The following is a 56461-nucleotide window of genomic DNA, read 5'->3' as shown; positions in this document are numbered from 1 at the left end:
CGGCGGTGGCCGAAGGCCTGGTCGAAATCGACGAAGTTGACGAAGGTGAGCGCGCCGTCGCCGGCCTCGTCGGCCACCTTGAGCAGCGCGTCGAACAGGGCCATGTTGTCGGCGCCCTTGACCACGCGCGACACGCCTTGCGCGGCGAAGATGTCGCTGATCTTGCCCAGCGCGATCACCTCGCCGCCGCCATCCTTCACGTGGTCCAGCAGCGTGGGCGCGGGCGGCGCCACGGCGTAGTCATGGCGGTTGGTGGTGCGGGTGTACTTGCCGTTGGCGCCCACGAACGGCCGGGCGATCACGCGGCCGATGTTGTACGGCTCGACCAGCTTGAAGGCCAGTTCGCACAGTTCGTACAGGCGCTCCAGGCCGAACGACTCCTCGTGCGCGGCGATCTGCAGCACGGAATCGGCCGAAGTGTAGATGATCGGTTTGCCGGTGGCCACGTGCTCGTCGCCGTGCTTGTTGATGATCTCCGTGCCGGAGGCGTGGCAGTCGCCCAGGAAGCCGGGCACCTTGCCCAGCTCGCGCAGGCGCGCCGTCAATTCGGCCGGGAACGAAGGCACGGTGCGGGGGAAGTAGCCCCAGTCGAATTCCACCGGCACGCCGGCGATTTCCCAGTGGCCGCTCTGGGTATCCTTGCCCGTCGAGCGCTCACGGGCGGCGCCGTAGGCGGCCGTGAAGCCGTCGCGCCGGGCGAAGCCGTCGGCCCACTGCCCGCAGGCCGCGTGGGCGGCGGCCGCCAGGCCCAGTTTTTCCAGCGTCGGCAGGTTCATCGGCGCGCCGGCCCTGGCGGCCCAGGCGGCGATGTGGCCAAAGGTGTTGGCGCCCGAATCGTTGTACTTGGCGGCGTCCGGCGTGGCGCCGAGGCCGAAGGAATCCAGCAGGAGGATAAATGCGCGTTTCATGATGTGCTCCGGTGCGGCTAGGTATGCATTCAGTGTAAGCAGTGTAGGCCGATGGCCCAAAAAGCAAAGGGGCGGACCATGCCGCCCCGCAGAGGGATTACGCTTGCGGCGTTTTCGCCACGTTGGCCAGGAAGCCCAGTATCAGTTCGATCAGCGACTTGGCGCCCACGGCCGCGTACTTGAGCGTTTGCTCGTGCGACAGCGGGAACGGCGACAGGCCCTCGGCCAGGTTGGTGATGACGGATACGCCCACCACCTTCAGGCCGCAATGGCGGGCCGACACCACTTCCGGCACCACGGACATGCCCACCACGTCGGCGCCCAGCGTCTTGAAGGCGCGGATTTCAGCGGGGGTCTCGAAGTTCGGGCCGGCGTAGGCGATGTACACGCCTTCGTGCATGGTGATGCTCTTTTCGGCGGCCGTGGCCTGCAGCAGCTTGCGCAGGTCGGCGTCGTAGGCGTTGGCCATGCTGAAGAAGCGGGGGCCGAAACGTTCGTCGTTGGGGCCCATCATCGGCGTGCCGGGCAGGAAGTTGATATGGTCGGTCAGCGCCACCAGCGAGCCGGCGTCCACTTCGGTGCGCAGCGAACCGGCCGCGTTGGTCACGAACAGCATTTCGCAGCCGAGCAGCTTCATGGTGCGCACGGCCGACGTCATCACGCCCAGGCCATAACCTTCGTACACGTGGCCGCGGCCCTTCATGCACACGACGGACACGCCAGCCAGGTTGCCGATCACCAGTTCGCCGGCGTGGCCATGCACGGTGCTGATGGGGAAGCCGGGCAGCTCATCGTAGCTGATGGTCACCGCGTCCGTCATCTGTTCGGCCAGCACGCCGAGGCCGGAACCGAGGATCATCGCGATGCGCGGCTTGAAGTCGGCCGGAATACGGGCGCGGACAATGGCGGCGGCCTGGAATGGGGAATTGTTAGACATGGATATCCTCGTTGTTATCGGTATGGTTCGGAATGGCGATGCTGTGTTGCCCTGCGCGCGCAGCGCAGTCTGGCCGGGCGCCTGGCGCCGCTACAACAACTGCTGGCGATGCGGGTATGCTGTGGATCAAAACTGGTTGAACGACACTATGCCTGATCGTTATATGTATGGCAAATACCATTTTTCTTTACCATTTATACGAACAATGAATAAATAAGCGGGATTAAATGCCTGCTGATTTGACAGGCAATAAACATTTGTTTAGCATTGAAAACAAATGTTTATTGGAGTGGCCGTGACGGAACTGTCGAAAAAGGAACAGCTATACCAGCTGATCCGCGCCAACCCCTTCATTTCCCAGCAAGACCTGGCCATCGAATTGCGCCTGTCGCGTTCGGCCGTGGCCGGCCACATCGCCGGCCTGATCCGCGAACGCCGGCTGCTGGGCCGGGCCTATGTGCTGCCCGACCAACGCCCCATCGTGTGCATCGGCGCGGCCAACCTGGACCGCAAGCTGCGCACGCTGGCGCCGCTGCAACTGGGCACGTCCAATCCGGCCAGCGCCGAAGAAGTATTCGGCGGCGTGGCCCGCAACATCGCGGAAAACCTGACCCGGCTCGCCATCCCGGCCGCCCTGCTGACGGCGCTGGGCACGGACGCAGCCGGCCGCGCGCTGGCCGACCACGCGCAAGCGGCCGGCATCGACATGCGCGCCAGCCTGCACGTGGCCGATTGCGCCACCGGCACCTACACGGCCGTGCTGGACGCGGGCGGCGAAATGACGGTGGCGCTGGCCGACATGGCCCTCTACGACCGCCTCACGCCATCGTTCCTGGCCAGCCGCCAGCCGCAACGCGCGGCCGCCGCCATGACGGTGGCCGACCTGAACCTGCCGCGCGACAGCGTCGCCCTGCTGCTGGCCGACGCCCGCCACGACGCCGTCCCGCTGATCATCGTGGCGGTGTCGCAGCCCAAGATGGCGCGCTTGCCGGCCGACCTGCACGGCCTGCGGCTGCTGATCCTCAACCGCGGCGAACTGGAAACCCGGGTCGGGCGCGCCCTGCCCACCGAGGACGACGTGGCCGCCGCCTGCCGCCAAGTGCAGGCCCAGGGCGCGCGCGACGTGATCGTCACCTGCGGCGGCCAGGGCGTGTTCCACACCACGGCGGGACCAGGCCAGCTGGCCTGGCTGCCGGCCCACCAGGTCGAGGTGGTGGACGTGACGGGCGCCGGCGACGCGTTCGCGGCCGCCGTCTGCTGGTCGCTGTACCAGGGCAGCGACGACCTGGGGCTGGCCTGCCGGCGCGGCCTGAAGGTGGCCGCCATGACGCTGGAAAGCCCGGACACCGTCTCGCCCGTGCTGGCGGCCGACGTGCTCGACGAGATCAACGACTTCGACCTGGACGCGCCGCCCTTGCCCGCATCGGCCGCGCCGGCCATCCGCTAACGCCACCAACACGCCAACGACAGGAGCTCCAACATGCACCCCTTCCTCTCCTTTTCGCCTGAAGTAGCAGCCGCCCGCGCCGCCGGCAAAGCCATCGTGGCGCTGGAATCGACCATCATCTCGCACGGCATGCCGTATCCGCAGAACGTGCAGATGGCGCGCGAAGTGGAACAGATCATCCGCGACGGCGGCGCCGTGCCGGCCACCATCGCCATCATCGAAGGCAAGATCTGCATCGGCCTGTCGCCCGAACAGCTGGAACAGCTGGCCACGGCGCCCGACGCCATGAAGGTGAGCCGGCGCGACCTGCCCTACGTGCTGTCGCAGGCCAGGCTGGGCGCCACCACGGTGGCCGCCACCATGATCTGCGCACAACTGGCCGGGATCGAGGTGTTCGTCACGGGCGGCATCGGCGGCGTGCACCGCGGCGCCGAGACCAGCTTCGACATCTCGGCCGACCTGCAGGAACTGGCCCACACCTCGGTGGCCGTGGTATGCGCGGGCGTCAAGTCCATCCTCGACATCGGCCTCACGCTGGAATACCTGGAGACGCACGGCGTACCCGTGGTCAGCGTGGGCCAGCCCGGCTTCCCCGCCTTCTTCACGCGCGAGAGCGGCTACCACGCCGACTTCCAGCTCGACACGGCGGCCGAACAGGCGGCCTTCATCCGCACCAAGTGGGAGCTGGGTTTGAAAGGCGGGGTGGTGGTCAGCAACCCGGTGCCGGCGGTGGACGCCATGCCCAAGGCGGAAATCGACGCCATCACGGAGCAGGCCTTGAACGAGGCGGCCCAGCGCGGCATCACGGGCAAGCAGGTCACGCCCTTTCTGCTCAGCCGCATCAAGGACTTGACGGCCGGGCGCAGCCTGGCCACCAACATCGCGCTGGTGAAGCACAACGCGCGCGTGGGCACGGCGCTGGCCCGCGCGCTGCACGCCCACCCGGCGACCCGCTGAACCACGCGAGCATCACGCCATGTCCATCGACCTGAAACAGTTACGCTACTTCCTGGCCGTGGCCGAGGAGAAAAGCTTCAGCCGGGCGGCCGAGAAGCTGCACATCTCGCAGCCGCCGCTGAGCCAGCAGATCATGAAACTGGAGGCGGAACTGGGCGTGCGCCTGTTCGCCCGCACCACCCGCACCTTCGAGCTGACGGTGGCGGGCAAGGCGTTGATGCAGGAAGCGACCGAACTGCTGGCGCGCATGCGCATGACCATCGACACCATCCGCCAGATCGACCGCGGCGAAGTGGGACGGCTGCGGGTGGGCATCGTCGGTTCGGCCATGTGGGGCCCCATCCCCAGCCTGCTGGAGGAATTCCAGACCAAGTACCCGCGCGTGACGTGGACCCTGCACGAACTGGGCCCCACGGTGCAGTACGACGCGCTGCGCGCCAAGCAGGTGGACGTGGGCTTCTGGCGCGAACCGAGGCTGGACGAGGATGAACTCAAGCGCGACAACCTGCGCCAGGAACTGTGCTACCGCGAGAACGTGTGCGTGGCCATCAACGACCACCACCCGCTGGCCGCGCGCGCCGAGATCGACCTGATGGACATCGCCAAGGAACCGATGCTGACGCTGGCGCTCGACAAGTCCTCCTTCCCCCGCTACCTGATCGAATGCTGCGTCAAGGCCGGCTTCCAGCCGACGATCTTCCAGGAAGCGAACGAGCCGCAGACGCTGCTGGCCATGGTGGGCGCGGGCCTGGGGGTGACGCTGCTGCCGGAGACGACCAGCCGCATCGGCTGGCCCGGCGTGGTGTTCGTGCCGCTGCGCGATCCGCCGTCGGCCAACCTGTACATCACCTACCCGGCGCTGGACGACGCGCCCGTGGTGCGCGCCTTCCTCAACATCATCAATCCGCCGGCGCGGGGCGAGGGCTGAGGCCTGGCGGCCGCGCCCCTGCCGCGCCCGTCCCGCGCGCCACGATCACGCCACGATCACGCCACCATCACGCCACCATCACGCCACCATCACGCAATTGCGCCCGCCGTTCTTGGCCCGGTACAGGGCCTGGTCGGCCCGCAGCAGCAGGCGCGCAATGCTGTCGCCGCCGTCCGCTTCCAGCGCCGCCACGCCCACGCTGACGGTCATGCTGTAGTGCCGGCCATCGTCGGCCCGCAGCGGCAGCGCCGCCACCGAGGCGCGCAGGCGCTCGACCAGCTCGACGGCCACCTGCGGCCCCGTATCGGTCAGCAGCAGCACGAATTCCTCGCCGCCGAAACGGGCGATCAGGTCGGCGCCGCGCATGGTCTCGCCCAGCACGTCGGCGATGGCCACCAGCGCGCGGTCGCCCGCCAGGTGGCCATGCTCGTCGTTGATGCGCTTGAAGTGGTCGATGTCGAGCATGCACAGGGTCAGCGCGTGGCCGTAGCGGCGCGCGCGTGCGATCTCGTGCTCGATCCATTCCATCATGCGGCGCCGGTTCGGCAAGCCGGTCAGCTCGTCCGTGCTGGCCCGCAGCTCCAGTTCCGCGTTGGCGCTGCGCAGCTCGCGCGTGCGGTGCTCGACGCGCGCCTCCAGCTGCAGCCGTTCCTCGTTCAACGCCCGGTGCAGGCGCAGCGCGCGGCGCGCCAGCGCGAAGCAGAACATGGCCGGCAGCGGCAACCAGGTGAGCGCGCCGTTGAAGTGGACGATGTCGTCGACGCCAGCCGGCAGCGTGTAGCCCCAGCCGGCCCGCAGCCAGGGCGCCAGCCAGGGGTCCCACAACTGGTGCACCAGGTCGATGTACAGCGACGGGGCCAGGCCCAGCATGAGCAGCAAGCCATCCTGGCTGTCATGCTCGCCGCGCCGCCAGCTCAGCCAGCCGCCCAGCATGATCAGCGATTCGACCACCATGTCCTGCATGTTCTCGTAGGTGAAACGATCCATGTCCGGTATGGGCAACGGTACGCCGGCCAGCGCCAGCAGCGACCAGCCCAGCAGGGCTGCGTCGACGACGATCACGGCGCGCAAGGCGCGCGCCAGCCACACGCTGCTGCGCTCGAAGCGCCCAAAGTGCATGGCCAGCCAGCACAGCACGCAGGTCGACAGCGGCGTGGCCAGCTGCCACAGCCAGCCGCAATCGACGCCCAGCAGCAGCACGTCCAGCCGCGCGTAGGTCAGCAGCGACAAACCCAGGGCCACCGAATAGCCCGCATATTCGCCAAATTCGCGCTCGCGCAGGGCCAGGCCGAAGGCGGCCGTGAACATGGCCGACGTCAGCAGCAGGATGGACGCCAGCAGCGTCGTCATCAGGGTGCGCTGCTGGGCCGGCAACACGTCGGCCAACGGGCCCTGGCCGCGCGCGATCACGCGCTCGGGGTAGGCGGGATTGTAGGCATCCAGTTTGAGGTACAAGGGGCTGGCCTGCAGGCCGGCGAGCGGCAACAGCAAGCGCCAGCCCTGCTCCAGCGGGCCGCCGGCGGCGCCGGGGCGCAACTGGCGGCCGGCGCTATCGAACAAGGTCATGCGCAACATGGGCGAATGCTGCAGCACCACGTAATCGGTGCCGGCGCCGGCCGCCGCCACCCGCAGCCAGCAAGCGTCGCCACGGGCGACCAGGGCGCCGTCCGCGGGCAAGGGCAGCCAGCCCGCCGCCATGCTGGCCGGCCACACCGGCGCTGGCGGACCGCAGCGGTAATCAAGCAGGGCCAACGCCTGCCGCGCCTGGCACGTCATGGGCAGCAATGCGGCCCACGAGCACAGGAAAGCGGCGATGACGCGGCGTAGTCTGCTATGCATGGATGAAGTGGGGAATGGCGCGGCCGTACAGGATGCGCGGCAACTAATATTTACAGTCAGAACGATTATAGCCTGCTGTCAATATTGACAACACCATCCGGGCGAAAGAAACCGTCAATGTGTCACGCCGCCGGCCTCGCGCAGGTCGACGTCGTAGGCCAGCGCCGTGCGCACGGCGATGCGCAAGCCTTCGATCATGTCGGCAAGCCGCATGCTGGGCGTGCCCGGATGGCGCGCCGCCTGCTGTGGCAAATAGGGCACGTGGATCAGGCCGGCGCGCATGGTGGTGCCCCAGTCGGCCGCCTGGTGCATCAGGCTGTAGAACACGTGGTTGCACACGAAGGTGCCGGCCGACTGCGACACGGACGCCGGCAGCCCGGCCGCGCGCAACTGGTGCACGATGGCCTTGATGGGCAGCGTGGAGAAATAGGCGGCTGGGCCACCCGCCACCACCGGCACGTCGACCAGCTGGCGCTTGCGGTTGTCCTGGATGGGCGCGTCGTCGACGTTGATGGCGATGCGCTCGACCGTCATGTCGACCCGGCCGCCGGCCTGGCCCACCATGATCACGAGGCTGGGCTGGAGCTCCTCCACGATCTGGTGCAGCAGGCGGCTGGCCACCCCGAACGCACACGGCAGCTGGCGCGCCACCACCACGAAATCGCCCTCCTGCCAGTCGCCCAGCACGCGCACGGCTTCCCATGATGGGTTGATGTCGTCCTTGTTGAACGGCTCAAAGCCCGTCAACAATATGATTTTGTTCATGCATTTCGCTCCAGTTACCAGTACATCAGAACATACAACAGGGCCACGTTGATGGCCAGCAGCGGCAAGGCGGTGGGCAGCTGCGCCTTGATCACGCCATGCTTGTCATCCAGCTCCAGCAAGGCCGCCGGCACGATGTTGAAGTTGGCCGCCATCGGCGTCATCAGGGTGCCGCAGTAGGCGCTGAACATGCCGATGGCCGCCATCACGGCCGGATCGGCATGGTACACCCCCACCAGCACGGGGATGCCGACCCCGCCCGTCATCACGGGAAACGCGGCGAAGCCATTGCCCATCACGATGGTAAACAGCGCCATGCCCAGGCAATACACGAGCACCGCCGCCAGCCGCGTGTCCAGCGCGATCCACTGCGTGACGACGTGGGCCACGGCCTTGCCCACGCCGGCCTGCACGAACAGCAGGCCCAGCACGGCCAGCATGTGCGGCAGCACGACGGCCCAGCCCATGCTGTCGACCAGCCGGCGCGCCTCGCGCAGCGCCTGCAGCGGGGTGGCGCGGGTCAGCCAGCAGGCCGCCGCCACGGCCAGCAGCGCGCCGCAGCCCAGGCACACCAGCGTCAGGTTCTTCACCTCCAGCAGCGGCGCGCCAGCCAGCCGGACATCCTTGAGCAGCGTGGCGCCGGCGATGGTGACGGCCGGGATCAGCAGCGCCGGCAGCAGCAGCCGGTGTCCCAGGCGCCGGGCGCTGGCGGCCCGTTCGGCCGCTGTCCGTTCCCCGTGGCGGCCCGGCAGCACGCCGCCCAGGCCGGCCAGCAGCGCCATCACCACCATGGCCAGCCCCACCGCTTGCGGCGGCAGCCGCTCGCCCGCCAGGTAGACCAGCGCGTACAGGCCCCAGAACAGGGCGGCCGTGTGGCGCCGCGGATGGTGGCGGTCGCGCAGCGTCATGAGGGCGATCAGCAGCAGCATGGCGCCCACCACCGGGTAGAAGAAATCGAGCGTGAGGGTCATGCGCCATCTCCGGCCGGGCGTTCGTCCGGCGCGTCGCCGTGGCGCGCCGGCTGCGCCGTGCCGGCCGCGCGCGCCAGCGCCTGCGCACCGGCGCGCGCGATGCGCGCGTCAAGCCGGCGCAGGCGCCAGGCGTGGATCACGAACGCGCTGACGGCCGTCGGTATGCCCCACAGCGCCATGCGCAGCGGATCGACTTCCAGCCCTTCGCCGTGCAAGATGGTCTGCATCAGCACGATGGCGCCGAAGGCGACGAAGATATCCTCGCCGAAGAACAGGCCGACGTTGTCGGTGGCCGCGGCCATGGCGCGGATGCGCTGGCGCAGCGCCCGGTCCAGGCCCGGATGGCGGGCCGCGGCCACCCCTTCGGCCATGGGCGCCACCAGCGGGCGCACCATGGTGGGATGGCCGCCCAGGCTGGTCAGGCCGAAGGCGGCGCTCAGTTCGCGCGCCAGCAGGTAGGCGATCAGCAGGCGGCCCGTGGTGGCCGAGCGGATGCGGGTCACCACGGCCTGGGCGTACTCGCGCAGGCCGTAGCGTTCCAGCAGGCCGATGGCGGCCAGCGGCAGCAGCAGGATCAAGGGCAGGTTGCGGGTCCGGACGAAGGCCAGTCCCAGCGCGGCCAGCCAGTCGCCGGGCGGCATGGCGATGGCCGCGCCGGTGGCGGCGCAGGCGGCCACCACCACCAGCACGGGATGGAGCCGCAGCGCGAAGCCGGCCACGATCACGGCCACCCCGATCAAGGGCCACAGATTGACGGCTGCCTGCATGGGCGTTCCTTTCCGCGGAAAAATGCTGGCATGATCTTACCCCAGCCAGCCCCTGCCGCGTGGCCCAAACGCGCCGGACGGCCCCCGCGCGCGCCCGGCGCGACGCGCCTTGATATAAAAAGCAAAATTTTCTTTGACAGCCACAATTTAGCACGCTAATATTTATCCAACTACTAATCAAACGAGACACCACCATGTTGGAACTCAAGGATTTACCCAGCTTCGATACCTTGTCGCAATTTGCCAAGCTGTATCCCAACCCCGATGTCGAGGGCTTGCAAACGTGGCTGCTGCTGTCGCGCAGCTGCAGCGACATGATGGCCGAGTTCGAAGTGAACCTGGCCCGCCATGGCCTGTCGCAGACCAAGTTCTTCGTGCTGCTGCTGCTCAAGCGCAGCCCCGGCGGCCTGGGCGTGGGCCGGCTGGCCGAGGGCGTGAGCGTGTCTTCGCCCACCATGACGGGCATCGTCGACCGCCTCGAGCAGGCCAAGCTGTGCCGGCGCGAGCAGGACGTGGGCGACCGCCGCGCCTGGGTGGTGCGGCTGCTGCCGGCCGGCGAGGCGCTGTTGGCCGAAGCCCTGCCCGAGCACTACAGCTGGGTGGCGCAGCTGATGAGCGTGTTCAGCCCCCAGGAACGCGAGCAATTGCGTAGCCTGATGCGCAAGCTCAACGCCAGCATGGCCGACATCAAGGCGGTGGCGGCCTGAGTGACGCCATGGCCGGGGCCGGGCGGCCTGCCCCGCCCGGCCAACGCAAGGTGGATTTTTTTTGCATAAAATATGTAGCCGGCTATATAGTTAAAGGCTATTTTTATGCTAATATTGAAAACGTGACTTAATTACAATTAATTCGGACTGCTGGCGATGCCAGTTTTTTTTGAACTAATTATTTAGCCTACTACATAGTGCCTAGCTAAATAAAAGCCGTCGTATTAATAGCCAACGAAAGGATAGACCATGAAGCATCCGGTTGCCGTCTTGACCCTGCTGGCCCTGTGCGGCCTGGCCGCCGTGTCCCAGCTCTACCTGCCGCTACCGCTGCTGGGCCAGATCGGCCGTCAGTTCGGTCTGGACGCGGCCGGCGCCGGCGCCGCGCTGGGCGCGTTCAGCTTCGCCTACGCCAGCGGCTTCTTGCTGTTCGGTCCGCTGTCGGACCGCATCGGCCGCAAGCCCGTCATGGTGGGCGGCCTGCTGGCGCTGACGGCGACCACGCTGCTGCTGAGCCAGGCCAGCACGCCGGCCGAACTGTATGCGGGCCGCGCCCTGCAAGGGTTGGCCACGGCCGCCTTCCCGCCGGCCGCGCTGGCCTTCCTGGCCGAAGCGCTGCCGGGCCGGCTGCGCCTGTGGGGTTTGGCATGGCTGAGCACGGCCTTCCTGCTGGCCGGCCTGGTGGGCCAGATCTACGGCGGCCTGGCCGGCGCGGCCTACGGTTTCGGCTGGGCCGTGGCCCTGCCCTGCCCGATCTACCTGGCCACGGCCTGGATGCTGGCCAGCCTGCCGCAGGAATTACGGACACCCGTCACCACCCCGCTGCTGGCCAGCTACAGCGGCCTGCTGCGTGTGCTGCGCCAGCCCGCCCTGCGCACCGTGTACGGCGCCGCGCTGCCCCTGATGATGAGCTTCGTGGCCTTTTACCTGGGGCTGGACCATCACCTGGGCGCCGCGCTGCGGGCAGCCAACCTGAGCCCGCTGGCCGTGCGTGCCATCGCCTTGCCTGGCTTCCTGATGCCGCTGGCCGTGGCCGTGCTGCTGCCCCGCTTCGGCGCCCAGCGCATGGTCAGCGTGGGCCTGGCCACGGCCGCCACCGGGCTGGCTGCCGCCGCCCTGGCCGGTGGCGTGAGCGGCAACCTGGCCGCCACGCTGGCCGCCAGCGTGCTGTTCGTGGCCGGCGTGGGCATCAGTGTGCCGAGCCTGATCGCCCGTACCAGTGCCCTGGCCGAGGCCAGCTGGCGTGGCCAGGCCGTGTCGCTGTACACCTTCGTGCTGTTCAGCGGCGCCAGCCTCGGTCCCTGGCTGGCCAGCACGGCCACCCCGCTGCCGGCCGCCCGCTACTTCGGCTGCCTGGCCCTGCTGGTGGCCGGCGCCCTGATCGTCAGTTTGCCCACTGGCCGGCTGGCCGCCGGCGCCGCCGTGGCGCCCCGCTAACCGACCCCTACCAGAAGGAGAACCAACATGAAACCGAACACCAGCACCGCCAACGCCGGCCACCTGGCCGACCACCACCAGCCGCTGCCCGTGCGCCTCGATGCGCGCCTGCGCCCGCCGGCCGGCTTCGAGACCCTGGCCAGCGTCAACCCCGTCACGCTGGACGGCGCCCCGGCCTGGCACTTGCGCTACGAGCGCAGCGATGGCCAGAACGGCGGCCTGGGCGGCGAACACTACAGCATGGTGCTGTCGCCCTCGGGCCAGTTGCTGGGCAAGACGTGGTTCAGCGCGGCCCAATGCCACGGCGCGCTGCCCTCCGTGGCCCAGGCCCAGCGCATCGCCCATGCCTACCTGGAGCAACAGGCGCCGGACCTGCTGCCGGGCATGGCGCTGCAATGGGTGCAGCCGCACGACGAAACACTGCGCACCACGACGGCCGACGGCCAGCTGCGCACGCACACGCTGACGGGCATGAAGGTCAAGTGCCGCAACGAGCGCGATGGCCGCTACTTCTGGGTCATCGTCGGCGCCCACGGCGTGGTGCTGACCTTTGAACGCGACATCGTATGGGGTTTCACACGCAGCCTGCGCCAGACGGAGAAATGGCTGCATGACAGTTGGTTGATGGGGCACGCCGCCCTGGCTTGAGCTTGGCGCTTCGGACCGAAGGCACTTCACTTTTCCATTCACTTTTTATAGGAGGATTTTATGAACCTGCAACTCGTTATCGCTGAAGAATTCAACAAATTCGTACAAAAACCTGGCGTGCTGGCTTACCACACCCTGCTCGATCAACTGCGCCACAACCGCATCGAGTCCCTGCGCGGCAAGACCCTGGTGGCCGGCCAGGGCTTGAGCGGCATGCAGATCGACCATGCCTACTGCCTGGCCATCAGCCTGGGCCTGGGCCAGGAATTCGCCTGCTGGAACGAGTTGAACCGCCACAGCCGCGCCGGCCATGCGCTGTCGCACAAGCACCAGGACCAGAACGTGCTGATCTCCGTGCCGCGCAAGATCGACGAGACCCACTTCGAGGCCGACGTGCTGATCGACGCACGCAGCGAATTGATGCTGGACCACCTGACCGGCCTGCACGTGCAAGGCATGGTGCTGACGGAGGCGTGCCGCCAGATGTTCATCGCCACCACGGAAGCGCACTGCATGGGCCCCGACGCGCCGGCCAAGCGCTACTTCGTGATCAACGAAATGAACATGCGCTTCCTGCAGTTCGCGTTTCCGCTGCCGGCCACCATCCGCTACACGCTGCTGGACTTGCAGCGCCCCCGTCCGGACCGCGTCACCGTCGCGGCCGACATGGAAGTGTGGCAGAACGGGCGCGCCGTGGCCGGCATGGCCGTCAAGTTCGGCGTGTTCGACGACGCCTACCTGGGCCCGCGCGAAAACCAGCTGGCCGACCAGGCCCTGTCGCACAGCATGGACTGGCTGATGGCGGACCTGATCTCGCGTGGCCTGGGCCAGCCCGCCGCCACCCCAGCCCACGCCGTGGCCCTGCCGGCCTGACCGTCCACCGCAACCGGCCGGCGCGCGTGACAACGCGCCGGCCCACAGGAGAACCGCATGTCCCGCAACCGCTACGCTTTCTTCGACGTCGATGAAACCCTGATCGACCAGAAGAGCATGTTCACCTTCCGCGCCTTCTACCTGCGCGAACGGCTGGGCCCCGTGCGCGGCGCGCTGGCCGACTGGCTGGCCCAGCGCCACCTGCGCGCGCTGCTGCGCCAGGGCCGCGAACGCAACGAAGTGAACCGCGCCTACTACCGCGCGTTCCGCGGCCACGACCGCAACGCGCTGGCGGCCAGCGCCCGGCGCTGGTTCGCGCAAGCGTCGACCCAGCCCGGCTTCTACATCGCGCCCGTGCTGCGCGCGCTGCGCCGGCACCAGGCCGACGGCGTGCAGCCCGTGTTCGTGTCCGGCTCGGCGCTGGAAATCATCCAGCCGCTGGCCGACGCGCTGGGCGTGCACTACCTGCTGGTCAACCGCATGGCCGTCGAGCAGGGCCGCTACACGGGCGAGCTGCTGGCGCCGCAAACCATCGGCGCGGGCAAGCGCGAAGCGGTGGACGCCTTCCTGGCCGCCCACGGCGCCAGCGGCGCCCAGTGCTACGGCTACGGCGACCACCAGTCCGACCTGCCGCTGCTGGAAGCGGTGGGCCACCCCACCGTCGTGGCGCACGAGCTGTCGATGCTGACGCTGGCCAATGAACGCGGCTGGCCGGTGCTGATCCCCCACCCCACCATGTAAGGAGAGCTTCATGTCTACCCGCATTTCCGCCCTGAGCCGCCTGGTGCTGCTGACCGGCCTGGCCCTGTGGCTCAGTATCGCCGTGTTCAACAACCTGACCGATCCGGGCACCAACCGCCAGCTGCTGGGCCACATGCTGTCGATGGACTTGCTGCGCGCCGAGCCGGTGCTGGGCAATGGCCTGGCGTGGCACGCCTGGCCCGTGGAGCACGTGCCCACGCTGCTGTACGCAGTGGCGGCCGTGCAGGTCACGGTGGCGTCGGCCCTGTGGCTGGCGGCCCTGCTGTTCGCCCGCGCCGGCTGGAGCGGCAAGCAGCGCCAGTTGCGCCAGGCCCGCAGCGCCGGCGTGCTGGCCCTGTCCGGCTTCCTGCTGCTGTGGCTGTGGTTCGCCTGCGGCGGCCTGTGGTTCGGCTACTGGATCAAGCAAGGGGCCGTGCAATCGGTGCACCTGACCATGATCCTGATCGCGCTGGGCGCCCTGCTGTACGTGCAAAGCGCGCCGGTGGCCGAAGCCCCGCTGCACAGCGCCTGAACCTGAAACACGCAACACGGAAACTGAAGGAGAACCGAAATGAAAGCGTCCCTTTCCAAGCCTGGGCTGCCCGCCCCCTTGCTGACCACCGTGCTGGCGGCCCTGCTGCTGGCCGGCTGCGCCAGCCCCGGACCGCAACGGCCGCTGGCCACGCCGCTGGCGGCCGATGCGCTCGCCACGGGCGCCAGCGCCGCGCTGGGCGACTGGCCCGCCGCCGACTGGTGGCACGGGTTCCACGACGCCCAGCTGGACCGCCTGATCGCGCAAGCCATCGCCGGCGCCCCCGGCCTGGCCGAGGCGCGCGCCCGGCTGGAACGGGCCGACGCCCTGCTGCAGGCGCGCCGCGCCGACGGTGGCCCGGAACTGAGCGCCGACGCGGCCGCTGCCCGCCTGCGCTACAGCGGCAACGGCGCCGTGCCGCCCGCGCTGGCCGGCACCAGCCACACCTCGGCCGCGCTGACCCTGGGCTTGCGCTACGAATTCGACTTCTGGGGCCAGAACGGCGAACGGGTGGCGGCCGACCTGTCGCGGGCCGACGCGGCCCGCATCGAGGCGCGCGCCGCCGAAGCGACGCTGGCCGGCGCCATCGCCCACGACTACGTGGAACTGGCGCGCACGGAACAACAACTGGAACTGGCCCGGCGCCAGGTGGCATTGCGCCAGCGCGAAGTGACGCTGCGCCAGGCCCGCATGAAAACGGGGCTGGACACGGAAGTGGAATGGCGCCAGGCGCTGGCCGAGGTGCCGATGGCGCAGGCGGCCGTGGCCCAGCTGGCCAACCAGGCCACGCTGCTGCGCCACCAGCTGGCCGCGCTGGCCGGTGCCGGCCCCGCATTCGGCGAAGCGCTGGCCGTGCCCGCGCTGAAACTGGACCAGCCACTGACCTTGCCGGCCCGGCTGGACGCGGACCTGGTGGGCCGCCGGCCCGAGATCGTGGCCCAGCGCCTGCGGCTGGACGCGGCCGGCCATGACGTGGCCGCCGCCCGTGCCGACTTCTACCCCAACATCGACCTGACGGCCAGCGCCGGCGTGGCCGCGCTGGACGCGGGCAATCTGTTGCAAGGCAACAGCCGCCTGTTCGGCTTCGGCCCGGCCCTGCACCTGCCCCTGTTCGACGCGGGCCGCCTGCGCACCGGGCTGGCCATGCGCCACGCCGACTACGCCGTCGAAGTGGCGCGCTACAACCAGCTGGTGATCGGCGCCATGCGCGACGTGGCCGACCAGGTGGCCACCTGGCGCGCGCTCGACAGCCGCTTGGCCGCGCATGGCAGCGCCGTGCGCGAGCTGGACGCGGCCGAAAAGGCGGCCAGCCAGCGCTACCAGCAAGGCCTGTCGAGCTACCTGGTGGTGCTCGGTGTGCAGCAGCGCCAGCTGATCCAGGCCCAGGCCGACGCCGACCTGCGCGCGCGCCGCCTGCAAACGGCGATCCGCCTCAATCACGCACTGGGCGACGGTGTGGCGCTGGGCGCCGCGCCGGCCCAATCCTGACCCTCTTTTTGATCGGAGACCAACATGACTACCCAAGCCCCCGCCGTTCCCAACCAGGCCGTTGGCGCCCAACCGGCCGCCCAAGCTGCCAGCGCGGCGCCGGCCGCGCGCCGCAAGACCATGCTGGTGGCGCTGGCCGCCGCGCTGGGCGTGGCCGCCGTCGGCTACGGCGCTTACTGGTACACGAGCGCCCGCTTCCAGGTCTCGACCGACGACGCCTACGTGGCCGGCAACGTGATCCAGCTCACGCCCCAGGTGGCCGGCACCGTGGTGGCGATCCACGCGGACGACACCAACTTCGTGCAGGCCGGCACCGTGCTGGCCCAGCTCGACCCGACGGACGCCAAGCTGGCGCTGGAAAAGGCCAAGACCCAGTTGGCCCAGACCGTGCGCCAGACGGAGGCCCTGTTCCTGAACCAGTCGGCCCAGTCGGCCGCCGTGGCGCTGCGCGAAGCGGAGCTGCGCCGCGCCCGGGCCGACCTGGCCCAGCGCAGCGTGCTCAAAGGCAGCGGCGCCGTGTCCGAGGAGGAGATCCGCCACGCCGAGGATACGGCCCGCACGGCCGCCGCCGCGCTCGAGGCGAGCCGCCAGCAATACGCGGCCAGCCGCGCGCTGGCCGGCGCCGGCGCCGTGCGCGAGCACCCGGCCGTGGCGCAAGCCGTGGCCGCCCTGCAGGAAGCCCAGCTGACGCTGGACCGCACGGCCATCATCGCGCCCCAAAGCGGCTACGTGGCACGGCGCAGCGTGCAGATCGGCCAGCGCGTGGCCGTGGGCGCGCCGCTGCTGGCCGTGGTGCCGCTGGACCAGCTGTGGGTGGACGCCAACTTCAAGGAAAGCCAGCTGCGCCACATGCGCATCGGCCAGCCCGTCACGCTGACGGCCGACCTGTTCGGCCACAACGTGGTGTACCACGGCCGCGTGGCCGGGCTGGGCGCGGGCACCGGCAGCGCGTTCTCGCTGCTGCCGGCCCAGAACGCGACGGGTAACTGGATCAAGGTGGTGCAGCGCCTGCCGGTGCGGGTGGCGCTGGAGCCGTCCGAAGTGGCGGCCCATCCGCTGCGGGTGGGGCTGTCGATGGTGGCCGAGGTGGACGTGTCGCAGCAAAGCGGCGCGCAACTGGCCGGCGCCGTCAGCGGCGCGCCCGTGGCCCAGACCAGGGTGTACCAGGCCCAGGCCGAAGCCCGCGCCGGCGTGGCCGACATCGCCAACCAGATCGTGCGCGCCAACCTGCTGCGCTGAACGGAGCATCACCATGACCACCGCTAAAGCCACAGGCGCCACCACCGCCGCCACCGCGCCGGCCGTGCCGCCGCCGCTGACGGGCATGCGCCTGGTGTTCGCCTCCATCGCGCTGGCGCTCGCCACGTTCATGAACGTGCTCGATATCACCATCGCCAACGTGTCGATTCCGTCCATCGCGGGCGACATCGGCGTGTCGGCCAGCCAGGGTACGTGGATCATCACCTCGTTCGCCGTGGCCAACGCCATCGCCGTGCCACTGACGGGCTGGCTCACCCAGCGCTATGGACAGGTGCGCCTGTTCGTGGCGGCTGTGCTGCTGTTCGTATTGGCCTCGCTGCTGTGCGGGCTGGCCACCAATCTGGAAAGCATGATCGTGTTCCGCATCATGCAAGGCGCCGTGGCCGGTCCCATGATCCCGCTGTCGCAGGCGCTGCTGCTGCAAAGCTATCCGAAGGAGAAGTCCGGCATGGCGCTGGCCATGTGGGCCATGACCACCATGATCGCGCCCGTGATGGGGCCTATCCTCGGTGGCTGGATCTCGGACAATATCTCGTGGCCGTGGATCTTCTACATCAACATCCCCACCGGCCTGTTCGCCGCCTGGCTCACCTGGGTGCTGCTGCGCGACCGCGAGTCCGTGCGCGTGAAAAAGCCGATCGACGGCGTGGGCCTGGGCCTGCTGGTGGTGTGGGTGGGCTGCCTGCAGGTGATGCTCGACAAGGGCAAGGAGCTGGACTGGTTCAGTTCCGCGGAGACGGTGGTGCTGGGCCTGACGGCGGCCATCGCCTTCGCCGTGTTCGTGATCTGGGAGACCACGCACGAACATCCCATCGTGGACCTGAGCCTGTTCAAGGGCCGCAATTTCTCGATCGGCACGCTGGCGCTGTCGCTGGGCTACGGCGTGTTCTTCGCCAACCTGGTGCTGCTGCCCCTGTGGCTGCAGCAGTTCGCCGGCTACACGGCCACCTGGGCCGGCATTGTCAGCGCGCCGGTGGGCATATTGGCCCTGCTGCTGTCGCCGCTGGTGGGCAAGCATATCGGCCGCTTCGACGTGCGCTGGCTGGCCAGCTTCGCCTTCCTCGTGTTCGCAGTCGTGTGCTGGCTGCGTTCGCAGTTCAACATGCAGGCCGACGTGAGCACCATCATGCTGCCGCAACTGATCCAGGGCGCGGCCATGGCCACCTTCTTCGTGCCGCTGACGGCGCTGGCCCTGTCCGGCCTGCCCCCGCTGCGGCTGGCGGCCGCCTCCGGCCTGTGCAACTTCGCCCGCATCACGGCCGGCGCTTTCGGCGCCTCGGCCGCCGGCACCCTGTGGGACGACCGCGCCAGCCTGCACCACGTGCGCCTGGCCGAAGCCGTTTCGCCATATGCGCAGGCCACCCAGGACACGCTGGAGCGGCTGTCGCAGCTCGGCTATTCAGCCGCCCAGTCGTGGCAGCTGCTGGAACGCCAGGTCAACACGCAGGCCTACATGCTGGCCGCCAATGACCTGTTCTGGGGTTCGGCCCTGCTGTTCGTGTGCCTGATCGGCGTCGTCTGGCTGGCGCGGCCCGTGGCCAGCGCCGGCAAGGTCGATGCCGGGGGGGCCCACTAAGCGCCCACTAAGCGCCCACTCGATGCGCACCAAACGATTTATACCGTTTTCGCTTCACCGCAGTTGTTTGTTCTTTTAACCGCAGTACTCACTCACGACAGGAGCAATATCATGAAAACCACCGCTTTGATCGCCACCCTGATCATCACCGCCGCCAGCGCCACCGCCTTCGCCGCCGACGCTCCCGACACGACGCGCGGCGAAGCCGCCGACTCGGCATCGACCACCGCCCAGTCCCAGCCGGCAGCCGGCCTGACCCGCGAGCAGGTGCGCGCCGCCCTGTTCGAAGCCCGTAGCAAGGGCGAGGTGCCGGAAACGGAAGCGGACATGGACGTGGCGCAAACGCGCAAGCATCAGGCGCAGAACCGCTAAGCCGCCGTGTATCGGCAACTGGGGGCGTAACGCCATGAACAGGAAAGGAAAACGTTACGTCCCCATGTCACGCGCCGCATCGCGGCAATCGGCGGCCAGCCGCCAGCGCGCCTCGCCTGGAAACCGCAGCCAGAGCGCGTGCCATGCGTTGCGGTTTCCGCAACCATGAGCATTGACGAACTGCGATGGCGAGACACGCTTGCCCTCCGCAACCATGGCATCGCCTTCCACCGTGGCATAAGCGACCTGGCCTTGAAACGTGACGCGCAAATTGGTTCCCTCCGGCAGAAATAGCTGCTTCCATTGGTAGCCGTGGAGGGAAGCGGGCACCGCGTCGGCGCCGGCGTCGCCTCGGGCAATCCAGCTGCGCACGGCATCGCAGAGGGCGGCGCTGCTCATGTCGCCAAACCAGAGCTCGCCGGTGAAGGCAGTCAGCGCATGAAACACATCGTTCGGCAGGTGCACAGGGATGGGGTAGCTCATTTTGATCTCCAGGCTAAAACGTCTAATTCGATCCAGAACACTCTAGATCGCTCTATATCGCTCTGGAACAGCTCTAGAACACTCTAAAAATGACAGCGGGAAACCGCATAATTTTCTAAAACACTCTAGCTTCTATTGCCTGCTCCTGAAAATTAGACAACCATAGAGTGGAGTAGTTCAAATTCCATGGGAGTAGAGCGAACTAGAACGCTTTAGACGTTCTAGAACAGCTCCAGAAAAAAGTGCGGCAAGGTCGGTGTAGGCCACCACGCCACGCCCTGGGCAGTTGGTATCGGCCAATAGCAAAACACGGCAGCCGGGCGAGCATCCGCGCGTGACGGTGGCGCGTGAGCTGGAGGAGGAACTGGGCTTCGCAACGCCGCATCCGGTGGACGCGCCGCTGTTCGTGACGGTGACGCAAACGGTCGGACTGACGGCCGGCCACACGGACGTGTCGCTCTGGTACGTGGTCCACGCGCGCAGGGATCAAGCGATCCGCTACGATGAAGGGGAATTCGAACAGGTGCGCTGGTTCGCGCTCGACGAGGTGCCGCTCGAACGCGCGGACCCGCATATGGGCCGCTTCCTGGCCAAACTGACCACCGCCAGCCACCCAAATCACACGAACGCGTGATCGAAAAACAGCCCGCGCACCTTGCGGCACGCGGGCTGTGAAGGGAACGGCTAAACGGCGACGGCTTAGAAATTGACCTTGAACGTGGCGCCCCAGGTGCGCGGTTCGTTCAGCATGCCGGTCAGGTTGTCGAAGTCGATGGCGCCGATCAGCACCTGCTTGTTGGTGATGTTGCGGCCAAACGCGGCCACTTCATACTTGCCGCCATTCCAGCGGTAACCGGCGCGCAGGCCGCCTTCCGTCAACGGCTTGGCCTTGTACTCGGGCGCTTCGTACAGGAAGAAGTTATAGCTGCTGCGGTAGGTCCAGTCGGTGTAGGCATAGAACTCGCCGTCGCCCATCTCCTTGCTGTACTTCAGGGTGAAGTTCAGCTGGGTCTTGGGTGCGCGTGGCAGCGGGTTGCCGTCGATCCTGGAGGTGCCGGGAACCAGGGGATTCATATTGGTCGGCGTGCAGCCCGACGCCGCATTGTTCGTGTAATTGCCGCAGTACTGCACGAACAGGTTCTTGTCCTTGATCTCCGTGTCGTTGTAGCTGCCGCCCAGTGTCATGCTGAACGCATCGCTCAGGTTGGCCTGGAAGTCCACTTCCATGCCCTGGCCCGTCACCTTGTCGGCGTTGACCAGCTGGTTCATGTTGACGGCACCGCTGCCGGCCGTCAGCTGCTTGTCCTTGACACGGTACTGGAACAGGCTGGCCGACAAGCGGGCCCGCTTGTTGAACAAGTCCTGCTTGATCCCGGCTTCATACGACAGCGCCTTTTCCGCGCCGGCGAACGATGGCTTGTCGGTCAGGCCGAACAGGCGGCCCTGCATGCTGGGCGCGCGGTAGCCGGTGGCCACGCGGCCGAACAGGTTGGTGGTCTTGTCGAGCTCATAGGTGCCGCTCACGTCCCAGCTCACGTTATGCGACGTGTTGTCGATCTCGTGGAACGAGGACTGGGGCGGTTCCACCCGGCTGGCCGTGAAGTTCTTCTTGTCGCTGGTGTAGCGCAGGCCGCCGCGCAGTTTCAGCTTGTCGGTGACGGTGTAGTTGAGCGAGCCGAAAGCGGCCCATGACTTGGCGTCCTGGGTCTGGGTGGCATAGTTGGGCGACTGCGGATTGCCCGGCGTGAGCGAATCGAAGGCGATACTGTCGATGCGGATGTGTTCATCGAAGTAGAACAGGCCGGCGATCCACTGCAGCGGGCCCTGGTAGTTCGATTCGGCCCGCAGCTCCTGCGAGAACTGGCGGTGGCTGGGCAGCAGGTCGGCCGTCTCGACCGGGAACGGGATCACGCCGGGGCCGCTCGGCTGGGCGCCGATCACGGGGCCGCAGAACAGCGTGCAGCCGTAGCCGCCATCGACGTCGCCGCGGCTGTAGAAGTCCAGCGTCTCGTAGCCCGTGATCGAGTGCAGCGTGATGTCGCCCGCGTCGTACTTCAGGCGGATGTTGCCGCCCTTGGTCTGCAGGTGCTGGTAGTTCTGGCCGTCGGTCGGGTAGGCACCGTAGTCGAAGCCGTCCACCAGATCATTGGTGCCCTTCTTGATGATGTTGGCGCGGAACAGGGTGGCGCTGCCGTGGTAGTCGCGCTCATGGTAGTTGAACAGCGCACTGAAGTCCTTGTTCGGCTGCACCAGCGCCTGCAGGCGGAACGCCTGGTCGCCATAGCCCTCGAAGTCCTGGGTGCCCGTGTTGGGATGGGGATTGGTGTTGTGCACGCGGTTGCCGCGGTGCTGGCTGGTGCCCGAGAAGCGCAGCGCCACCGTGTCGCTGACGGGGATGTTGAACATGCCTTCGGCCGTCTTGGCCGAGTAATTGCCGATGCCCAGCGTGACATAGCCTTCCTGGCGGAACACGGGCCTGGCCGAATCGAACTTGATCACGCCGGCCGGCGAGTTGCGGCCGAACAGGGTGCCCTGCGGGCCGCGCAGCACTTCCACCTGGTCCACGTCGAACACGGGGAAGCCCTTGAGCATGGGGTTTTCCTGCACGATGTCGTCCATCACCAGGCCCACGGGCTGGGAGGCGTTCAAGTCAAAGTCGGTATTACCCAGGCCACGGATGTAGAAACGGGGGAAGGTGCGGCCATAGTCCGATTCCACGTTCACGCTGGGCGAGCGGCCGGCCAGGAAGCGGATATCGGCCGCGCCGGAGGTCAGCACGTCGAGCTTGTCGCCCTTCAAGGTGGCGATCGACATGGGCACGTCCTTGATGTTCTCGGCGCGGCGCTGGGCCGTCACGATCACCGTTTCCAGCTGGCCCGTCGCGGCCTGCTCGGTGGCCGGCGCATCCTGCGCGGGCGCTTCGGCGGCCATGGCCGCGTGCAGCGGGAAGGCGCCGGCCACGGCCAGCGCGATCAGCGTGCGGGTGGCAATACCATTACTTTTTCTTATCATGAGTACAACTCCCATTGGTCAAACACCAGTTGAAAATTCCGTGCCGCCGCCACCGTGGGCCGGGCCGGAGATCCGTCTTCGCGCCCGCTGCGTGCGCGGACGCTGGAAACATGTGAAATCCCCCACATTTGCCTTTGCATTCTGCAAAGTAATGGCCATGCTAGCACGTCAATTGCCCGCCAAAATTCATATCAATTTCATATAAATAGCGAAATAAAATCGTATTTGTCGAACATATCGGGGCTGTAGCATAGTAGGGGACGGCCCCGGCACGGGCATGGCCGCCGCCATCCCGGCGCCGCCCCCTGAAACGGAGCCTGTCGTGATCTTTCCTGCAGGCCTAAATTTTTTCCGAACGGACAAAAAAGCAACAGCAATTAAAAATCTTGACAGCAATCCACTGTTGCCGCTCCGCGACAACGGCCCGGCAAGCTTAATCAAAAACTAAGCAAAAAAGGATTGCTGCATCGCAGCATCGGGCCATCGCCATTCCGAGGACAGCCTCTAAATCCGCGCCGCACGGGGCGTCCGAGGCCAGATTAAATGTTGCTAAATTAGATGTTTCGACCAATAAAAATATACAATATCGATCTTCCAGGAGCCTATTCATGAAACTTTTACAATTCAGTTTGACGATCGCGGCGTTTGCCGCGGCTGGCGCATGCGCCAGCGCGTCCGCGGCTGACCCTAAGCTGGGCATCGTGTATGACGCAGGCGGCAAGTTCGACAAATCGTTCAACCAGTCCGCCTTTGAAGGCGCTTCGCGCTTCAAGAAGGAAACCAACATCAATTTCATCGAAGTACAGGCGTCCAGCGACACCCAGGCCGAGCAGATGCTGCGCGGTCTGGCCCGCAAGAACCTGGACCTGATCGCCTCGATCGGCTTCGCCCAGACCCAGGCCGTGCAAAAGGTGGCCAAGGAATTCCCGAAAGTACACTTCGTGCTGATCGACGGCGTGGCGCAAGGGGCCAACGTCAATTCCGTCACCTTCAAGGAGGAGGAAGGTTCCTACCTGGTGGGCGTGGCCGCCGCCATGGCCTCCAAGTCCAAGAAGCTGGGCTTCGTGGGCGGCATCGACATTCCCCTGATCCGCGCCTTCGCCTGCGGCTATGAGCAGGGCGCCAAGGCCACCTATCCGAAAGTGGAAGTGATCCAGAACATGGTGGGCACCACGGCCGCGGCCTGGAACGACCCGGCCAAGGGCGGCGAGCTGGCCCGCTCCCAGTTCGAGCGCGGCGTGGACGTGGTGTTCGCCGTGGCCGGCGGCAGCGGCCTGGGCACGCTGCAAACGGCCAAGGAAAAAGGCAAGCTCGGTATCGGCGTGGATTCGAACCAGAACCACCTGTACCCCGGTTCCATCCTGACCTCCATGGTCAAGCGCGTGGACAACGCCATCTACGACTCGTTCATGCAGATGAAGAACGGCACCTGGAAGGCCGGCGTGACGGCCAAGGGCCTGAAGGAAGGCGGCGTGGACTGGGCGCTCGACGAGAACAACCGCAAGCTGATCACGCCCGAGATCGAAAAGCGCGTGCTGGGCGCGCGCAAGGACATCATCGACGGCAAGGTCAAGGTGATCGACTACCGCGCCGGCAACCACTGCCCCGTTTAATCTCCCGCTTCATGACATGACGCGCCGCCGGGGTGATCCCCCGCGCGGCGCGTTTTAACTACATACTCCTATGCAGCCAGCAGTTGAATTTCGCGCCATCTCCAAGCAGTTTGGCGCAGTGCAGGCGAACGCGGACGTTTCGTTCTCCATCGCCAAAGGGTCCATCCACGGCCTGGTGGGGGAGAACGGCGCCGGCAAGTCGACCCTGATGAGCATCCTGTACGGCTACTACCGCGCCGACAGCGGCCAGATCCTGCTCGACGGCCAGGCCCAGTCCATCCGCACCAGCCAGGAAGCGATCCGGCTCGGCATCGGCATGGTGCACCAGCACTTCATGCTGGTCGAGAACATGACCGTGCTCGATAACGTGATGCTGGGCGCCGAAGGCGGCTTCAAGCTGGCCGCCCAGCGCGCCACGGTGGAAGCGCAGCTGCGCGCGATCTGCACCCGCTACCGGCTCGACGTCGATCCGCTGGCCACCATCGCCGAGCTGTCCGTGGGCGCCCAGCAGCGCGTGGAGATCCTCAAGCAGATCTACCGCAGCGCCAACATCCTGATCCTGGACGAACCGACGGCCGTGCTCACGGCCCAGGAGACGGCGTCCCTGTTCGACATCCTGCGCCTGTTCAAGGAACAGGGCAAGACCATCATCCTGATCACCCACAAGCTGCAGGAAATCCTCGACATCACCGACACCGTCACCGTGATGCGCGGCGGGCGCGTGATCGGCGCCGTGCCCACGGCCGGCACCACCAAGGAGGAACTGGCCAACATGATGGTGGGCCGCCCGATCGAAAACAACCTGCCGCGCGCGCCCTACCATCCCGGCGCGCCCGTGCTGACGGTGGAAAACCTGCAGCTGCAGGACGCCCAGCACGTCCAGCTGCTGGCCGACATCGGCTTCACGCTGCGGGCCGGCGAAATCGTCGCCATCGCCGGCGTGTCCGGCAATGGCCAGAGCGAACTGATGGAAATTTTGGCCGGCATGCGCCTGCCCACCACCGGCAAGCTCACTTACCTGGGCCAGGAACTGCCCTACGGCAGGCGCCACGACGCCGACGGCCTGCCGCTGGCGTTCCGCGAACTGGGCATCGCCCACGTGCCGGAAGACCGGCTGCGCGACGGCGTCGTGAAAAGCTTCTCCGTGATGCACAACACCATCCTCGGCTACCAGGACAAGTTGAAAAACCGCTGGGGCCTGTTCGACTTCAAGGCCATCGCGGCCCGCTGCGCCGGCCTGATGAAAAAGTTCGACGTGCGCCCGGCCAACGGCGACCTGCGTATCGGCCTGCTCTCGGGCGGCAACCAGCAAAAGGTGGTGATCGCGCGCGAAGTGCTGGCGCAACCGAAGCTGATGCTGGTGGGCCAGCCCACGCGCGGCGTCGACATCGGCACCATCGAGTCCATCCACACGCAACTGCTGGCGCTGCGCGACGCCGGCGTGGCCATCCTGCTGGTGTCGGTCGAACTGGAGGAGGTGCGGGCGCTGGCCGACCGCATCCTCGTCATGTGCGGCGGCCGCATCACGGGCGAACTGAAGATAGAGGAATTCGACACCACCCGCATCGGCCTGCTGATGGGGGGCATGCATAAATCATGAACAATCACGACCTGCCACGCTGGGCCACGGCCTTCGTCCTGCCCATTTTGAACCTGCTGTCGGCCATGCTGGTCGCGGCCGGCGTCATCTACCTGCTCGGCGAGAGCCCCACGGAATCGCTGGGCATCCTGCTCCACAGCGCCATCCTCAATCCGGAAGGCCTGGGCTACACGCTGTTTTACGCCTCCAGCTTCGTCTTCACGGGCCTGTCCGTGTCGATCGCCATGCAGGCCGGCCTGTTCAACATCGGCTCGGAAGGGCAAATGTATTTCGGCGGCCTGGGCCTGACCCTGGCCATGCTGGCCTTCGACAGCACGCTGCCCACCTGGGCCCTGATCCCGGCCGCCATCGCCGGCGCCGCCCTGTTCGGCGCGCTGTGGGCCTGCGTGCCCGGCTACCTGCAAGCGAAACGGGGCAGCCACATCGTCGTCACCACCATCATGTTCAACTTCATCTGCGCCTCGCTGATGAACTTCATCATCGTCAAGTACCTGATCCCGGCCGGCGAGCAGAACACGGCCAGCCGGGCGTTTTCCGACGCGGCCGCCATGCCGCTGCTGAACCAGTGGTTCCCCGTGCTGGGCGAGACGCCGCTTAACATCAGCTTCCTGATCGCCCTGGTGGCGCTGGTGATCTATGGCGTCGTCGTCAGCCGTTCGGCCTGGGGATTCAAGCTGCGCACCGTGGGCCAGAACCCGCACGCGGCCCATTACGCCGGCATCCGGCTGTCCAAGATGATCATCACCGTGATGCTGATCTCGGGCGCGCTGGCCGGCCTCGGTTCCGTCAACTCCATCCTCGGCTCGACCCACTACCTGAGCCTGAACTTCGTCGGTGGCGCCGGCTTCATCGGCATCGCCATTGCGCTGATGGGGCGCCAGCACCCGCTCGGCATCCTGCTGTCGGCCGTGCTGTTCGGCGCCCTGATCCAGGGCGGCTTCGACCTGTCGCTGGAAAAACCGAACATCCCGACCGAGACCTTCATCTTCATCCAGGGCTTGATCATCCTGTTCTGCGGTGCGATGGAATACTTCTACGCGCCGGCCATCATCGCCGTCCTCAAGCGCAAGAAAGGCTGACCATGACGTTTGCAGACCTCCACTTAGACAGCGTGCTCGTCTCCACCGTGCGCAACGCGCCCGTGCTCATCTTCGCCGCCATGGCCGGCCTGTTCGCGGAGCGCTCGGGCGTGATCGACATCGGCCTGGAAGGCAAGATCCTGGCCTCGGCCTTCGTCTCGGCCGCCGTCGCCTTCGCCACCCAGAACCCGTGGTATGGCGTGGCGGCCGGCATGGCCGTCTCGGCCGCGCTGGCCATGCTGCAAGCGTACGTGGCCATCACCCAGAAGGGCAACCAGCTGGTGGGCGGCATCGCCATCAATATCGCCATGAGCGGCCTGACCTTCGTGCTGGCCCAGTTCTTCTTCCAGCAAGGCGGCCGCACGCCGGACCTGGGCCAGGCCCGCCTGTTCGACGTGGTGCTGCCCGGTTCGGCCGCCGTCGAGCACATCCCCTTCCTCGGCTGGCTGTACGCGCACCTGATCGGCGGCCACTCGGTGCTGGTGTACCTGGCGTTCGCGCTGGTGCCGCTGGTGCACTGGGTGATCTACCACAGCCGCTTCGGCCTGCGCCTGCGCGCCTGCGGCGAGAACCCGCACGCGGCCGACGCGGCCGGCGTGAACGTGGAGCGCCAGCGCTACCTGGCCATGCTGGTGGCCGGCGTGCTGTGCTCGTTCTCGGGCGCCTACCTGGCCATCGTGCAAAGCGGCTTCTTCCTGCGCGACATGTCGGCCGGCGCCGGCTACCTGGCCCTGACGGCCATGGTGTTCGGCAACTGGCGGCCCGTCTACACCTTCCTTGGCTGCCTGATGTTCGGCTTCTTCGGCGCCGTGCAGATCCAGATCGAAGGCGTGGAACTGCCCGTGGTGGGCCGCATCCCCGGCTCGCTGATCCAGATGGTGCCCTACGTCGTCACCGTGATCGTGCTGGCCGGTTTGATGGCCAAGTCGGTGGCGCCCAAGGCGCTGGGCACGCCGTTCGTCAAATCGCGCTGAGCCGCCGGCCCGGCCAACGCTCGGCGGCGCGCCTGGCGCGCCGCCCTCCCCTGCCGCTGCGACCACTCCCACGCGGCATTTCCCTACGGCACACTACTCGCGGTTCCGCTTGATTTGGCGCGCGCTACGGCGCGCCGCAGCGGGCGTATGATGGTCTTTCGCGATGCCCGTCCCGGCCGTCGCGTCACCACCGCACAGGAGGAAATCATGCCCAAGTCCAGCCAAGGCCACCCGCCCAAGCCCATGCACGCGCCGCCGTCGAAAGTCGATACCGTCACCCAGCAGAAACAGCGGGCCGAACAGTCCGAAGTGGCGGGCCGCCACAAGAACGCTGGCCGCAACGACAACATCGGCCACAAGACCTCGCGCTGACGGCGCCGCGCCGCGACACGGCGGCGCTTCCCCCCGGCGCGCCAGACCGCAGCGCTTCGGCGCTTCAGCGTTTAGACTTTCCGGCGCTCTAGCGCTGCGTGCGCAAATAGGCCAGCAGATCGGCGATCTGCTGCGCATCGCTGATGCCCCAGAAGCGCATGCGCGTGCCCGGCACCACGTCGCTGGGACCGCGCAGGAAGGCGGCCAGGGTCTGCTCGTTCCACACGATGCCGGAGCGGCGCATCGCGTCCGAATATTGGTAATCCGTGGTCGAGGCGGCGCGCCGGCCGATCACACCATTCAGTTGCGGGCCGAAGCCGCCGCGCGCCGACGGCCCGAGCTGGTGGCAGGACGCGCACTTGCGGAACGCGGCCTTGCCCGCCGCCGCATCGCCGGCCGCGTGGGCGGGCGCCAGCACGCCTAACGCCAAGGCGGCCAGCGCGCCGCGCGCGCAAAGAGTTGCTGATCTCGACATGCATGCTCCAAATTCGCGCAGTCTACCACTAACGGGGTGCCGCTTTGACGGAGATCGCTTGCACGACAATAGGGCGGCATGCCACACTGTTGCCGAAGATCACCGCACCCACGACGCAGTTCAATGAGACAAGACGACAATTGGCGCATCCACGCCCGCCGGCTGGCCATGCTGACGATGCTGTGCCTGTACGGCGCCTGGGCCCAGGCCTACGACCGCCTGGTCTACCCCTTGTCGGTGGGCGTGGACAGCCGCTACGAGTACGACTGGGCCGTGCTGCGCATGGCGCTCGACAAGAGCCGCGCCCAGTTTGGCGCCTACTCGCTGCACCAGGCCAGCGCCTCCATGTCGCCGGCCCGCATCACGCAGGAATTGCTGATGCCCACCGGCCATATCAACATCCTCGTGCGGGCCACGGCGCCCGAACTGGAACGGCAATTCCAGCCGGTGCGCATCCCCGTCGACCGTGGGCTGCTGGGCTACCGCGTGTTCCTCGTACGCCGCGACGACCTGGCCCGCTTCGCGGCCGTGCGTACGCTGAACGACTTGCGCCAGCTGCGCGCCGGCCTGGGCAAGGACTGGGTCGACGTGCCCGTGCTGCGCGCGGCCGGCCTGCCAACCGAGGAAGGCTCGGCCTACGAAGGCTTGTTCTCCATGCTCGAAGCGGGCCGCTTCGACTATTTCTCGCGCGGGGCCGACGAGGCCCTGCGTGAATACGACGAGCGCCGTGCCGCCCACCCCAGGCTGGCCATCGAACCGACCCTGCTGCTGCACTATCCGCTGCCACGCTACTTCTTCCTGCGCCGCGACGCGGAAGGCAAGCGACTGGCCGCCCGCATCGAGGCGGGGCTGGAAACCATGGTGCGCGACGGCTCGCTCAACACCCTGTTCCAGCACTACAAGGGCGCCACCATCGCCGCCGCCAACCTCAAACAGCGGCGCGTGCTGACCATCCCCAACCCCACCCTGTCGCCCCACACCCCGCTGTCGCGCAGCGAACTGTGGTTCGACCCGCTCAGCGGCAAGTGACGGCGGCGCGCGCCGCTTGCGTGGACTCACCCCAGGCATGGAACAAATGTTGCAATTTATATATAATTGCGCATTTCGCACGCGCGTGCGCCGTCACGTCCCCCCACACCAACGAGGATTATCGCCATGACTACCACCCACACCTTCATCGGGCGCGCCGCCGCCATGCTGCTGGCCAGCGCGCTGGGCGCGCCCCTGAGCGGCTGCGGCGGTGGCGGCGGTTCGGCGCCCGCCGCCCCCGTCGTCACGCCCACCACGCCCGCCTACCAGCTGGCCGCCAACACCACAGTGCTGACGCCTGGCGTGACCGTTGGCGCGGCCACCTGGCCGGAAGGTTCCACGGCCAGCGGCGGCAACGGCGCGCCGGTGGCCGGCGTCAACTGCCTGGTCACGGAGGACTACCACATCCACGCCCACCTGACGATCCTGCGCGACGGTAACGCGCTGGCCATACCGGCCCACATCGGCCTGCAAGGTTGCGCCTACGAGCTGCACACCCACGACCAGTCGGGCGTGATCCACGTCGAAACGTCCGCCGCCCGCAAGTTCACGCTGGGCCAGTTGTTCGCCGTGTGGGGCCAGCCACTGAGCCGCAGCAACGTGGCCGGCATCAGCGGCCTGCCCGTCACCGTGCTGTTCAACGACAACGATACGGTGCTGGAATGGACTGGCGACATCGGCGCGCTCGAACTGACCAGCCACCGTTCCATCACCATCGAGCTGGGCACGGTCCAGCACACGGTGCCCGCCTACCGCTGGGATAGCAGCCTGTAACGCCTCCTGCAAGCGGCCCGCCAGCGGCCGCCTGCATCGCTCCCTCAGGGCCAGATCGCCCGCAGCAGCGCGGCCAGGTGATAGCCCGCCTTGGTCAGCTGGCTGCGGGCGATGGCTGAACTGGGCAGCGGATAATCGTCCGGCACCGTCAAGCCCCACACGTCATAGACTTCGCCATTGCGGCCCGTCTGGTGGGCGATGGCGCCCGGCGTCGCCTCGCCATAGGCCAGCTTGGCCACGGCCAGTCCATCGTCAGCCCACTGGTAAGGCCAGCTCACGGGCGCGCCCGTGTTGGCGGCGACGGCCGGCTGCGCCGCGATCATCGCTTGCGCGAACTGCCTGGGCGTGCGCGTGCCGCTGCGGCGGAACGCGTAATCGACCACCGTCGTGTCCCAGTAAGTGTGGAAAGGCTGGGTGGGCGACTTGGGCGGCGTCCACGCCGGCGGCTCGTCGGCCGGACGCGGCAGCGGCGGCGGGATCAGGCGCGCGCTGGCGGCGCCCATGCGCGCATCGTCGAGCAGCAGGCTGTTGCCGCCGCGCGCGTCGAACATGTTGACCGCGTCAACCTGCCCATGATGCTGCGGCACCACGAAGCCCCCGTCCCGGCCCACGTAGGCCGCGCCCACGTGCAGCGGCTGGTGGATGTCGCCCACCAGGTGCACCACCAGCAGCAGCGCCTGGCGCTGGCTGAAGTGGTGCGGGTTGCTGGCGTCGTCGTCACGGCCCTGCAGCACGGCGATGGCCTGCTTGAGCGTTTGCACGAGGTCGTCGTCGGCCGTGCCCACCGCGTGGTCGCGGTAGTGGGCGAGCTGGAACGGCACGTCCGTGTAGTGGTACTGGCTGTGGTGCGGATTGGCGGCCGTGTAGGCTTGCATCTCGGCCGTCTGCGGGCCGCAGAACGTGCCCTTCACGCAGTCGGCCCAGTTGGCCGCCTGCTCCAGCGTTTCCCCCGGCAGCAGCAGGTCCGCCACGTGGCGCCCGGCGGCACTGTCCGCGATCAGCTGGGCAGCCATGGCGGCCACGGCGCGGTGGCCGTCGCTGCCCCAGGCCAGCGCATTGCCGGCCATGCTCGCGCAGGCGCCGGCCAGCGCGGCCGCGACCACCAGCCGCCTCGATGCGCGCTTCATTGCGGGCTGCCCTTGGCCGGCTTGGGATAAACCTTGTTGATGTCGAGCGGCTGGGCGTAAGACGAGCTCCAGGTCTGCTCATGCAGGGCGGCCAGGCGCTGCGCCATTTTCTCGTTGCGCATCACGACCTCCAGGTTGCGCGACAAGTCCATGTAGCCGCCCGCCCAGTTGCTGGTGCCGACCCAGGCCAGCTTGTCGTCGATCACCATGATCTTGCTGTGGATGACGCGCGCGAACGGAATGAAGCCGCTGGCCGCCACCGGCAAGGTCACCACCCGCACTTCCACGTTGGGCAGCAGGGCCAGGCTTTTCAGGTACACCTGCTCCGGTTCCTCCAGGTTCCAGTTCGATACCAGCAATTTGACCTTCACGCCGCGGTTGGCCGCGCTGCGCACGGCGTTGTCGATCACGGCGTAATACGGGCGCGTGCCCTTGGGGCCGTAGCTGAGCGGCGCATAATCGAGCAGCTGGATGCGCACCTCGCGCTGGGCCGACGCCAGCAGGGCCGGCAAGCCCGTCTCCGAATCGCCCACGCCGGCCGGGTTGTAGCGGTTGGGGCTGGCCAGCAGGAAGGCGTCCTGGTTCAGGTCAGCGGCCACGGTCTGCGCGTTCAGCACGGGCGCGGCCAGGCCCTGGGCCGCCAGCGCCTGGGCGCGCCAGTCCTGGTCGAACACGGCCTGCACCTGGGCCACGATCTTCGGCTCCGTGATGCGCAAGCCCGTCTCGTGGATATGCTCGAACGAGCGCCAGTCGAAATTCTGGCTGCCCACGTAGGCCGTGGCGCGGTCCACCACCATGTATTTGGCGTGCAGGATGCCGTTGCCGGTCAGCTGGTTGAAATCGATGATGTGCAGTTCCAGGTTGGGAATCGCCTTCAGCCGCTCGATGGTGGCCGCGTCGGACAGCCGCACGCCCTTCTGGTCCAGCAGGAAGCGGATATGCACGCCGCGCCGGCCGGCCGCCTCCAGCCGGGTGAGCACGCGCTCGAACGCGCTGCCGGCGTGGCCGACGACGTAGAACTGGCCCAGCACGATCTCCTTGCGGGCCTGGTCGAACAGCTCGCACCAGACGGTGGCCGGATCGCGCAGGTCGGCGTTGGCCAGCGTCGTTTCGCGCGGCGCCGTTTGCACCAGTTCGAAGCCGGGGATGGTGAACGCCGCATGGGCCAGCGAGGCCGTGCCCAGCAGCGCGGACAATATCAGGGTAGAAGACAGACGACGCATCATGGTCCTTATGGTTGCGGGGCGCGCTGGATGCGGCCCAGGGATTGCTTGCTGCCGGCCGGCTGGTGCAGCTCGTCGCGGCGGGTCAGGTAGGCCGCCACCGCGTCACTCAGGTAGATGCCGGTATTGGCGCGTTGATGACCGCTGGTGAACGTGGGGAAGAAGTCGCCCCCTTCGGCCAGGAAGTTGTTGGTGGCCACGCGGTACGGGCTGTCCGGCTCCAGCGGCACGCCATGCAGGGTCACGCTGCCCGGTACCACGCGGCTGCCCACCGGCAGGTTGGGATTCCACTGGTAGCTGAAGCCATCGGACACTTGCAGCAGCGGGCGCGTGCCGCCATCGCCGCCCTGCCATTGCTGCTCGAGCAGCGTGGCGATCTGGGCGCCCGTCAGGTTCATCACCACCACCGTATTCACGAACGGCAGCACGGTGCGCACCTGGCCCATGGTGACGCGGCCATCCGGGCCCGCCGCCAGGTCCTGGCGCATACCGCCCAGGTTCATGAACGCGAGCTGGGCGCCGAACGGCGCGCCCGCTTGCAGCATGGCGTCGGCCACCAGGTCGCCCAGCGGCGACTCGTCCACGTCATCCTTGTCCAGCGGGACCACGGGCACGGCCAGCCGCCCCACGGGACGGGCCAGCGCGGCCGCGCTGCGGGCGCGGGCGCGGGCCAGGTAAGCGTCCAGCGCCGGATCGGGCCGATAGCGGCCCGGCAGCATCACCTCGTTGCTGGCGCTGATGGCGCGCACCCGGTTGTCGGCCGTGTCCACCGTGAGCCGGATGCGCGACAGCACATGGCCGGCCGTCTCGGCCTGGGTCACCACGCGGCCATCCACCTGGCACAGGTAGCCCTTGTGCGAGTGGCCGCTGATGACCAGGCGGATGGCCGGATCGAGCCGCTTGACGACGTCCACGATGGGGCCCGTCAAATGCTCGCAGCCCGGCTGGTCGAAATAATCGGTGGTGCGCCCGCCCTGGTGGATCAGCACGACGAACACGCCCACGCCCTGCTTGCGCAATGCCGGCAGCTGCGCGTTGATGGCGCTGGCCTCGTCGGTGAAATCGAGCCCGCTCACGCTCGAGGGCAGCGACAGCGCCGCCGTATCCTTGAGCACGGCGCCGATGAAGGCCACGCGCACCCCGTGCGCCGTCTCGATCTGGTAAGCCGGCATGATGGGTTTGCGGGTCACCATGTCGATCACGTTGGCGGCCAGGTAGTTGAAATGGGCGCCGCCGTAATTGGGCGCGAACTGGCACGCCTTGTCGGGGCGCGGCGACACGCAGCCGCCCTTCTGCTGGCGCAGCAGTTCGGCGCGGCCCAGGTCGAACTCGTGGTTGCCGAGGGCGCTGGCGCGCAAGCCCAGCAGGTCGAGCGCGCCGATGGTGGGTTCATCGGCCCACATGGCCGAGATGGACGGGCTGGCGCCCACCAGGTCGCCGGCGCCCACCAGCAGCAATTCCTGATCGTCCTGGCGCCACGCCTGCAGGGCCGCGCCCAGCGTGTCGATGCCGCCGGCCTGCGCCGTCGTCTCGCGCCGCGCCCGGGCGCTGGTGTAGGTGAAGGAACTGGGCTCGAGGTTGCCGTGGAAATCGTTGAGCGCCACCAGGTTGATGACGGCCGTGTGCGGCGGTTGTTGCGGCGCGCTGGCACAAGCGGCCAGCAGGGCCGCCAGCGCGGCGGCGGCCAAGGGACGAAGGAAAGTATTCATCGCAAACTGCATCAGTGAGAAGCGAACATTGTACAGGCGGAAAATCGGGGACGGACCCCGGTTTTCCAATGCGGAAAAATAGGGGTCCGTCCCCGATTTTCCGGCTGCCACGAAGAAAAAACGGCTGATGTCGCCATCAGCCGTCCGGTCTTGCCTAGCTACGCATCGGTACGCTTAGAACTCGTACTTGACGGTGGCCTGGATCGCCCACTGGGATTCGCCTTTGACCTGGCGGGTATCCAGCGTTTCCACGTCACGCACCTTGTAGATGTAGCGGCCTTGCGCATCCAGGCCCACGTAGTCGACGAAGCTGCGGGCCTGGCCGCCGGCGGGCTGGAAGCCCACTTCGTTGATACGGCCCCACTTCTTGTTCAGCAGGTTGCCGAAGTTGAAGATGTCGAACGTGAACGAACCCTTGTGGTCCTTGAAGAAACCAGGGATCTCCTGCTTGATGCGCAGGTCGATCGAGTTGGTCCATGGCGAGAAGTCCGAGTTGCGGCTGACGATGCCGCCGGCCGCCTTCTTCAGCACCGGGTTGGCGTTGACGATGGACCAGAACTTGTCTTCGTTGGCGTGGCTGGTGGCCGTGTCGCCGGCAAACACCACCTGGCCCGAACCGGGCGCGGACGGGATGTACATCAGGTCGTTGCCGCCCTGGGTGTCGCCGTTCAGGTCGTTGTTGAACGTCCAGCTGTAAGGCTTGCCGCTGCGGCCTTCATAGAACATGCCGAAGGTGGTCTTGTAGGAACCAAAGAAGCGCTTCTGGAAGTTGACCAGGGCGTTGATACGGTTCTTGACCAGGTAGCCCGAGTTGGCCGCCACTTCCTCGTTCGGGTTGAACACGGAACGGCCGTTGAAGTTCGAACCCGAGGTCGACGAGGTCAGCGGCGACACTTCCGTCGCGTCCGAGTAGGTGTACGACACCGACCAGTTCAGGCCATTCGTCATCGGACGGCTCAGCGACACGGTGGCCAGGTTGCTGCGGCCCTTGTCGGTGCCGGTGGCCACCATCACGTTGCCGTAGTCCTTGTTGCTGAGCGCCTTGTTGCGGGCGCCGGTGCAGGTGGCGCCGTTGTTGATCATCACGCCGGCGTTGGTCCAGCAAGCGGGGTTGTAGCCTTGCGCCGTGTAGTACAGCTCGCGGCCGTCGGTGCCGATCTTGGTCGGCGCACCCAGGTTCAGGTTCTGGTAGTAGATGCCGTCATGCACCTTGGTGTTCAGGTACTCGGCGCCAAACACCAGGCCGAACCATGGCAGTTCCGTGTCGAACGCAATGTTGGACTTCCACACGGAAGGCTGCTTCAGGCCGGGCGCCAGCGCGTCCACGTTGGCCACGTTGTTCACGCCCGGCAGGCTGGTGAGCTGCTTGTTGATGTCGGGGCTGAAGTTGCCATCCGTCGTGGGGCAGGCGCCCGAGCCGCCGCACACCACGTTGTGGGTGGCCACGCCGGGGTTGGAGAACGGGTTGGACAGCCAGACGGTGGCCGCCGCGCCCTGGAACAGGCCGGTGCCGCCGCGCACCTGCATCTGGCGTGCGCTGTCGAAGGTGTAGTTGAAGCCCACGCGCGGCTGCCACAGTTGCTGGCCGTCGAAGGTGGTGGTGTTGTCCAGGCCAAAGCCGCCAGTCTGGCGCGCGCCCGTAGCCGGGTTGCCGGCCACCATCGGTGCTGCCACGGCCACGTTGCGCAGCGGATGGCCATCGACGTGGGCCGAATCGAGGCGCACGCCATAGCTCAGCGTCAGGTTCTTGGTGGCGCTCCAGGTATCCTGGGCGAACAGGCCGTAGTTCTTCATGCTGAACCGGGCCACGGCGTCGTCCAGCGTCAGGCCCGTGTTCGGCACTTGCAGCGTGTACGACGAAGGACGGCCGCGGCTGAAGTTCTCCAGCACGGCTTGTTCGATCTGGGCGTTGCTGGCCTTGCCGCAGTCGAGCTTGCCGGCGCCGATGAACGAGTACGCCAGGTTGTTGATGCACTGGAAGGTGTAGTTGCCCCAGATGTTTTGCAGGAAGGCGTTGTAGACGTCGTTCTTCTGGTAGTCGCCGCCGAACTTGACTTCGTGGTTACCCAGCGTCCAGTTGGCGCCCAGGTAACCATCCTTGGTCTTGGTGCCCAGGATGTTGCGGTGGCGGCTGTTGTCGGTACCGAACGACAGCGTGCGGCTGGACGTCGGCACGCCGGCCGGCGTGCCGTCCGGCGTGGGGCCGGTGAACGTCAGGTTGATCAGCGGCAGCTGCGCGTTCAGCGTTGGCACGCTGTCGTAGTCGCGCGAGGACAGCTTGACTTCGGTCGAGAAGGTGGGGGTCCAGTCGGCGGTCCACTGAGCCACCTTGGTCTCGATGGTCTTGCCCTGGTTGAACCATTCCGAGTTGAGCGAAATGCCGGACGCGTTCAGGCCGGAGAATTGCGGTTCGTCCTGCTTGGTCTTGGCCCAGCGGAACATGGCGCGGTGGCTGTCGTTGATGTTCCAGTCCAGCTTGACGAGGCTGTCGTCCACGTTCAAGGCCGAGTTGCTGGGTTGGGCCGAGGTGCCCGCGTCGAAGCCATACTGGTTCTTGGCGATGGCGGTGGCGCCAGCGATGGCCGAGTTGGTGATGCCGACGTTGGTCAGGGGGCTGCCGATCGGGCCGAAGGCGGGTGCGGCGCGGGTCGATTCCAGCTTCTCATAGGCCGCGAAGATGAACAGCTTGTCCTTGATCAGCGGACCGCCCACCGTGGCGCCCTTGGTGGTTTCCTTGAACGGGGCCGGATCGTAATAGCTGTCGGTGCTCGAGTTGTAGCGCTTGCCAGCCAGGCGGTCGTTGCGGAATACATAGTAGGCGCTGCCATGCACCTGGTTGGTGCCGGACTTGGTGACGGCGTTGATGTTGCCGCCCGTGTAGCCCTTCTGGGTCACGTCGTAGTTGGCCACGTTGACCTGCACCGACTGGATCGCCTCGATCGAGATCGGCTGCTTGGCCGTCGGGCTGCCGTTCGACTCCAGGCCGAAGGTGTCGTTGACGGCCACGCCGTCGATGGTCATCGAGTTGTAGCGCGAGTTCTGGCCGGCCACGGACATTTCGCCGCGTTCCTTGTCGGTCTGCGACACGCGGGGGTCGGCGCGCGCATAGTCCTGCAGGTTGCGGTTGATGGAACCCTGGATATCGAGCTGGGTACGGCCGATGCTGGTGCCCGTGCCCATGGTGGTGCGCGAGAAGGTCTCGGAACGGCCGCCGGCGGAACCGGCGATGGTCACCGTTTGCATGGCTGGCGCGCCCAGGGTGGCGTCCACGTTGGCCGTCTCGGCCAGTTGCAGGTAGACGTTGTCGCGCTTTTCCGTCACGCCGTCCTTGGTGATGGTGATCGTGTACGGACCGCCGGTGCGCAGGCCGCGCGCCACGTAGCGGCCTTCCGCGTCCGTCACCACATTGTTGACCGTACCGGATTCGGTATGGACGATGGTGACGACGGCACCACTGGCCGGCTTGCCGTCGGCAGCCGAGATGCGGCCGCCGATGGCCGAGGTGGTGTTTTGCGAGAAGGCAGGCGCTGCCGCGAGGGCGATGGACAGGCTGAGCGCGATCTGCGTCAGCCGGAGCCGTTTGTGATCAATCATGGTGTAACCCCAAAATAGACGAATAGTTATATGGAATCCGCGCGGGTAGCGGGAACTCCTCTTTACTGTGCTGCAACTGGTAAGCCGCGTGGCCGCGTGGCCAAACATCTGCCGCCGCACGCCATGCCAGGCGCTGGCCCTGCGGGCGCAACGCACAAGTGTATCGGTTCAATATTTCAAGGTAATGACATCTTTATGGCAACGTTGCTCAAAAAGAAAATGGCGCCGATCAGCGCCGCCGTACTACGTCAAAACCCTGTGTCAGCCCATCCCAAAGATGTTGTAGAAGCAAAAATATTGCATTTTTGGATCCTCGTCCCACTATGCATGATGGCAAAATGGTTGACAAATACGATTTATCTTAGGGATTAAGACGAGAAGCAAATAAATGAAGCCGAAAACCGCATGACGGACTTAGAACAAAGGCAAGGCCGGGGCTGCCGGGCGGGATTATAGTTCAGGCCACAGTGGCATGAAAATAATTCATCTTTGGAACAGAATGAAACTAGAGTAAGTCCACCAATTTATGTCGCGGCGGGGCAACGCCACGCCGCCCGCCGGCGCGCAGACGGCGCCGGCGCGGCGGGCGGCGCACGGCTTACTTGCGCTTCGGTTCGGCGGCCGCGATGGCCGCTTCGAAGCGGGCGAACCTGCCATCGAGCGCCTTGAGCAGGCGCTGCTTGTCGGCCGGCGCCAGGAACGCATAGCGCAGGCTGTCGTAGGACAGCTTTTTCACTTCCGCGTAGTCGGGCCGGTAGCGGGCCGCGTACAGCACGTACTCACCCGACAGGTTGTTGCGCGACACGCCCGCGTCATCGGTGGCCAGCACGAACGGCACGCCGTACTTGCGGTACAGCGTGACGGGGTGGGCCGCGCCCTTGATGCCGAGGATGAAGTCGTTGCTGCTCAGGTTGACTTCGACGGCGATGCCCTTGTCATGCATGGTTTTCATGATGGCCAGCGGATTGGTCTCATGGGCGATATCCATGCCGTGGCCGATGCGGCTGGCGCCAGCCACCTCCACCGCGTCCTGGATATGGAAGGTCAAGCCTTCCGGCGGCACCATGCCCAGCGCCAGCTCGCCCGCATGCAGCGCCAGCTTGACGGCCGGGTACTTCGCTTTCAGGAAGCGGAACATCTGCATGTGCATCGCGTAGTCGCGCATGGAGACGTGCACGCTCTCCTGCCCCACGATGTTGACGCCCACGATCTGCGGGCTCATGGCGGCCAGCTTGAAGCTCGCCACCATGGACGCGAACACCTGCGACGGCGACAGGAAGCGCAGCACGAAGGGCTGGTAGCGCATGGTGAACTGCTCATCATCGATGCCGGCACTGCCCGTCTTGAGGTTGTCCAGGTAGGACGTGATCCACTGCTGGTAGCCCTGCTCGTGCTCCAGTTGCGCGCTGTAGGCTTCCAGCGCCGCATCCGTCACGCCGTGGGCCAGCGCGTCGCGGTCGAAATCGTCGTTATGGGTGAACGGCGCCAGCTCGAAGATGGTCTCGATGTAGCTCAGGTTTTCCTGGATGGCGCGCTGCTTGAGGCGCTGCAGGCCGTCGCGCGCGTTGGTCGAGGACACCGGGCCGAAATAGGCGAAGGTGTCGAAGAACTGGCGGTCCGGCGGCGACTGGTTGCCGCTGTGGTTGTAGAAGTCCTTGTCCGACCAGTGCTGCAGCACTTGCGCCAGCAGCGTGTTATCGCCCATCACCTGCTGGCCCGTCAGGCACGCGCGCTCGGCGGCCGGCTTGGCCTGCTCGGCGGCGACGGTGGCCTGGTTCGTCTCGATCCGGTAGCTGGCGCGGTTGACGCAGTAGTGCTGCTGGTCCACCCACTCCAGGTACTGCTCGGCGTACAGGGCGCCCGAATAATGGTGGTGCAGGTCGCCGCCCTTGGGCATCATGGTGAAGAACATGGTCAGCTCGGCCAGCCTGGGCTCGCTGCCGGCCACCAGCGCGGCGAAATGGCGCCGGGTGATCGCTTCGTTGCGGGCGGCGGCAGTGCCCGCGTTGGCGCCGGCGGCGTGGGCCGCATACGGCATGGCGCAGGCGGCGAGGACGGCGGCTGCCGCGGGCAGCATCAGGCTGGCGATTTTTCTTTGCATGCGGTGGTCTCGCTAAGGTTGGAGGTCGAACATCAGGCAGCGTCGCGCACGTGAACCCGGTTGCCGGCCGCGTAGGTGGCGGCCACGGCGCGGTCGTCGCCCAGCAGCGCCAGCGCGAACAGCAATTCCTCCAGGCTGGCGCAGTGGCTGGTGCGACGCTGCAAGAGCGGCGTCGCTTGCGGATCGAGCACGATGAAATCCGCTTCCGCGCCCGGCGCGAAAGCGCCTATCGTCCCTTCCAGCCCCATGGCGCGGGCCGCGCCCAGCGTGGCCAGGTAGAACATGCGCAGGGCCGGCAGATAGCTGCCCGTCAAGCGCGCTACTTTATAGGCTTCATTCATTGTTTGCAACATGGAGAACGAGGTGCCGCCGCCCACGTCCGTGGCCAGCGCCACGCGCATGCCGGCGCGGTCGGCCAGGGCGAAGTCGAACAGGCCGCTGCCCAGGAACAGGTTGGAGGTGGGGCAGACGGCGGCCGCCGCGCCCGTGGCGGCCATGCGGGCGCGGTCAGTGTCGTCGAGCCAGATGCAATGGCCGTACACGGCGCGCGGGCGCAGCAGGCCGCAGCGCTCGTACACGTCCAGGTAGCTGCGCGCCTGCGGGAACAGTGCGCGCGCCCAGCGGCATTCATCGGCGTTTTCCGATACGTGGCTTTGCACGAAGGTGTCCGGCCACGCCGTGGCCAGTTCGCCGGCCAGCCGCAATTGGTCTTCCGTGGAGGTGGGGGCGAAACGGGGTGTGATGGCGTACAGCGCGCGGCCATTCTTGTGCCAGCGCCGGATCAGCGCCTCGCTGTCGCGCGCCCCCGTTTCGGCCGTGTCGCGCAGCCATTCGGGGCAATGGCGGTCCATCAGCACCTTGCCGGCCACCATGCGCAACTGGCGCTGCCCGGCGGCCGCGAACAAGGCGTCCACAGAAGCGGCGTGCACGGTGCAGTACACCATGGCCGTGGTGGTGCCGCAGCGTAGCAGCTCGTCGAGGAAGAATTCGGCCGTGCGGGCCGCGTGCGCCGGGTCCGCGAACTGGCGCTCGGTGGGGAAGGTGTACGTCTCCAGCCACGGCAGCAGGCCCGGCGCCGGCGAGGCGATCATGTCGGTCTGCGGATAGTGGACGTGGGTGTCGATGAAGCCGGGCGTGATCAATTTTCCGCTGTAGTCGTGCAGCGGCGTGCCCGGCGCCAGCGTGGCGTGCAACGTGGCGTAATCGCCGGCCGCCACCACGTGGCCGTCATCGACCAGCAGCAGGCCATCCTCGTGCCAATGGTGGGCGTCGTCGCTGAAGGCCGGATCGGCGTGGAAGTGGAGCAGGCTGGCGCGGTAGGCTTGCATGGTCGATCCCGGTCAATGGGCCGTGCGCACGGCCGTGATGGCGCGCAGGATGGCCTCGCACGTGGCCGGCGCATCGAGCGGCGGGCGCACGCGGTGCTGACCCACGCTGGAAATGGCGTCGCGGATGGCGAAGAACACGGAGAACGGCAGCAGCAGCGGCGGCTCGCCCACGGCCTTGGAGCGGTGGATGCTGTCCTCCACGTTGGCGTTCTGGTACAGGCGCACGTGGAATTCGTCCGGACAGTCCGAGATGGCGGGGATCTTGTAGGTGGACGGCGCGTGCGTCATCAGTTTCCCGTCCGCGTTCCACCACAGTTCCTCCGTCGTCAGCCAGCCCATGCCCTGGATGAAGGCGCCCTCCACCTGGCCCACGTCGATGGCCGGGTTGAGCGAGCGGCCCGCGTCGTACAGCACGTCGGCCCGCAGCAGCTTCCATTCGCCGGTGAGCGTATCGACCACCACTTCCGACACGGCCGCGCCATACGCGTAGTACGAGAACGGGTGGCCCTGCATGGTGACGGGGTCCCAGTACAAACCGGGCGTGGCGTAGAAGCCGTCCGACCACAGCTGGACCCGCGCCAGGTAGGCTTGCCGCACCAGCGCCGTGAACGGCAACGCCCGGCCATTCACGTGCACCTGGTTGCCGGCGAAGCGCACGGCGGCGGCGCCGCCGCCATACAGGCACGAGGCCAGCACGGCCAGCCGCTCGCGGATGCGGCGCGCCGCCTCCTGCGCCGCCTTGCCATTCAGGTCCGCGCCGGTGGAGGCGGCCGTGGCCGAGGTGTTGGGCACCTTGGCCGTGTCGGTGGCCGTCATGCGCACGCGGTTCAGGTCCAGTCCCAGTTCGTGCGCCACCACCTGCATCACCTTGGTGTTGATGCCCTGCCCCATCTCCGTGCCGCCGTGGTTGACCAGCACCGAGCCGTCCGCGTACACGTGCACCAGCGCGCCCGCCTGGTTCAAATGCGTGACGTTGAAGGCGATGCCGAACTTGACGGGCGTGAGCGCGATGCCCTTCTTCAGCACCGGACTGCGTGCGTTGAACTGGGCGCTGGCGGCGCGGCGCACGCGGTAGTCGCTGCCCTGCTCCAGGTCGGCCACCAGGTCGGCGATCACATTGTCGACGATGGTCTGGCCGTACGGCGTGACGTTGCGCTCCGTGATGCCGTAGAAATTGCGGCGCCGCACATCGAGCGGATCGACGCCCAGGTGGCGCGCGATGTCGTCGATGATGCATTCGATGGCGAGCGCGCCCTGCGGCCCGCCAAAGCCGCGGAAGGCCGTGTTGGACTGGGTGTTGGTCCTGCCGCAGGCGGCGCGTATCTCCACGTCCGACAGGTAGTAGGCGTTATCGAAGTGGCACACGGCGCGCGTGGCGACGGGGCCCGACAGGTCGGCCGAATACCCGGCCCGCAGGGTCATGTCCACGCGCGCGGCCAGGATGCGCCCGTCGGCGTCGTAGCCGGCCTCGTATTCGTAGTAGAAGCAGTGGCGCTTGCCGGTGACGAGCATGTCGTCGTCGCGGTCGGCGCGCAGCTTGACCGGGCGCTGCAGCCGGTGCGCGGCCAGCCCGGCCAGCGCCGCCCACAGCGCCGACTGCGATTCCTTGCCGCCAAAGCCGCCGCCCATGCGCCGGCATTCCACCTGCACCTGGTGCGCCGGCAAGGCCAGCGCGTGGGCCAGCACGTGCTGCATCTCGCTCGGGTGCTGGGTCGAGCAGTGCACCAGCAGGCACTGCTCCTCGCGCGGGATGGCGTAGGCCACCTGGCCTTCCAGGTAGAAGTGCTCCTGGCCGCCAACGAACAGCCGGCCGCGCACCTTGTGCAGCGCCAGGTCCAGCGCCGCCTGGCAGTCGCCCCGCTGCAGCAGCATGGGCGGCAGCACGTGCGCGCGTGCGGCGCGCGCCTGCTGCGGGGTGAAGATGGCGGGAAGATCGGCGTAGGTGACGGCGGCGCGGCGCGCCGCGCGGCGGGCGTTGTCGTGGCTGTCGGCCACCACCACGAACAGGGGCTGGCCCAGGTACAGCACTTCGCCGTCGGCCAGGATGGGATCGTCGTGGACGATGGGGCCGCACTCGTTCACGCCGGGGAAGTCGCGCGCCGTGTAGGCGGCCACCACGCCGGGCGCGGCCAGCACCGGGGCCAGGTCCAGCGCGACGATGCTGGCGTGGGCCCGCGCCGACAAGCCCAGCGCCGCGTGCAGCGTGCCCTGGAGTTCGGGCATGTCGTCGGTGTAGGTGGCTTTGCCCAGCACGTGCAGCCGGGCCGATTCATGGGCGCTGGGCAAGCCCACGGCGGTCCATGCCGTGGCGTGGCGTTCGTTCGCGCCGGCGTAGTTCATGGCGGGCTCCTTTCAGACGCGGTGTGCGTGAAAGTGGCAGGCAGCCAGGCTGGCTGCCCGCGGCGGCGATGCCCGGCCGGGCCGGGCAGACTACGCCATCATACGCCCGAATCGGCGCGATTGGGCCGGCCGCAAGCCATTACGCGCGCGTGCTCAGCCCTGGAACGGATGATGCGCGTGCCAGTGCTCGGCGATGTCGATGCGGCGCGTGATCCACACGTGTTCGTGGCTTTGCACGTAGTCGAGAAAGCGCGCCAGCGCGGCGGCGCGGGCCGGGCGGCCCACCAGGCGGCAGTGCAGGCCGATCGACAACATCTTGGGCTGGTTCAGGCCATTGGGGTCGCCTTCCGCGTACAGCACGTCGAACGCGTCCTTCAGGTAGTCGAAGAACTGGGTGCCCGAGTTAAAGCCCTGCATGGCGGCGAAGCGCATGTCGTTGGTATCGAGCGTGTAGGGCACGATCAGTTGCGGCGCCACGGCCGGCTGGCCGCTGGCGTCCGTGTAGTCCACCTTTTGCCAGAATGGCAGGTCGTCGCCGTAATAATCGGCGTCGTAGCGGAAGCCGCCGTGCTCCACCACCAGCTTGCGCGTGTTGGGCGAATCGCGGCCCGTGTACCAGCCTTGCGGCGCGGCGCCGGTCAGCTCCTTGATGATGGCCACCGCTTCGCGCATGTGGGCCCGTTCCGTGGCCTCGTCCATGTTCTGGTACGAGATCCAGCGCAGGCCGTGGCAGGCGATTTCGTGGCCCAGTTGCTGGAACGCGGCCACCGCCTCCGGGTTGCGCTTGAGCGCCATGGCCACGCCGAAGATGGTCAGCGGCAGCTTGCGCTCCTCGAACATGCGCAACAGCCGCCACAGGCCGGCCCGCGAGCCGTACTCGTAGATCGATTCCATGCTCAGGTGGCGGTTGGTGAACGCGGCCGCGCCGATGATCTCCGACAGGAAGGTTTCCGACGCCGGATCGCCATGCAGCACGTTGTTCTCGCCGCCCTCCTCGTAATTGAGCACGAACTGCAGCGCCACCCTGGCCTTGCCCGGCCAGTTGGCGTGCGGTGGGGTGCGGCCGTAGCCGATCATGTCGCGCGGGTAGTGATCGTAAGTTGTCATCGTCAGTCAAAGGGAAAGAGGGGCAATGAAGGATATATGGCGCATCATATATTGCTCCGCCAGCCCCAGTATATGATTTGCTACATAGACACCACCACCCAAACATATATGGAGGAGAAACCATGGGTAAGCTCAGTACGCACGTGCTCGACATCACCGTCGGCAAGCCTGGGGCCGGCGTGAAAGTGGCGCTGTACGCCGTCGGACCGGCCGGCAAGACCTTGCTGAAAACGGACGTCACCAACGCCGACGGCCGTTGCGCGCCGCTGCTCGAGGGCGACGCCATGCAGGTCGGCCAGTACGAGCTGGTGTTCGACGCGGGCGACTACTTCGCCGCGCAAGGCGTGGAGCTGCCCACGCCCCGCTTCATCGACCGGGTGACGCTGGCGTTCGGCATCGCCAGCGTGGATCAGAACTACCACGTGCCGCTGGTGGTATCGCCCTGGGCCTATTCCACTTACCGCGGCAGCTGAGCGCCCTGCCCCGCCCCGCGCGCGCCGGCCGGTGCGACCCGCGCGCAACGCTAGCGGTTTGATAGCATCAATCACCACGGGCGGCGCGCCGCTGGATGTTGTCGCACGCCAACTTCCGGTCAAGAATGGTCCGATTCTCTGGTGCACAAATCCCGATTCCGTAGCATGATGTAGATCAGCAAGCCGCCACCGCCAGTGGCGAGACGCTTTCATGCCGAAAGTTACGGACTCCGGGGGATCAGCGATATCATGCTCGACCAAGCCGAAATCTCGATCGACCAATTGCGGGTGGGCCTGTACGTGCACCTGGACTTGAAGTGGTTCGAGCATCCGTTTGCGTTCAGCCACTTCAAGATCAAGGACGAGGACCAGATCCAGGTGCTGCGCGGCCTGGGCTTGCGCACGGTGCGCATCAGCCCGGCCCTGAGCGACCCGGGCGCCACGCCGGGACCGGCGGCCGGCGCTGGCGTGGCCGCCGACGGCGCCGCGGCCGCCAGCGCGCCGGCCCCGGCGCCGGCCCTGCCGGCCATGCAGCAAGCCAAGCGCGCCATGGTCGAGCGCATCAACCAGCAGCGCGAGCAGGCCGGGCAGATCGAAAAAGCCTTCCTCGACGCGGCCCGCACCATCCGTTCCATCGAAACCAACCTGTTCAGCAATCCGGCCGCCAGCGTGGCGCAGGCCAGCCAGCTCGTCACGCAGATCGTCGATTCCATCCTGTGCGCGCCGGAACTGGCGATCCACGTGATGGGCGACAAGGTCGGTGGCGAGGAACTGTACCTGCATTCACTCAACGTGACCATGCTGGCCATGATGATCGCGCGCGACATCCAGTTGCCCCACGCCGTGATCTCCATGCTGGGCATGGGCGCGCTGCTGCACGACATCGGCCACAAGAAGGTGTCCGACAAGATCCTCAACAAGCCCGAGGCGCTCACCCGCGCTGAACAGAACGCCTACCAGCTGCACTGCCAGTACGGCGCCGAGATGGCGCAGGAGCTGGCGCTGGCGCCGGCCGTGGCCGCCATCATCCGCGACCACCACGAGCTGTACGACGGCAGCGGCTATCCGCGCGCGCTCAAAGGCGAGGCCATCAACGTGCTGGCCCGCATCGTCGCCATCGCCGACCATTACGACGAACTGTGCAACCCGACCCACCTGGGCGCCGCCCTCACCCCGCACGACGCGCTGTCGCTGATGTTCGCCCGCCAGCGCGACAAGTTCGACCCCAAGCTGCTGCAAATTTTCATCCGCTGCCTGGGCGTGTACCCGCCCGGCACCGTGGTGCAGTTGTCCAACGGCGTGCTGGGCATGGTGGCCACCGTCAACACCAGCAAGCCGATGAAACCGATCGTCGTCATCTACGACGCGGCCGTGCCCAAGCACGAGGCCATCCTGGTGGACATGGAGCGCGAAACGGGCCTGAACATCGTCAAGTCGCTCAAGCCGGCGCAAGTGCCGCAGGACGTGCTGCTGTACCTGAGCCCGCGCAAGCGGGTCAGCTACTACTTCGACGCCAGCAAGGCGGGCCAGGGGGCTGCCGCCTCATGAACCGCCGCAGCCTCCAGCAACTGATGCTCGACCACAGCCCGCACATGATGCTGCTGGTCGAGCCGCACAGCCTGCGCATCATCGGCGCCAACCGCGGCGTGGCGCAAACGCTGGGCTACCCGGAGGACGCCCTGCCCGGCATGGCCATCACCGACATCGAAAGCTCGCTGCCGGACGTGTTCTACTGGGAGGACGTGCGCAACGGCCTGTACCAGGACATTGAAGCCCAGGAAGGCGAATACCGCTGCGCCGACGCCAGCATGCTCACGGTGGCCAAGTCGGTGCGCGTGATCGAGCACGAGGGCGCGCCGCTGCTGCTGGTGCAGGCGCGCGACATCCGCCACGAGCGCCAGGTGGAGGAAGTGCTGGAACAGACCTTGTCGCAACTGCGCGCCACGCTCGAATCGACCGGCAACGGCATCCTGGTGCTGGACTGGCAGGGCAAGATCGCCAGCATGAACCGGCTGTTCAGCAATATGTGGGGCGTGCCGGCAGCGCTGCTGGACGCGCGCGACGACGCCGCCATCCTGGCCTTCCTGTCGGCCCAGGTGGCCGAGAGCACGCTGTGCCGCACGCTGCTGAGCGCCGTGGTCAGCGAGGACGAGACCGAGCACTTGCTGCGCCTGCTCGACGGGCGCGTGTTCGAATGCCGTTCGCGCCCGCAGTACCTGGGCGAGCGCATCGTGGGCCGGGTGTACAGCTACACGGACATCACGGAACGTCAGCGGGCCGAGGCGGCCCTGCGCGAATCGCGCGACCAGCTCGAAGCGCGCGTGCTGAGCCGCACGGCCGACCTGCAACGGGCCAACGCCACGCTGGAGACGGAAAAAGCGTGCCAGCAGGAGCTGATCCGCAAACTGAATGAAGCCCAGAACCAGCTGCTGCAATCGGAGAAGATGGCCTCGATCGGGGTGCTGGCCGCCGGCGTGGCGCACGAGATCAACAACCCGATCGCCTTCGTCAATTCCAACCTGAACGCGCTGCAGCAGTACGGGCGCGACATGCTGCGCCTGCTCGACGCCTACGAGGAAGGCGCGGCCGCGCTGTCGCCCGACCAACTGGCCGCCGTCGAACGGCTGAAGCAGGAAATCGACGCCGACTTCCTGCGCGAAGACCTGGGCAACCTGCTCAACGAATCGCGCGAGGGACTGGAACGGGTGATGCGCATCGTGCAGGACTTGAAGTATTTTTCGCATGTGGACAGCAGCGGCCTGGTGCTGGCCAACCTGGAACAGGGGCTCGACAGCACGCTCAACGTGGTGTGGAACGAGATCAAGTACAAGGCCGAGGTGATCAAGGAATATGGCGGCATCGCCCAGGTGACGTGCTTCCCGTCGCAGCTGAACCAGGTGTTCATGAACCTGCTCGTCAACGCCGCCCACGCCATCGAGGACCGGGGCCGCATCACGGTGCGCACCGGCGGCGCCGACGGCCACGTGTGGGTCGAGGTGGAGGACAGCGGCAGCGGCATTGCGCCCGAACTGCTGGGGCGCATCTTCGAACCGTTCTTCACCACCAAGCCGGTCGGCAAGGGCACGGGGCTGGGCTTGTCGCTATCGTATGGCATCGTGCAAAAGCATGGCGGGCGCATCGACGTGCGCAGCGAGGTGGGCAAGGGCTCCGTGTTCCGCGTGGTGCTGCCGCTGGACAAGCAGGCGCAGCCGGAGGAAACGGCCATGCCGTGACGGGCGGCAAGGGCACCCAGCCAGGCACCTTTACCGCCTTCCATGTGTTCGCGCCGGCCGTGTGGTTTGTGGCCGGACTGGGCATGGCCACCGGCGGCGCGCGCCACTGGGCCACGCTCCGTCCGGCCAGGGCCGGCCAACGGGGCGCTGGCAAACTTGCATCACCATCGCCCTTGCCTTAAAATCCAGAACTCCATGGCCGCGTTCCGGGCCAACCCGCCCTGGCCCCGCGCCGCTGTATGCCGGCCAGTTTCCCCATGCAAGATTCTTGACGGTGACCCTTGGATACCGTGCCGTTCTGGGTGCAATTACTCGCGCTCGCTCTCCTGATACTGTGTTCAGCCTTTTTCGCGATGGCGGAAACGGCCCTGATGGCGGCCAACCGCCACCGCTTGCGCCACCTGGCCAAGCGGGGCAGCCGTAGCGCCAGCACCACGCTGTGGCTGCTCGAGCGCACCGACAAGCTGCTGTCGCTGGTGCTGATCGCCAACACCCTGATCAACGCCATGGCCACGGCGCTGGTGACGGCCATCGCCATCGACACCTTCGGCCACGACGACAACGTGATCACCATCTCCACCAGCGTGGTGGCCTTCCTGTTGATCGTGTTCGCGGAAATCTCGCCCAAGGTGATCGGCGCCACCTACCCGGAAAAGATCGCGCTGCCCACCAGCATGGTGCTGAAGCCGCTGATGGCAATCGCCAAGCCGCTGATCTGGTTCGTCAACCTGTTCGTCAGCCTGGTGCTGAAACCACTGCGCATCAAGGATGGCGCGCACCAGCACGACGCCCGCCTGTCGCCCGAGGAACTGCGCTCCATCGTGCTCGAAGGGGGCAACTTCATCCCGCAAAAGCACAAGAGCATCCTGCTCAACCTGTTTGACCTGGAAACCATCTCGGTCGAGGACATCATGACGCCGCGCTCGCAGATCGAGGCGCTGGACCTGACCTTGCCGGTGGACGAGATCAAGCACGAACTGGCCACCTGCTACCACAACAAGCTGCCCGTCTACGAAGGCGAGATCAACCAGATCGTCGGCATCCTGCACGTGCGCAAGGCCATGGCCCTGCTCAACCAGGAGCAGGAATTGACGGTCGAGCATTTCCGCGCCCTGCTGACGGCGCCCTACTTCATCCCGCAGGACACGCGCGTGTTCACGCAATTGCAATATTTCCAGGAAAACCGCGAGCGGCTCGGCATCATCGTCGACGAATATGGCGAAGTGCAGGGCCTGGTCACGCTGGACGACATCATCGAGGAGATGATAGGCGAGTTCACCACCTCCATGCCCGGCGCGGCCCGCGCCGACAGCTTCGACTGGAACGAGCACGGCGAATGCCTGCTGGAAGGCGCGACGGCATTACGTGACATTAACAAGCGTCTGGGATTAAACTTCCCACTGGACGGGCCGAAAACCCTGAATGGGATGATGCTGGAATTGTTGCAGGAAATTCCAGAATCGCCCATCAGCGTCAAGATCGGCCAGTGCGTGATCGAGGTGGTGCAAGTGCAGCACCAGTCGATCAAAGTGGTGAAATTGATACGTCCGAACAGCAAGCGCGCTTCCTGAGCAGAACGGCCGCAACCCCGCCGTTGCGGGCGCCCTGCCCCGTGGGCGCAACGATGCGGCCGGTTCGCAAAGTGCCTTGTTGCCGCACGGCAACGAATTGCTTTACAAACTAGCTTCCTAGAGGCATTATCCGACGGGTAGTTGAGGGCCAGGCTGCCCCTGTCCGCTCCACGTTCCCGACCCTAATCCTTACAGCGCGCTCTTATGGCAGCAGTCCTCCCCAACGCGGCGCCCAGCACCTCCTTGCCGGGGCTGGCCCGCGCCCTGATGCAAGCCGGACGCCTGAGCGCCCAGCAGGCGGAGGCGCTGCAAAAAAAATCGCTGGCCGAGAAGCTGCCCTTCATCGACACCGTGCTCACCAGCGGCACCATCGACGCCCCCACGCTGGCCTCGTTTTGCGCCGACACCTATGGCTATCCGCTGATCGACCTGGCCTGTTTGAACCTGGAGGCGCTGCCGCCCAAGGCCATCGACGGCAAGCTGATGTACACCCAGCGCGTGGTGGCGCTGGCCAAACGGGGCAACAAGATGTCGGTGGCCATCTCCGACCCCACCAACACCCAGGCCCTGGACCAGATCAAGTTCCAGACCGAGTCGGCCGTGGAGCCGGTCATCGTGGCCCACGACGCGCTGCTCAAGCTGCTGGCCGCGCTCAGCAAGAGCGCCGAGCAGAGCATCAACGAGCTGGCCGGCGAGGAACAGGATATCCAGTTCGCCGAGGAGGACAATCCGGTCACCACGGCTGCGGCCGACCAGGCCGCCAGCGAAGTGGAAGACGCCCCCATCGTGCGCTTCCTCAACAAGATGCTGATGGATGCCGTCAACATGGGCGCCTCCGACTTGCACTTCGAGCCGTTCGAGAAGTTCTACCGGATCCGCTTCCGCGTCGACGGCGTGCTGATCGAACATGCCCAGCCGCCCATCTCGATCAAGGAAAAGCTGGTGTCGCGCATCAAGGTGCTGGCCAAGCTCGACATCTCGGAAAAGCGTATCCCGCAGGATGGCCGCATGCGCCTGATCGTGTCGCCCACCAAGACCATCGACCTGCGCATCTCGACCCTGCCCACGCTGTTCGGCGAGAAGACCGTGATGCGTATCCTGGACGCCACCCAGGCCCAGATGGGCATCGACGCGCTCGGCTACGATCCGGACCAGAAGGCGCTGCTGCTCGACGCCATCCACCGCCCCTACGGCATGGTGCTGGTGACCGGCCCCACCGGTTCGGGCAAGACGGTGTCGCTGTACACCTGTTTGAACGTGATCAACAAGCCCGGCATCAACATCTCCACGGCCGAGGACCCGGCCGAGATCAACCTGCCCGGCGTGAACCAGGTCAACGTCAACGACAAGGCTGGCCTGACCTTTCCCGTGGCCCTGAAATCGTTCCTGCGGCAGGACCCGGACATCATCATGGTCGGCGAGATCCGCGACCTGGAGACGGCCGACATCGCCATCAAGGCGGCCCAGACCGGCCACATGGTGTTCTCCACGCTGCACACCAACGATGCCCCGTCCACGCTGACCCGTTTGATGAACATGGGGGTGGCGCCGTTCAACATCGCCTCGTCCGTGATCCTGATCACGGCCCAGCGCCTGGCGCGCCGGCTGTGCACCTGCAAGCAGCCGGTCGACATTTCGCCGGAGCTGCTGATCAAGGCCGGCTTCCAGCCCGAGGAGCTGGACGGCAGCTGGAAACCGTACGGCCCGGTCGGCTGCGAACGCTGCAACGGCGGCGGCTACAAGGGCCGGGTCGGCATCTACCAGATCATGCCCATCACCCCGGCCATCGAAGCGCTGATCCTGGCCAGCGGCAACGCCATGCAGATCGCGGCCCAGTCCGAGGCCGAAGGCGTGAAGTCGCTGCGCCAGTCCGGCCTGGTCAAGGTCAAGAGCGGCCTGACCAGCCTGGAAGAAGTACTCGGCTGCACCAACGAATAGGAAAGCGACCATGGCCACATCGAGCGGCACCCCGATCAAGGAATCCATCTTCACCTGGGAAGGCAAGGACAAGACCGGCAAGACCGTGCGCGGCGAGCTGCGCGCCGGCGGCGAGGCCGTCGTCAACGTCACCTTGCGCCGCCAGGGCATCATGGTCACCAAGGTCAAGAAGAAGGTCTACCGCAGCGGCAAGAAAGTGACGGACAAGGATATCTCCCTGTTCACGCGCCAGCTGGCCACCATGATGAAGGCCGGCGTGCCGCTGCTGCAATCGTTCGACATCGTCGGCAAGGGCCACGCCAACCCGTCCGTGTCCAAGCTGGTGCTGGACTTGCGGGCCGATATCGAGACCGGCACCAGCCTGAACCAGGCGTTCCGCAAGTTCCCCCTGTATTTCGACCCGCTGTTCTGCAACCTGGTGGGCGCCGGCGAACAGGCCGGTATCCTGGAGGACTTGCTGACCCGGCTCGCCATCTACAAGGAAAAGACCTTGGCCATGAAGGCCAAGATCAAGTCGGCCCTGATGTACCCGGTGTCCATCCTGGCCGTGGCCTTCATCGTCACGGCCGTGATCATGATCTGGGTGGTGCCGGCCTTCAAGGAAGTGTTCAAGAGCTTCGGCGCCGACCTGCCGGCGCCCACGCTGGCCGTGATGGCGATCTCGGAATTTTTCGTCAAGTGGTGGTACGTGATCTTCGGCGGCCTGTTCGGCGGCCTGTACTTCTTTTTCCGCGCCTGGCAACGCTCGCCCAAGGTACAGCGCTTCATGGATATCACCTTGCTCAAACTGCCCGTGTTCGGCGACGTGATCCGCAAGGCCACCATCGCGCGCTGGACCCGTACCCTGTCGACCATGTTCGCGGCCGGCGTGCCGCTGGTCGAATCGCTCGATTCCGTGGGCGGCGCGGCCGGCAACGCCGTCTACCTGGACGCCACGCGCCGCATCCAGAGCGAGGTCAGCACCGGCACCAGCCTGACGGTGGCCATGCAGAACGCGGAAGTGTTCCCCAACATGGTGACGCAGATGATCGCCATCGGCGAGGAATCCGGTTCGCTCGACGCCATGCTGGGCAAGGTGGCCGACTTCTACGAGGAGGAAGTCGATGACGCCGTCGCTTCGCTGTCGAGCCTGATGGAACCGATGATCATGGTGATCCTGGGCGTGCTGATCGGCGGCCTGGTGATCGCCATGTACCTGCCCATCTTCAAGCTCGGCTCCGTGGTGTGACGGTGGCCTGGGGCCGCGCGCCGGCCCCGCCGCCATCCCCATCGGCCCAGGAATGCATTACACTGGCCCCGTGACAATAACGACGCCCCCAGGGCGCAACACTCCATCGTGCAAACTACCCTGTTCTTCGCCCCGCCCGCCAACCTCGTCGTCAGCCTGATCGCCAGCCTGTTCGGCCTGATGTTCGGCAGTTTCCTCAATGTCGTCATCCACCGCCTGCCGAAAATGATGCAGCGCGAATCGGACAACTACGTGGCCACGGAAAGCGGCAAGGAACCGCCCCACACGGACCGCTACAACCTGATCGTGCCCCGTTCGGCCTGCCCCCACTGCGGCCACCAGATCACGGCGATGGAAAACATCCCGGTGCTGAGCTACCTGATCCAGGGCGGCAAGTGCAGCGCCTGCAAGGCGCCCATCTCGGCCCGCTACCCGGCCGTGGAATTGCTGACGGCCGTGCTGTCGGGCGTGATGGTGTGGCACTTCGGCAGCGGCTGGGCCGGCCTGGCCGCCATCTTCTTCGTCTGTGCGCTGGTGGCCATGACCTTCATCGACTTCGACACCCAGATGCTGCCCGACGACCTCACCTTCCCGCTGTTGTGGGCCGGCCTGCTGCTCAACATCAACGCCACCTTCGTGCCGCTGCAGGACGCCGTCATCGGCGCGGCGGCCGGCTATCTGGCGCTGTGGTCGATCTACTGGCTGTTCAAGCTGGCCACGGGCAAGGAAGGCATGGGTTATGGCGACTTCAAGCTGCTGGCCGCGCTGGGCGCGTGGATGGGCTGGACCATGCTGCCGGCCATCATCCTGCTGTCGTCCGTGGTGGGCGCCGTGGTCGGCATCTGCCTGATCGTGTTCGCACGCCACGGCCGCCACAACCCGATCCCGTTCGGCCCCTACCTGGCAGCGGCCGGCCTGATCGCCCTGCTGTGCGACAAACAACTGTCGGGCTTCACGTCCGGCCTGCTGGGCTGACATGGGCAGCCAGCCACGCTTCACGGTGGGCCTGACGGGCGGTATCGGCAGCGGCAAGAGCACGGTGGCCGAGCTGTTCGCCGCGCGCGGCGTGACCATCGTCGACACCGACCAGATCGCCCACAGCCTGACGGCGCCCGGCGCCGCCGCCATGGCCGACATCGTGGCCCAGTTCGGCCCCGAGTACGCCGATGCCAACGGCGCGCTGGACCGGGCCCGCATGCGCCAGCTGGTGTTCGCCGACGCCGCCGCCAAGCGCAAGCTGGAAGCCATTTTGCACCCGCGCATCCGGGCCGCCACCGAGGCGGCCACGGCCGCCGCCAGCGGCTGCTACGTGATGCTGGCCATCCCGCTGCTGGTGGAATCGGGCGCCTGGCGTGGGCGGGTGGCGCGCGTGCTTGCGGTCGACTGCCCGGAAACGGTTCAGGTCGCCCGCGTGATGGCGCGCAACCACTTGCCAGAAGCGCAAGTGCGGGCCATCATGGCGGCACAGGCCACGCGCCAGCAACGGCTGGACGCGGCCGACGACGTGATCACCAACGACGCCGGCCTGGACGCGCTGGTGCCCCAAATCGACCGCCTGCACCAGTTATATTTGACTTTTTCGACCGGAATCGCGCCAAACGGGCCGCAACGTTTGTAATTTTGCTTCGCTTGCTTCAAAATCACGGGATTATCAGCGGGTCCACACATAGAGGGATGTTATTTTGATCGTCTACGAATATCCTTTCAACGAACGCATACGTACCCTGTTGCGGTTGGAGGACCTGTACGAGAAATTCAAGTTCTTCGTGCATCAAGAACACCCGATGCAGCACCACGTCGCGCTGGCCACCATCTTCGACATGCTGGAAGTGGCGGGACGGGCCGACCTCAAGTCGGACCTGCTGCAAGAGCTGGAACGCCAGCGCCAGAGCCTGCTGGGCTACCGCATGAATCCCAACGTCCAGACCGAAACGCTGGATGCCATCCTGGGCGAGCTCGATACCGTCAGCGGCGCGCTGGTGGCGGCCCAGGGCAAGACCGGGCAGAACGTGCGCGACAATGAATGGCTGATGTCGATCCGCGGCCGCACCATCATCCCCGGCGGCGCCTGCGAATTCGATTTGCCGTCCTACTACGCGTGGCAGCAGCGCAGCGCCGAACAGCGCTTCAACGACATCGCCAACTGGTTCGCCCCGCTGGCACCCCTGTTCGACGCGCTGGCCCTGGTACTGCGCCTGCTGCGCGACTCGGGCGGCCCGGTCAAGATGATCGCCGCGGCCGGCAGCTACCAGCAGATGTTGCAGGGCAAGGTGTACCAGATGCTGCGCCTGACGCTGGACGAAACCCTGGGCGCCATCCCCGAAATCTCGGCCAACAAGTACATGCTGTGGGTGCGCTTCACCACCCAGGGCGGCGACCTCAAGCCCAAGCCGCTGGAAGACGATGTACCATTCGAGCTCACGCTCTGTAATTTTTAATTGATCGCTATGACCGTTGTAGATTGCCCCACCTGCGGCGCCAAAGTGGAATGGAAGCCGGAGAACACATTCCGCCCGTTCTGCTCGGAACGCTGCAAGAAAATCGACCTGGGCGCCTGGGCCGAGGAAAAATACACCATCCCCGCCGCCCCCCCGGTCGATCCGCTCGACCAGGAGTAGGCCACAGACTTAGAAGTTGTTTCAACATGACCATGGCGAGGCGTGGCGCCGAAGACAGTGCGCCAGCACGGCCAGGCGCCACAACGACGCCATGGGCTTTTTTGAAAGGCTATGTCCCCGTTAAGTGTGGGAAGCGCCCCACGGCAGAGCTGAGAAAATCTTCTGGGCTGGCGACACGGTTCCGATCAACAGCCCAATGCCAGCCCAAATAGTTGGGAAGATAATGGCTCGCCACGCCATGAAATCGACTGACCCATCCCTTGTAACGGCTGTGATAGGCATTTACGTTCTGGATATGGATAGCACC

General features: G+C 66.6%; 51 protein-coding genes and 1 pseudogene (1 of these 52 cut by a window edge). 34 read left to right on the top strand and 18 right to left on the bottom strand.

Features of this window, described 5'->3' with window-relative positions; genetic code table 11:
• Positions 1-908 carry the 5' portion of a phosphopentomutase gene (locus H3H36_RS18085; RefSeq protein WP_182219497.1) on the bottom strand. It extends 286 nt beyond the left edge of the window, so the window shows 908 of its 1194 coding nt (coding positions 1-908); it begins with the start codon at positions 906-908; its stop codon lies off the left edge, out of view.
• A gap of 97 nt (positions 909-1005) precedes the next feature.
• Positions 1006-1845: a xanthosine phosphorylase gene (gene xapA, locus H3H36_RS18080; protein WP_182219496.1), complete on the bottom strand. Its 840-nt coding sequence runs from the start codon at positions 1843-1845 to the stop codon at positions 1006-1008.
• On the opposite strand from xapA, the gene H3H36_RS18075 reads away from it, so the two are divergent.
• From H3H36_RS18075 to H3H36_RS18060, 4 genes are all read left to right on the top strand, one after another.
• Positions 1844-2062, top strand: coding sequence for a hypothetical protein (locus tag H3H36_RS18075; RefSeq protein ID WP_182219495.1), 219 nt, complete (start codon positions 1844-1846; stop codon positions 2060-2062). The two genes, xapA and H3H36_RS18075, sit on opposite strands and share 2 nt — an antisense overlap.
• A 78-nt stretch (positions 2063-2140) precedes the next feature.
• Positions 2141-3292 carry a carbohydrate kinase gene (locus H3H36_RS18070; protein WP_182219555.1) on the top strand — a complete coding sequence of 384 codons (1152 nt, stop codon included), beginning with the start codon at positions 2141-2143 and terminating at the stop codon, positions 3290-3292.
• Between the two features lie 33 nt (positions 3293-3325).
• Entirely contained in the window at positions 3326-4249 is a 924-nt protein-coding gene (locus H3H36_RS18065) for a pseudouridine-5'-phosphate glycosidase (RefSeq protein WP_182219494.1), read from the top strand.
• Between the two features lie 19 nt (positions 4250-4268).
• Entirely contained in the window at positions 4269-5177 is a 909-nt protein-coding gene (locus H3H36_RS18060; RefSeq protein ID WP_182219493.1) for a LysR family transcriptional regulator, read from the top strand.
• A gap of 78 nt (positions 5178-5255) precedes the next feature.
• Here H3H36_RS18060 and H3H36_RS18055 read toward each other — a convergent pair whose 3' ends face one another.
• The 4 genes from H3H36_RS18055 to H3H36_RS18040 all read right to left on the bottom strand — a co-directional run bounded on the left by H3H36_RS18055 (position 5256) and on the right by H3H36_RS18040 (position 9519).
• Complete coding sequence (locus H3H36_RS18055) at positions 5256-7016, bottom strand: GGDEF domain-containing protein (protein WP_182219492.1); 1761 nt, start codon at positions 7014-7016, stop codon at positions 5256-5258.
• 114 nt (positions 7017-7130) lie between these two features.
• Complete coding sequence (pcp, locus tag H3H36_RS18050; RefSeq protein ID WP_182219491.1) at positions 7131-7781, bottom strand: pyroglutamyl-peptidase I; 651 nt, start codon at positions 7779-7781, stop codon at positions 7131-7133.
• Between the two features lie 14 nt (positions 7782-7795).
• Complete coding sequence (locus H3H36_RS18045) at positions 7796-8752, bottom strand: DUF979 domain-containing protein (RefSeq protein WP_182219490.1); 957 nt, start codon at positions 8750-8752, stop codon at positions 7796-7798.
• Positions 8749-9519 (bottom strand): DUF969 domain-containing protein, encoded by a 771-nt coding sequence (locus H3H36_RS18040; RefSeq protein WP_182219489.1) that lies wholly within the window; start codon positions 9517-9519, stop codon positions 8749-8751. Before H3H36_RS18040 ends, H3H36_RS18045 begins: the two co-directional genes overlap by 4 nt.
• A 194-nt stretch (positions 9520-9713) precedes the next feature.
• Here H3H36_RS18040 and H3H36_RS18035 point away from each other — a divergent pair, with 194 nt between their 5' ends.
• From H3H36_RS18035 to H3H36_RS17990, 10 genes are all read left to right on the top strand, one after another.
• Positions 9714-10226 carry a MarR family winged helix-turn-helix transcriptional regulator gene (locus tag H3H36_RS18035; protein WP_182219488.1) on the top strand — a complete coding sequence of 171 codons (513 nt, stop codon included), beginning with the start codon at positions 9714-9716 and terminating at the stop codon, positions 10224-10226.
• 249 nt (positions 10227-10475) lie between these two features.
• A complete protein-coding gene (locus tag H3H36_RS18030; protein ID WP_182219487.1) occupies positions 10476-11663 on the top strand; it encodes an MFS transporter in 1188 nt (395 codons plus the stop codon).
• A gap of 27 nt (positions 11664-11690) precedes the next feature.
• The gene (locus H3H36_RS18025; RefSeq protein WP_182219486.1) at positions 11691-12311 is read left to right on the top strand and encodes a hypothetical protein; all 621 of its coding nucleotides are present in this window, start codon (positions 11691-11693) and stop codon (positions 12309-12311) included.
• Between the two features lie 60 nt (positions 12312-12371).
• Complete coding sequence (locus H3H36_RS18020) at positions 12372-13184, top strand: AfsA-related hotdog domain-containing protein (protein ID WP_182219485.1); 813 nt, start codon at positions 12372-12374, stop codon at positions 13182-13184.
• 57 nt (positions 13185-13241) lie between these two features.
• A complete protein-coding gene (locus H3H36_RS18015; protein ID WP_182219484.1) occupies positions 13242-13925 on the top strand; it encodes an HAD family hydrolase in 684 nt (227 codons plus the stop codon).
• A gap of 10 nt (positions 13926-13935) precedes the next feature.
• Positions 13936-14457, top strand: a complete 522-nt coding sequence (locus H3H36_RS18010; protein ID WP_182219483.1) for a DUF2165 family protein — start codon at positions 13936-13938, stop codon at positions 14455-14457.
• Positions 14458-14496: 39 nt separating this feature from the next.
• Positions 14497-15945: an efflux transporter outer membrane subunit gene (locus H3H36_RS18005; protein WP_182219482.1), complete on the top strand. Its 1449-nt coding sequence runs from the start codon at positions 14497-14499 to the stop codon at positions 15943-15945.
• Positions 15946-15969: 24 nt separating this feature from the next.
• Complete coding sequence (locus tag H3H36_RS18000) at positions 15970-17184, top strand: HlyD family secretion protein (RefSeq protein ID WP_182219481.1); 1215 nt, start codon at positions 15970-15972, stop codon at positions 17182-17184.
• A 13-nt stretch (positions 17185-17197) separates the two neighbouring features.
• Entirely contained in the window at positions 17198-18781 is a 1584-nt protein-coding gene (locus H3H36_RS17995) for a DHA2 family efflux MFS transporter permease subunit (protein WP_182219480.1), read from the top strand.
• Between the two features lie 111 nt (positions 18782-18892).
• Entirely contained in the window at positions 18893-19153 is a 261-nt protein-coding gene (locus H3H36_RS17990; protein ID WP_182219479.1) for a DUF4148 domain-containing protein, read from the top strand.
• A gap of 54 nt (positions 19154-19207) precedes the next feature.
• Here the strand turns inward: H3H36_RS17990 and H3H36_RS17985 are convergent, their stop codons facing one another.
• Complete coding sequence (locus H3H36_RS17985; protein ID WP_182219478.1) at positions 19208-19636, bottom strand: hypothetical protein; 429 nt, start codon at positions 19634-19636, stop codon at positions 19208-19210.
• A gap of 286 nt (positions 19637-19922) precedes the next feature.
• Here H3H36_RS17985 and H3H36_RS17980 point away from each other — a divergent pair, with 286 nt between their 5' ends.
• Positions 19923-20270 carry an NUDIX domain-containing protein gene (locus H3H36_RS17980; protein ID WP_229219968.1) on the top strand — a complete coding sequence of 116 codons (348 nt, stop codon included), beginning with the start codon at positions 19923-19925 and terminating at the stop codon, positions 20268-20270.
• Between the two features lie 65 nt (positions 20271-20335).
• On the opposite strand, the gene H3H36_RS17975 is transcribed toward H3H36_RS17980, so the two are convergent.
• Complete coding sequence (locus tag H3H36_RS17975) at positions 20336-22648, bottom strand: TonB-dependent receptor (protein WP_182219477.1); 2313 nt, start codon at positions 22646-22648, stop codon at positions 20336-20338.
• 277 nt (positions 22649-22925) lie between these two features.
• Here H3H36_RS17975 and H3H36_RS17970 point away from each other — a divergent pair, with 277 nt between their 5' ends.
• From H3H36_RS17970 to H3H36_RS17945, 6 genes are all read left to right on the top strand, one after another.
• Positions 22926-23096: a hypothetical protein gene (locus tag H3H36_RS17970; RefSeq protein WP_182219476.1), complete on the top strand. Its 171-nt coding sequence runs from the start codon at positions 22926-22928 to the stop codon at positions 23094-23096.
• Between the two features lie 160 nt (positions 23097-23256).
• Complete coding sequence (locus H3H36_RS17965) at positions 23257-24261, top strand: BMP family lipoprotein (protein ID WP_182219475.1); 1005 nt, start codon at positions 23257-23259, stop codon at positions 24259-24261.
• 70 nt (positions 24262-24331) lie between these two features.
• Positions 24332-25861 (top strand): ABC transporter ATP-binding protein, encoded by a 1530-nt coding sequence (locus H3H36_RS17960; RefSeq protein WP_182219474.1) that lies wholly within the window; start codon positions 24332-24334, stop codon positions 25859-25861.
• Complete coding sequence (locus H3H36_RS17955; RefSeq protein ID WP_182219473.1) at positions 25858-26940, top strand: ABC transporter permease; 1083 nt, start codon at positions 25858-25860, stop codon at positions 26938-26940. Before H3H36_RS17960 ends, H3H36_RS17955 begins: the two co-directional genes overlap by 4 nt.
• 2 nt (positions 26941-26942) lie before the next feature.
• The gene (locus tag H3H36_RS17950) at positions 26943-27914 is read left to right on the top strand and encodes an ABC transporter permease (RefSeq protein ID WP_182219472.1); all 972 of its coding nucleotides are present in this window, start codon (positions 26943-26945) and stop codon (positions 27912-27914) included.
• Positions 27915-28121: 207 nt separating this feature from the next.
• Positions 28122-28286, top strand: coding sequence for a hypothetical protein (locus H3H36_RS17945; protein ID WP_182219471.1), 165 nt, complete (start codon positions 28122-28124; stop codon positions 28284-28286).
• An 88-nt stretch (positions 28287-28374) separates the two neighbouring features.
• Here the strand turns inward: H3H36_RS17945 and H3H36_RS17940 are convergent, their stop codons facing one another.
• Positions 28375-28761: a c-type cytochrome gene (locus H3H36_RS17940; RefSeq protein WP_182219470.1), complete on the bottom strand. Its 387-nt coding sequence runs from the start codon at positions 28759-28761 to the stop codon at positions 28375-28377.
• 123 nt (positions 28762-28884) lie between these two features.
• On the opposite strand from H3H36_RS17940, the gene H3H36_RS17935 reads away from it, so the two are divergent.
• Entirely contained in the window at positions 28885-29790 is a 906-nt protein-coding gene (locus H3H36_RS17935) for a transporter substrate-binding domain-containing protein (protein ID WP_229219967.1), read from the top strand.
• Positions 29791-29916: 126 nt separating this feature from the next.
• The gene (locus H3H36_RS17930) at positions 29917-30564 is read left to right on the top strand and encodes a hypothetical protein (RefSeq protein WP_182219469.1); all 648 of its coding nucleotides are present in this window, start codon (positions 29917-29919) and stop codon (positions 30562-30564) included.
• 44 nt (positions 30565-30608) lie between these two features.
• Here the strand turns inward: H3H36_RS17930 and H3H36_RS17925 are convergent, their stop codons facing one another.
• The 4 genes from H3H36_RS17925 to H3H36_RS17910 form a co-directional block, all read right to left on the bottom strand.
• The gene (locus H3H36_RS17925) at positions 30609-31691 is read right to left on the bottom strand and encodes a S1/P1 nuclease (protein ID WP_182219468.1); all 1083 of its coding nucleotides are present in this window, start codon (positions 31689-31691) and stop codon (positions 30609-30611) included.
• Positions 31688-32914, bottom strand: a complete 1227-nt coding sequence (locus H3H36_RS17920) for a phospholipase D-like domain-containing protein (RefSeq protein ID WP_182219553.1) — start codon at positions 32912-32914, stop codon at positions 31688-31690. The genes H3H36_RS17925 and H3H36_RS17920 overlap by 4 nt, the downstream gene beginning before the upstream one ends.
• Positions 32915-32922: 8 nt before the next feature.
• Complete coding sequence (locus H3H36_RS17915) at positions 32923-34623, bottom strand: bifunctional metallophosphatase/5'-nucleotidase (protein ID WP_182219467.1); 1701 nt, start codon at positions 34621-34623, stop codon at positions 32923-32925.
• Between the two features lie 174 nt (positions 34624-34797).
• Positions 34798-38217, bottom strand: coding sequence for a TonB-dependent receptor (locus H3H36_RS17910; protein ID WP_182219466.1), 3420 nt, complete (start codon positions 38215-38217; stop codon positions 34798-34800).
• 30 nt (positions 38218-38247) lie between these two features.
• Here H3H36_RS17910 and H3H36_RS17905 point away from each other — a divergent pair, with 30 nt between their 5' ends.
• A complete protein-coding gene (locus H3H36_RS17905; RefSeq protein ID WP_182219465.1) occupies positions 38248-38589 on the top strand; it encodes a hypothetical protein in 342 nt (113 codons plus the stop codon).
• A gap of 226 nt (positions 38590-38815) precedes the next feature.
• Here H3H36_RS17905 and H3H36_RS17900 read toward each other — a convergent pair whose 3' ends face one another.
• From H3H36_RS17900 to puuE, 4 genes are all read right to left on the bottom strand, one after another.
• Entirely contained in the window at positions 38816-40318 is a 1503-nt protein-coding gene (locus tag H3H36_RS17900) for an amidohydrolase family protein (RefSeq protein ID WP_182219464.1), read from the bottom strand.
• A gap of 32 nt (positions 40319-40350) precedes the next feature.
• Positions 40351-41646, bottom strand: a complete 1296-nt coding sequence (guaD, locus tag H3H36_RS17895) for a guanine deaminase (protein ID WP_182219463.1) — start codon at positions 41644-41646, stop codon at positions 40351-40353.
• Positions 41647-41658: 12 nt separating this feature from the next.
• On the bottom strand, positions 41659-43986 hold the full coding sequence (xdhB, locus tag H3H36_RS17890; RefSeq protein WP_182219462.1) for a xanthine dehydrogenase molybdopterin binding subunit: 2328 nt from the start codon (positions 43984-43986) through the stop codon (positions 41659-41661).
• Positions 43987-44139: 153 nt separating this feature from the next.
• The gene (gene puuE, locus H3H36_RS17885) at positions 44140-45093 is read right to left on the bottom strand and encodes an allantoinase PuuE (protein WP_182219461.1); all 954 of its coding nucleotides are present in this window, start codon (positions 45091-45093) and stop codon (positions 44140-44142) included.
• A gap of 122 nt (positions 45094-45215) precedes the next feature.
• On the opposite strand from puuE, the gene uraH reads away from it, so the two are divergent.
• The 10 genes from uraH (at position 45216) to H3H36_RS17835 (ending at position 56154) form a co-directional block, all read left to right on the top strand.
• Positions 45216-45566 carry a hydroxyisourate hydrolase gene (uraH, locus tag H3H36_RS17880; protein WP_182219460.1) on the top strand — a complete coding sequence of 117 codons (351 nt, stop codon included), beginning with the start codon at positions 45216-45218 and terminating at the stop codon, positions 45564-45566.
• A gap of 249 nt (positions 45567-45815) precedes the next feature.
• Positions 45816-47114, top strand: coding sequence for an HD-GYP domain-containing protein (locus H3H36_RS17875; RefSeq protein ID WP_182219459.1), 1299 nt, complete (start codon positions 45816-45818; stop codon positions 47112-47114).
• The gene (locus H3H36_RS17870; RefSeq protein ID WP_182219458.1) at positions 47111-48799 is read left to right on the top strand and encodes a PAS domain-containing sensor histidine kinase; all 1689 of its coding nucleotides are present in this window, start codon (positions 47111-47113) and stop codon (positions 48797-48799) included. The genes H3H36_RS17875 and H3H36_RS17870 overlap by 4 nt, the downstream gene beginning before the upstream one ends.
• 281 nt (positions 48800-49080) lie before the next feature.
• Entirely contained in the window at positions 49081-50370 is a 1290-nt protein-coding gene (locus H3H36_RS17865) for an HlyC/CorC family transporter (RefSeq protein ID WP_182219457.1), read from the top strand.
• A gap of 204 nt (positions 50371-50574) precedes the next feature.
• A complete protein-coding gene (gene pilB / locus H3H36_RS17860; protein WP_182219456.1) occupies positions 50575-52308 on the top strand; it encodes a type IV-A pilus assembly ATPase PilB in 1734 nt (577 codons plus the stop codon).
• A 10-nt stretch (positions 52309-52318) separates the two neighbouring features.
• Positions 52319-53536, top strand: a complete 1218-nt coding sequence (locus tag H3H36_RS17855) for a type II secretion system F family protein (protein WP_182219455.1) — start codon at positions 52319-52321, stop codon at positions 53534-53536.
• A 108-nt stretch (positions 53537-53644) separates the two neighbouring features.
• Complete coding sequence (locus H3H36_RS17850; RefSeq protein ID WP_375539605.1) at positions 53645-54511, top strand: prepilin peptidase; 867 nt, start codon at positions 53645-53647, stop codon at positions 54509-54511.
• Position 54512: 1 nt separating this feature from the next.
• Positions 54513-55154, top strand: a complete 642-nt coding sequence (coaE, locus tag H3H36_RS17845) for a dephospho-CoA kinase (RefSeq protein WP_182219454.1) — start codon at positions 54513-54515, stop codon at positions 55152-55154.
• A gap of 64 nt (positions 55155-55218) precedes the next feature.
• On the top strand, positions 55219-55974 hold the full coding sequence (zapD, locus tag H3H36_RS17840; RefSeq protein WP_182219453.1) for a cell division protein ZapD: 756 nt from the start codon (positions 55219-55221) through the stop codon (positions 55972-55974).
• 9 nt (positions 55975-55983) lie between these two features.
• Positions 55984-56154: a DNA gyrase inhibitor YacG gene (locus H3H36_RS17835; RefSeq protein ID WP_182219452.1), complete on the top strand. Its 171-nt coding sequence runs from the start codon at positions 55984-55986 to the stop codon at positions 56152-56154.
• Between the two features lie 109 nt (positions 56155-56263).
• Here H3H36_RS17835 and H3H36_RS26715 read toward each other — a convergent pair.
• Positions 56264-56461: pseudogene (locus H3H36_RS26715) on the bottom strand (hypothetical protein); the annotation flags it as partial.

This window comes from Rugamonas fusca (genome assembly GCF_014042365.1).
Lineage (GTDB): Bacteria > Pseudomonadota > Gammaproteobacteria > Burkholderiales > Burkholderiaceae_D > Rugamonas > Rugamonas fusca.
Note: the sequence above shows the minus strand (reverse complement) of the source record. Positions and strands in the feature narration are given on the sequence as shown.

Excerpts from the sequence above, each read along its gene's own strand:
- coaE (WP_182219454.1), top strand. The coding sequence starts at position 54,513 with ATGGGCAGCCAGCCACGCTTCACGGTGGGCCTGACGGGCGGTATCGGC.
- H3H36_RS17875 (WP_182219459.1), top strand. The coding sequence starts at position 45,816 with ATGCTCGACCAAGCCGAAATCTCGATCGACCAATTGCGGGTGGGCCTG.
- H3H36_RS18040 (WP_182219489.1), bottom strand. The coding sequence starts at position 9,519 with ATGCAGGCAGCCGTCAATCTGTGGCCCTTGATCGGGGTGGCCGTGATC.
- H3H36_RS18045 (WP_182219490.1), bottom strand. The coding sequence starts at position 8,752 with ATGACCCTCACGCTCGATTTCTTCTACCCGGTGGTGGGCGCCATGCTG.
- H3H36_RS17925 (WP_182219468.1), bottom strand. The coding sequence starts at position 31,691 with ATGAAGCGCGCATCGAGGCGGCTGGTGGTCGCGGCCGCGCTGGCCGGC.
- H3H36_RS17910 (WP_182219466.1), bottom strand. The coding sequence starts at position 38,217 with ATGATTGATCACAAACGGCTCCGGCTGACGCAGATCGCGCTCAGCCTG.
- pcp (WP_182219491.1), bottom strand. The coding sequence starts at position 7,781 with ATGAACAAAATCATATTGTTGACGGGCTTTGAGCCGTTCAACAAGGAC.
- H3H36_RS18025 (WP_182219486.1), top strand. The coding sequence starts at position 11,691 with ATGAAACCGAACACCAGCACCGCCAACGCCGGCCACCTGGCCGACCAC.
- xdhB (WP_182219462.1), bottom strand. The coding sequence starts at position 43,986 with ATGAACTACGCCGGCGCGAACGAACGCCACGCCACGGCATGGACCGCC.
- H3H36_RS17855 (WP_182219455.1), top strand. The coding sequence starts at position 52,319 with ATGGCCACATCGAGCGGCACCCCGATCAAGGAATCCATCTTCACCTGG.
- H3H36_RS18010 (WP_182219483.1), top strand. The coding sequence starts at position 13,936 with ATGTCTACCCGCATTTCCGCCCTGAGCCGCCTGGTGCTGCTGACCGGC.
- H3H36_RS18015 (WP_182219484.1), top strand. The coding sequence starts at position 13,242 with ATGTCCCGCAACCGCTACGCTTTCTTCGACGTCGATGAAACCCTGATC.
- uraH (WP_182219460.1), top strand. The coding sequence starts at position 45,216 with ATGGGTAAGCTCAGTACGCACGTGCTCGACATCACCGTCGGCAAGCCT.
- H3H36_RS17915 (WP_182219467.1), bottom strand. The coding sequence starts at position 34,623 with ATGAATACTTTCCTTCGTCCCTTGGCCGCCGCCGCGCTGGCGGCCCTG.
- puuE (WP_182219461.1), bottom strand. The coding sequence starts at position 45,093 with ATGACAACTTACGATCACTACCCGCGCGACATGATCGGCTACGGCCGC.
- H3H36_RS18055 (WP_182219492.1), bottom strand. The coding sequence starts at position 7,016 with ATGCATAGCAGACTACGCCGCGTCATCGCCGCTTTCCTGTGCTCGTGG.
- H3H36_RS17945 (WP_182219471.1), top strand. The coding sequence starts at position 28,122 with ATGCCCAAGTCCAGCCAAGGCCACCCGCCCAAGCCCATGCACGCGCCG.
- H3H36_RS18030 (WP_182219487.1), top strand. The coding sequence starts at position 10,476 with ATGAAGCATCCGGTTGCCGTCTTGACCCTGCTGGCCCTGTGCGGCCTG.
- H3H36_RS17960 (WP_182219474.1), top strand. The coding sequence starts at position 24,332 with ATGCAGCCAGCAGTTGAATTTCGCGCCATCTCCAAGCAGTTTGGCGCA.
- guaD (WP_182219463.1), bottom strand. The coding sequence starts at position 41,646 with ATGCAAGCCTACCGCGCCAGCCTGCTCCACTTCCACGCCGATCCGGCC.
- H3H36_RS17995 (WP_182219480.1), top strand. The coding sequence starts at position 17,198 with ATGACCACCGCTAAAGCCACAGGCGCCACCACCGCCGCCACCGCGCCG.
- H3H36_RS18000 (WP_182219481.1), top strand. The coding sequence starts at position 15,970 with ATGACTACCCAAGCCCCCGCCGTTCCCAACCAGGCCGTTGGCGCCCAA.
- H3H36_RS17965 (WP_182219475.1), top strand. The coding sequence starts at position 23,257 with ATGAAACTTTTACAATTCAGTTTGACGATCGCGGCGTTTGCCGCGGCT.
- H3H36_RS17990 (WP_182219479.1), top strand. The coding sequence starts at position 18,893 with ATGAAAACCACCGCTTTGATCGCCACCCTGATCATCACCGCCGCCAGC.
- pilB (WP_182219456.1), top strand. The coding sequence starts at position 50,575 with ATGGCAGCAGTCCTCCCCAACGCGGCGCCCAGCACCTCCTTGCCGGGG.
- H3H36_RS17920 (WP_182219553.1), bottom strand. The coding sequence starts at position 32,914 with ATGCGTCGTCTGTCTTCTACCCTGATATTGTCCGCGCTGCTGGGCACG.
- xapA (WP_182219496.1), bottom strand. The coding sequence starts at position 1,845 with ATGTCTAACAATTCCCCATTCCAGGCCGCCGCCATTGTCCGCGCCCGT.
- H3H36_RS17970 (WP_182219476.1), top strand. The coding sequence starts at position 22,926 with ATGGCCGCCGCCATCCCGGCGCCGCCCCCTGAAACGGAGCCTGTCGTG.
- H3H36_RS17930 (WP_182219469.1), top strand. The coding sequence starts at position 29,917 with ATGACTACCACCCACACCTTCATCGGGCGCGCCGCCGCCATGCTGCTG.
- H3H36_RS18075 (WP_182219495.1), top strand. The coding sequence starts at position 1,844 with ATGGATATCCTCGTTGTTATCGGTATGGTTCGGAATGGCGATGCTGTG.
- H3H36_RS17940 (WP_182219470.1), bottom strand. The coding sequence starts at position 28,761 with ATGTCGAGATCAGCAACTCTTTGCGCGCGCGGCGCGCTGGCCGCCTTG.
- H3H36_RS18020 (WP_182219485.1), top strand. The coding sequence starts at position 12,372 with ATGAACCTGCAACTCGTTATCGCTGAAGAATTCAACAAATTCGTACAA.
- H3H36_RS17835 (WP_182219452.1), top strand. The coding sequence starts at position 55,984 with ATGACCGTTGTAGATTGCCCCACCTGCGGCGCCAAAGTGGAATGGAAG.
- H3H36_RS18035 (WP_182219488.1), top strand. The coding sequence starts at position 9,714 with ATGTTGGAACTCAAGGATTTACCCAGCTTCGATACCTTGTCGCAATTT.
- H3H36_RS17955 (WP_182219473.1), top strand. The coding sequence starts at position 25,858 with ATGAACAATCACGACCTGCCACGCTGGGCCACGGCCTTCGTCCTGCCC.
- H3H36_RS18060 (WP_182219493.1), top strand. The coding sequence starts at position 4,269 with ATGTCCATCGACCTGAAACAGTTACGCTACTTCCTGGCCGTGGCCGAG.
- H3H36_RS17905 (WP_182219465.1), top strand. The coding sequence starts at position 38,248 with ATGGAATCCGCGCGGGTAGCGGGAACTCCTCTTTACTGTGCTGCAACT.
- H3H36_RS17975 (WP_182219477.1), bottom strand. The coding sequence starts at position 22,648 with ATGATAAGAAAAAGTAATGGTATTGCCACCCGCACGCTGATCGCGCTG.
- H3H36_RS17950 (WP_182219472.1), top strand. The coding sequence starts at position 26,943 with ATGACGTTTGCAGACCTCCACTTAGACAGCGTGCTCGTCTCCACCGTG.
- H3H36_RS17870 (WP_182219458.1), top strand. The coding sequence starts at position 47,111 with ATGAACCGCCGCAGCCTCCAGCAACTGATGCTCGACCACAGCCCGCAC.
- H3H36_RS18005 (WP_182219482.1), top strand. The coding sequence starts at position 14,497 with ATGAAAGCGTCCCTTTCCAAGCCTGGGCTGCCCGCCCCCTTGCTGACC.
- H3H36_RS17985 (WP_182219478.1), bottom strand. The coding sequence starts at position 19,636 with ATGAGCTACCCCATCCCTGTGCACCTGCCGAACGATGTGTTTCATGCG.
- H3H36_RS17935 (WP_229219967.1), top strand. The coding sequence starts at position 28,885 with ATGAGACAAGACGACAATTGGCGCATCCACGCCCGCCGGCTGGCCATG.
- H3H36_RS17900 (WP_182219464.1), bottom strand. The coding sequence starts at position 40,318 with ATGCAAAGAAAAATCGCCAGCCTGATGCTGCCCGCGGCAGCCGCCGTC.
- H3H36_RS18065 (WP_182219494.1), top strand. The coding sequence starts at position 3,326 with ATGCACCCCTTCCTCTCCTTTTCGCCTGAAGTAGCAGCCGCCCGCGCC.